General features: G+C 70.8%; 48 protein-coding genes and 2 pseudogenes (1 of these 50 only partly in view). 19 read left to right on the plus strand and 31 right to left on the minus strand.

Features of this window, described 5'->3' with window-relative positions; translation table 11 throughout:
* Positions 1-89: 89 nt before the first annotated feature.
* Positions 90-668, minus strand: coding sequence for a TetR/AcrR family transcriptional regulator (locus AC07GB_RS36010; protein ID WP_478853085.1), 579 nt, complete (start codon positions 666-668; stop codon positions 90-92).
* 142 nt (positions 669-810) lie between these two features.
* Between AC07GB_RS36010 and AC07GB_RS36015 the strand changes: the two genes are divergently transcribed.
* Both AC07GB_RS36015 and AC07GB_RS36020 read left to right on the plus strand, forming a co-directional pair.
* Positions 811-1,257, plus strand: a complete 447-nt coding sequence (locus AC07GB_RS36015; RefSeq protein ID WP_478853087.1) for a DUF6463 family protein — start codon at positions 811-813, stop codon at positions 1,255-1,257.
* A 105-nt stretch (positions 1,258-1,362) separates the two neighbouring features.
* Positions 1,363-1,803, plus strand: a complete 441-nt coding sequence (locus AC07GB_RS36020) for a VOC family protein (RefSeq protein WP_478853089.1) — start codon at positions 1,363-1,365, stop codon at positions 1,801-1,803.
* Positions 1,804-2,049: 246 nt separating this feature from the next.
* Here AC07GB_RS36020 and AC07GB_RS36025 read toward each other — a convergent pair whose 3' ends face one another.
* Entirely contained in the window at positions 2,050-3,114 is a 1,065-nt protein-coding gene (locus AC07GB_RS36025; protein WP_478853091.1) for an LLM class flavin-dependent oxidoreductase, read from the minus strand.
* Positions 3,115-3,791: 677 nt separating this feature from the next.
* On the opposite strand from AC07GB_RS36025, the gene AC07GB_RS36030 reads away from it, so the two are divergent.
* On the plus strand, positions 3,792-6,434 hold the full coding sequence (locus AC07GB_RS36030; RefSeq protein WP_478853093.1) for a DUF6185 family protein: 2,643 nt from the start codon (positions 3,792-3,794) through the stop codon (positions 6,432-6,434).
* 62 nt (positions 6,435-6,496) lie between these two features.
* Here the strand turns inward: AC07GB_RS36030 and AC07GB_RS36035 are convergent, their stop codons facing one another.
* Positions 6,497-7,327, minus strand: a complete 831-nt coding sequence (locus tag AC07GB_RS36035) for a hypothetical protein (RefSeq protein WP_478853095.1) — start codon at positions 7,325-7,327, stop codon at positions 6,497-6,499.
* Positions 7,328-8,238: 911 nt separating this feature from the next.
* Here AC07GB_RS36035 and AC07GB_RS36040 point away from each other — a divergent pair.
* From AC07GB_RS36040 to AC07GB_RS36055, 4 genes are all read left to right on the plus strand, one after another.
* Positions 8,239-10,215 carry a twitch domain-containing radical SAM protein gene (locus AC07GB_RS36040; protein WP_478853097.1) on the plus strand — a complete coding sequence of 659 codons (1,977 nt, stop codon included), beginning with the start codon at positions 8,239-8,241 and terminating at the stop codon, positions 10,213-10,215.
* Between the two features lie 163 nt (positions 10,216-10,378).
* Positions 10,379-10,837 (plus strand): hypothetical protein, encoded by a 459-nt coding sequence (locus AC07GB_RS36045; protein ID WP_478853099.1) that lies wholly within the window; start codon positions 10,379-10,381, stop codon positions 10,835-10,837.
* Between the two features lie 6 nt (positions 10,838-10,843).
* On the plus strand, positions 10,844-11,746 hold the full coding sequence (locus AC07GB_RS36050; RefSeq protein ID WP_478853101.1) for a DUF6734 family protein: 903 nt from the start codon (positions 10,844-10,846) through the stop codon (positions 11,744-11,746).
* Between the two features lie 103 nt (positions 11,747-11,849).
* Positions 11,850-12,794, plus strand: a complete 945-nt coding sequence (locus AC07GB_RS36055) for a DUF6734 family protein (protein WP_478853103.1) — start codon at positions 11,850-11,852, stop codon at positions 12,792-12,794.
* A gap of 131 nt (positions 12,795-12,925) precedes the next feature.
* On the opposite strand, the gene AC07GB_RS36060 is transcribed toward AC07GB_RS36055, so the two are convergent.
* The 4 genes from AC07GB_RS36060 to AC07GB_RS36075 form a co-directional block, all read right to left on the minus strand.
* A complete protein-coding gene (locus AC07GB_RS36060) occupies positions 12,926-13,216 on the minus strand; it encodes a DUF6355 family natural product biosynthesis protein (RefSeq protein ID WP_478853105.1) in 291 nt (96 codons plus the stop codon).
* 437 nt (positions 13,217-13,653) lie between these two features.
* Positions 13,654-14,385: a hypothetical protein gene (locus tag AC07GB_RS36065; RefSeq protein WP_478853107.1), complete on the minus strand. Its 732-nt coding sequence runs from the start codon at positions 14,383-14,385 to the stop codon at positions 13,654-13,656.
* A complete protein-coding gene (locus AC07GB_RS36070; RefSeq protein ID WP_478853109.1) occupies positions 14,382-14,702 on the minus strand; it encodes a PadR family transcriptional regulator in 321 nt (106 codons plus the stop codon). Before AC07GB_RS36070 ends, AC07GB_RS36065 begins: the two co-directional genes overlap by 4 nt.
* 149 nt (positions 14,703-14,851) lie before the next feature.
* Positions 14,852-15,364: an RICIN domain-containing protein gene (locus tag AC07GB_RS36075; RefSeq protein ID WP_478853111.1), complete on the minus strand. Its 513-nt coding sequence runs from the start codon at positions 15,362-15,364 to the stop codon at positions 14,852-14,854.
* A 343-nt stretch (positions 15,365-15,707) separates the two neighbouring features.
* Here AC07GB_RS36075 and AC07GB_RS36080 point away from each other — a divergent pair, with 343 nt between their 5' ends.
* Positions 15,708-16,325 carry a DUF7691 family protein gene (locus tag AC07GB_RS36080; RefSeq protein ID WP_478853113.1) on the plus strand — a complete coding sequence of 206 codons (618 nt, stop codon included), beginning with the start codon at positions 15,708-15,710 and terminating at the stop codon, positions 16,323-16,325.
* Positions 16,326-16,442: 117 nt separating this feature from the next.
* Here AC07GB_RS36080 and AC07GB_RS36085 read toward each other — a convergent pair whose 3' ends face one another.
* From AC07GB_RS36085 to AC07GB_RS36125, 9 genes and pseudogenes are all read right to left on the minus strand, one after another.
* On the minus strand, positions 16,443-16,928 hold the full coding sequence (locus tag AC07GB_RS36085) for a hypothetical protein (protein WP_478853115.1): 486 nt from the start codon (positions 16,926-16,928) through the stop codon (positions 16,443-16,445).
* A gap of 63 nt (positions 16,929-16,991) precedes the next feature.
* Positions 16,992-18,050 (minus strand): DUF6461 domain-containing protein, encoded by a 1,059-nt coding sequence (locus AC07GB_RS36090; protein ID WP_478853117.1) that lies wholly within the window; start codon positions 18,048-18,050, stop codon positions 16,992-16,994.
* A gap of 108 nt (positions 18,051-18,158) precedes the next feature.
* A complete protein-coding gene (locus tag AC07GB_RS36095; protein WP_478853119.1) occupies positions 18,159-18,653 on the minus strand; it encodes a DUF6069 family protein in 495 nt (164 codons plus the stop codon).
* The gene (locus AC07GB_RS36100; RefSeq protein ID WP_478853121.1) at positions 18,650-19,261 is read right to left on the minus strand and encodes a TetR/AcrR family transcriptional regulator; all 612 of its coding nucleotides are present in this window, start codon (positions 19,259-19,261) and stop codon (positions 18,650-18,652) included. The genes AC07GB_RS36095 and AC07GB_RS36100 overlap by 4 nt, the downstream gene beginning before the upstream one ends.
* A gap of 119 nt (positions 19,262-19,380) precedes the next feature.
* Positions 19,381-20,028 carry a maleylpyruvate isomerase N-terminal domain-containing protein gene (locus tag AC07GB_RS36105; RefSeq protein WP_478853123.1) on the minus strand — a complete coding sequence of 216 codons (648 nt, stop codon included), beginning with the start codon at positions 20,026-20,028 and terminating at the stop codon, positions 19,381-19,383.
* Positions 20,029-20,358: 330 nt separating this feature from the next.
* Positions 20,359-21,291 carry a terpene synthase family protein gene (locus tag AC07GB_RS36110; protein ID WP_478853125.1) on the minus strand — a complete coding sequence of 311 codons (933 nt, stop codon included), beginning with the start codon at positions 21,289-21,291 and terminating at the stop codon, positions 20,359-20,361.
* A gap of 77 nt (positions 21,292-21,368) precedes the next feature.
* The gene (locus tag AC07GB_RS36115) at positions 21,369-22,145 is read right to left on the minus strand and encodes a squalene/phytoene synthase family protein (protein ID WP_478853127.1); all 777 of its coding nucleotides are present in this window, start codon (positions 22,143-22,145) and stop codon (positions 21,369-21,371) included.
* Between the two features lie 10 nt (positions 22,146-22,155).
* Positions 22,156-22,718, minus strand: a pseudogene (locus AC07GB_RS36120) (4-hydroxy-3-methylbut-2-enyl diphosphate reductase); the annotation flags it as partial.
* Between the two features lie 95 nt (positions 22,719-22,813).
* The gene (locus AC07GB_RS36125) at positions 22,814-22,957 is read right to left on the minus strand and encodes a hypothetical protein (RefSeq protein ID WP_478853129.1); all 144 of its coding nucleotides are present in this window, start codon (positions 22,955-22,957) and stop codon (positions 22,814-22,816) included.
* 1,072 nt (positions 22,958-24,029) lie between these two features.
* Between AC07GB_RS36125 and AC07GB_RS36130 the strand changes: the two genes are divergently transcribed.
* Positions 24,030-24,521 (plus strand): GNAT family N-acetyltransferase, encoded by a 492-nt coding sequence (locus AC07GB_RS36130; protein ID WP_478853131.1) that lies wholly within the window; start codon positions 24,030-24,032, stop codon positions 24,519-24,521.
* Positions 24,522-24,675: 154 nt separating this feature from the next.
* A complete protein-coding gene (locus AC07GB_RS36135; RefSeq protein WP_478853133.1) occupies positions 24,676-25,143 on the plus strand; it encodes a GNAT family N-acetyltransferase in 468 nt (155 codons plus the stop codon).
* On the opposite strand, the gene AC07GB_RS36140 is transcribed toward AC07GB_RS36135, so the two are convergent.
* The 4 genes from AC07GB_RS36140 to AC07GB_RS36155 form a co-directional block, all read right to left on the minus strand.
* On the minus strand, positions 25,109-25,858 hold the full coding sequence (locus AC07GB_RS36140) for a response regulator transcription factor (RefSeq protein ID WP_478853135.1): 750 nt from the start codon (positions 25,856-25,858) through the stop codon (positions 25,109-25,111). The two genes, AC07GB_RS36135 and AC07GB_RS36140, sit on opposite strands and share 35 nt — an antisense overlap.
* Positions 25,855-27,084: a sensor histidine kinase gene (locus tag AC07GB_RS36145; RefSeq protein ID WP_478853137.1), complete on the minus strand. Its 1,230-nt coding sequence runs from the start codon at positions 27,082-27,084 to the stop codon at positions 25,855-25,857. Before AC07GB_RS36145 ends, AC07GB_RS36140 begins: the two co-directional genes overlap by 4 nt.
* Positions 27,085-27,267: 183 nt before the next feature.
* A complete protein-coding gene (locus AC07GB_RS36150) occupies positions 27,268-29,490 on the minus strand; it encodes an MMPL family transporter (protein WP_478853139.1) in 2,223 nt (740 codons plus the stop codon).
* A gap of 257 nt (positions 29,491-29,747) precedes the next feature.
* Entirely contained in the window at positions 29,748-31,007 is a 1,260-nt protein-coding gene (locus tag AC07GB_RS36155) for an FAD-dependent monooxygenase (RefSeq protein ID WP_478853141.1), read from the minus strand.
* 79 nt (positions 31,008-31,086) lie between these two features.
* Between AC07GB_RS36155 and AC07GB_RS36160 the strand changes: the two genes are divergently transcribed.
* Entirely contained in the window at positions 31,087-31,689 is a 603-nt protein-coding gene (locus AC07GB_RS36160) for a TetR/AcrR family transcriptional regulator C-terminal domain-containing protein (RefSeq protein ID WP_478853180.1), read from the plus strand.
* A 91-nt stretch (positions 31,690-31,780) separates the two neighbouring features.
* Here the strand turns inward: AC07GB_RS36160 and AC07GB_RS36165 are convergent, their stop codons facing one another.
* Positions 31,781-32,686, minus strand: coding sequence for an NADP-dependent oxidoreductase (locus tag AC07GB_RS36165; protein WP_478853143.1), 906 nt, complete (start codon positions 32,684-32,686; stop codon positions 31,781-31,783).
* Positions 32,687-32,977: 291 nt separating this feature from the next.
* Between AC07GB_RS36165 and AC07GB_RS36170 the strand changes: the two genes are divergently transcribed.
* Positions 32,978-33,370 carry a winged helix-turn-helix transcriptional regulator gene (locus AC07GB_RS36170; protein WP_478853145.1) on the plus strand — a complete coding sequence of 131 codons (393 nt, stop codon included), beginning with the start codon at positions 32,978-32,980 and terminating at the stop codon, positions 33,368-33,370.
* 94 nt (positions 33,371-33,464) lie between these two features.
* Here the strand turns inward: AC07GB_RS36170 and AC07GB_RS36175 are convergent, their stop codons facing one another.
* A complete protein-coding gene (locus AC07GB_RS36175) occupies positions 33,465-34,223 on the minus strand; it encodes a phosphotransferase family protein (protein WP_478853147.1) in 759 nt (252 codons plus the stop codon).
* 191 nt (positions 34,224-34,414) lie between these two features.
* Here AC07GB_RS36175 and AC07GB_RS36180 point away from each other — a divergent pair, with 191 nt between their 5' ends.
* Both AC07GB_RS36180 and AC07GB_RS36185 read left to right on the plus strand, forming a co-directional pair.
* Positions 34,415-34,900, plus strand: coding sequence for an HIT family protein (locus AC07GB_RS36180; protein WP_478853149.1), 486 nt, complete (start codon positions 34,415-34,417; stop codon positions 34,898-34,900).
* Positions 34,901-35,545: 645 nt separating this feature from the next.
* Entirely contained in the window at positions 35,546-39,982 is a 4,437-nt protein-coding gene (locus AC07GB_RS36185) for a hypothetical protein (protein ID WP_478853151.1), read from the plus strand.
* 138 nt (positions 39,983-40,120) lie between these two features.
* Here AC07GB_RS36185 and AC07GB_RS36190 read toward each other — a convergent pair whose 3' ends face one another.
* Positions 40,121-40,669, minus strand: a complete 549-nt coding sequence (locus AC07GB_RS36190; protein ID WP_478853153.1) for a GNAT family N-acetyltransferase — start codon at positions 40,667-40,669, stop codon at positions 40,121-40,123.
* Positions 40,670-40,878: 209 nt separating this feature from the next.
* Here AC07GB_RS36190 and AC07GB_RS36195 point away from each other — a divergent pair, with 209 nt between their 5' ends.
* On the plus strand, positions 40,879-41,694 hold the full coding sequence (locus tag AC07GB_RS36195; RefSeq protein ID WP_478853155.1) for an SDR family NAD(P)-dependent oxidoreductase: 816 nt from the start codon (positions 40,879-40,881) through the stop codon (positions 41,692-41,694).
* A 58-nt stretch (positions 41,695-41,752) separates the two neighbouring features.
* Here AC07GB_RS36195 and AC07GB_RS36200 read toward each other — a convergent pair whose 3' ends face one another.
* The 7 genes from AC07GB_RS36200 to AC07GB_RS36230 all read right to left on the minus strand — a co-directional run bounded on the left by AC07GB_RS36200 (position 41,753) and on the right by AC07GB_RS36230 (position 53,096).
* Positions 41,753-43,345 (minus strand): hypothetical protein, encoded by a 1,593-nt coding sequence (locus AC07GB_RS36200; RefSeq protein WP_478853157.1) that lies wholly within the window; start codon positions 43,343-43,345, stop codon positions 41,753-41,755.
* A 138-nt stretch (positions 43,346-43,483) separates the two neighbouring features.
* The gene (locus AC07GB_RS36205) at positions 43,484-44,197 is read right to left on the minus strand and encodes a hypothetical protein (protein ID WP_478853159.1); all 714 of its coding nucleotides are present in this window, start codon (positions 44,195-44,197) and stop codon (positions 43,484-43,486) included.
* Positions 44,198-44,247: 50 nt separating this feature from the next.
* Positions 44,248-44,970: a hypothetical protein gene (locus tag AC07GB_RS36210; protein WP_478853161.1), complete on the minus strand. Its 723-nt coding sequence runs from the start codon at positions 44,968-44,970 to the stop codon at positions 44,248-44,250.
* A gap of 169 nt (positions 44,971-45,139) precedes the next feature.
* On the minus strand, positions 45,140-46,549 hold the full coding sequence (locus AC07GB_RS36215) for an NAD(P)/FAD-dependent oxidoreductase (RefSeq protein WP_478853163.1): 1,410 nt from the start codon (positions 46,547-46,549) through the stop codon (positions 45,140-45,142).
* A gap of 55 nt (positions 46,550-46,604) precedes the next feature.
* Entirely contained in the window at positions 46,605-47,585 is a 981-nt protein-coding gene (locus AC07GB_RS36220; RefSeq protein WP_478853165.1) for a spirocyclase AveC family protein, read from the minus strand.
* 6 nt (positions 47,586-47,591) lie between these two features.
* Positions 47,592-52,886 carry a type I polyketide synthase gene (locus AC07GB_RS36225; protein WP_478853167.1) on the minus strand — a complete coding sequence of 1,765 codons (5,295 nt, stop codon included), beginning with the start codon at positions 52,884-52,886 and terminating at the stop codon, positions 47,592-47,594.
* Between the two features lie 9 nt (positions 52,887-52,895).
* Positions 52,896-53,096 carry a DUF5988 family protein gene (locus tag AC07GB_RS36230; RefSeq protein WP_478853169.1) on the minus strand — a complete coding sequence of 67 codons (201 nt, stop codon included), beginning with the start codon at positions 53,094-53,096 and terminating at the stop codon, positions 52,896-52,898.
* Positions 53,097-53,940: 844 nt separating this feature from the next.
* On the opposite strand from AC07GB_RS36230, the pseudogene AC07GB_RS36235 reads away from it, so the two are divergent.
* Positions 53,941-54,700, plus strand: a pseudogene (locus AC07GB_RS36235) (transposase family protein).
* A 31-nt stretch (positions 54,701-54,731) separates the two neighbouring features.
* Here AC07GB_RS36235 and AC07GB_RS36240 read toward each other — a convergent pair.
* On the minus strand, positions 54,732-55,751 hold the full coding sequence (locus AC07GB_RS36240; RefSeq protein WP_478853171.1) for a S66 peptidase family protein: 1,020 nt from the start codon (positions 55,749-55,751) through the stop codon (positions 54,732-54,734).
* Between the two features lie 521 nt (positions 55,752-56,272).
* Here AC07GB_RS36240 and AC07GB_RS36245 point away from each other — a divergent pair.
* The 3 genes from AC07GB_RS36245 to AC07GB_RS36255 all read left to right on the plus strand — a co-directional run.
* The gene (locus tag AC07GB_RS36245) at positions 56,273-56,554 is read left to right on the plus strand and encodes a nuclear transport factor 2 family protein (protein ID WP_478853184.1); all 282 of its coding nucleotides are present in this window, start codon (positions 56,273-56,275) and stop codon (positions 56,552-56,554) included.
* Positions 56,479-56,703 carry a nuclear transport factor 2 family protein gene (locus tag AC07GB_RS36250; RefSeq protein WP_478853182.1) on the plus strand — a complete coding sequence of 75 codons (225 nt, stop codon included), beginning with the start codon at positions 56,479-56,481 and terminating at the stop codon, positions 56,701-56,703. The genes AC07GB_RS36245 and AC07GB_RS36250 overlap by 76 nt, the downstream gene beginning before the upstream one ends.
* Positions 56,704-56,901: 198 nt before the next feature.
* Positions 56,902-57,375: the 5' end (the start) of a hypothetical protein gene (locus AC07GB_RS36255; RefSeq protein WP_478853173.1), read on the plus strand. The gene runs 804 nt beyond the window's last position; the window shows 474 of its 1,278 coding nt (coding positions 1-474); the start codon lies at positions 56,902-56,904; its stop codon lies beyond the right edge, outside the window.

Genomic DNA, 57,375 nt, shown 5'->3' on the forward strand with positions numbered 1-57,375 from the left:
CCGGACGAACTCCCACTCGGCGTCCGACAGTTCATGGCGACGTATCACGACACCATGATCCACCAGCAGTGAACATTTGACGACACCGCCTAGCGGGCCGCCTGGTCCGGTGACTGGAGCAGCCACGTCGTCGTCAGTTCGTTGACGTCGGCTCGGCTGCGGTCGCCGTGGTCGGCGAACAGGAAGCGGTCGGCGATGTACAGCGAGAAGGTGACCAGGCAGCGCGCCTCGACCTCGGCCTCGTCGGCGCAGAAGGAGCGGAACAGCGAACGCAGGTAGTCCATATGGCGGTTGTCGACGCGCCGCACGCGTTCCGCGACCGCCGGGTCGCGCCGGGCCCAGTCACGGATCGCCAGGTCGGTGGTGACGTCCGTGTCGAGCCCTTCGCCGGTGTCGACGATCGCGAACAGGTGGCGAAGGCGGGCTTTGGCGTCGCCGCCCTCCTCCTCGACGCGGGCCTCCACCTCCTCGGTGACTTCGCGTTCCCAGCGGTCGAGCATCTCGTCGAGCAGGGCGCGCCGGTCTGTGAAGTAGCCGTAGAAACCACCCTTGGAGACGCCGAGGGCCTTCGCGAGCGCCTCGATCTGGACGGCGTCGGGGCCGCCGCTCGCGAGCGCGCGCAGGCCTTCGTCGATCCACTTGTGCCGGGGGGTGCGGGCCACCGCCATGTCTGCTCCGTTCCGCCTGAGGTCCGCCGTGAGTTGACGTCGAAACGGTGTCGAGTCCGCCTCGGTCACCCTTCTATACGCCATCGTATAAAAGGGTGCTAGGGTCCATCTATACGGCAGCGTATAGATGAGGAGAACAGTCATGGCACTCCTGAACGGCATGCGCACGTCCCGCCCGGCCACGTCGCGGCTCGCCCGCGCGGCCGGTTGGATATCCGTGGTCTTCGGCGTCCTCCACATCGTCGTATCGCCGCTGGACAGGAAGGACGTCTGGTCGGACATCCTCGAGCAAGGACCGTGGCGGACGATCTCGCTGGACGTCACCGCCGAGAACCTCGCCTACTCCGAGGCCTTCTGGGTCGCGCCGGGCAGCTTCGGGGTGCCGGTGCTGCTGTTCGGCGCCTTCGTGCTGTGGACGGCGAAGCGGGGCGAGCGGGTGCCCGCCGCGTTCGGCTGGGCCATGGCCGCCTGGGGCGCGCTCCTGGCCGCACTCCTTCCCGCGTCGCCCGCCTGGGCCCTGCTGGCGGTCGGTGTACTGCTCGTCGTGGCCGCGCGCCGGCCGGTCACGAATGGTGCTGAACGCCGCTGAGTTCGCGGTTCCATATGAGGGCCCTGTACGTGAGCCTCGTACGAGCAACTCGTACGGGCAGCCCGTACGAGAAAGCCGTAAGAGGAAGAAGAAGGAGAGGCCAGCATGGCGATTCAGCGGATGGACAACGTCGGCATCGTCGTCGAGGACATGGACGCCGCCATCGCGTTCTTCGTGGAACTCGGTATGGAGCTTGAGGGCAGGGCGGAGGTCGAGGGTCCCGTCGCCGACCAGTGCACCGGGCTCGACGGCGTCCGCTGTGACATCGCGATGGTCCGCACCCCGGACGGCCACGGTCGGCTCGAACTGGCGAAGTACCGCAGCCCCGCGGCGATCAGCGCCGGGCCGCGCAACCGGCCGCACAACATTCTGGGCACGCACCGCGTCATGTTCGCCGTCGACGACATCGAGGACACCGTGGCCCGCCTGCGGCCTCACGGCGCCGAACTCGTCGGCGAGATCGCCCGGTTCGGGGACAGCCATCTGCTCTGCTACGTCCGGGGGCCGGAAGGCATCATCGTCGGTCTGGCCGAGCAGCTTGACTGAGAAGGAGGGGCCCGGGCCACGCGCCCGACTCCGGCAGGCTGCTGCCTACCCGTGCGACGCGGCGCGGCCCGCCATCGCTCCGCAGCGACTGAAGCGACTGGAACTCCGGAGGAGTGGCAGCGAGGGGCTGGGCGGGCTCGCGGATTTCGCCGGGCGGGCTCGCGGATTTCGCCGGGCGGGCTCGCGGATTTCGCCGCGCGGACCATCGGCCGACCCTCGCTGAAGTGCGCTGAAGTGCGCTCAACGTCAGGCCAGCAGCCGCGCGAACTCGGCCATTTCACTCTCCGGGTCCACGACGGGCTGGATCACCAGCTCGTCGACCCCCGCCTTCTCCAGCCCGGTGATCCGCTCGGTGACCTCGCCCCGGGTGCCGACCAGGCCGAACTTGTCCACCAGGGAGGGCACGATGAGCCGGCGGTCCTCGGGGGAAAGGCGGCCCAGGTAGTTGCGGTAGAGCGCCTGGTGAAGCTTGGGGTCGGTGGGGGAGGTGCCGCGCAGCCGGAACAGGCGGTCCACAGCTTCGGCCTCTTCCGGGGGTAGGGCCGCGCGGAAGGCGGGGTCATCCGCGCCGAAGATCAGCGCGCTCAACGCGAGGTGCCCCATCGCATCCTTGACGGAGTCGCCGTAGCGGTCCTCACCGTCGGCGAGGACGTGCAGGGCGGACATGAGGTACGAACGGGGCTTCTCGGCCGCGCGGGCGGTTCTGCCCGCGTCCCGCGCTGCCGCCGCCACCCGCCGGGCCTGGCCGATGGCGGACCAGGCCGCGGGGTCGTGCAACCCGAAGGAGATCAACCCCGCGCCGAGCCGGCCCGCGACCGCGGCGGCCTTCAGGCCGAGCGCGGCCACGACGAACTCCACGGGATCCTCGGTGTTCACGTACGGCCCGGCGTGCAGGAAGCGCACCCTGCTCGACCGGTCGCCCTCGCGGTAGTCCGACTCGCGGCCCGCAGTGAGGTCCTGTAGGGCGGCCGTGAACGACTCCAGCTCCGACATCTTCGTAGGCCGCATGCCGAGGGTGCGGCGCGCCGTGTTGCCGGTGCCCACCCCGCAGATGACGCGGCCGGGGGCGAGGGCGTTGAGGCTGCTGAGGGCCGCCGCCGCGGCGGGCGCGGAACGCAGTGCCGGCGAGGTGACGCCGATGCCGAGCCGGATCCGGTGGGTGGACTTGGCGCAGAGCGCGAGAGCCACGAACGGATCGCCGTGGACCATCGGCGTGTCGTACACCCAGAAGCTGTCGAAGCCGAGTTCCTCGGCCCGTGCGGCCAGGTGTTCCACACCCGGCCCCGCTGTCATGACGATGCCGGTACGCATGGCGACTCTCCCCGTCGTCGAGTGAGGTGCTGAACCACTCCTGTGGCAGGACTGGCGGGTGGCGCGACAACTGCCTGTCTGTGAAGGGACGTTGGGCTATCTGATCATCGCTGGCGGTACGGTCGGCGGGGTGTCGGCCGAGTTCAGGGGTGGACGACGAACGTGGCCTGCCCGCCCTGGCCCGTTCCCACACATCAGGTGTCCCGTTCCCGCGCGCAGGCCGACCGGCGGAGCCGAATCGAGCGCCCGCCCCAGCGACTGGAGCGACCGAAGCGACTGAGAGGTTGAGATGGCTGGCGCAGCGCGGTCCTGCCGTGGCGGACGTCCGTGGTGCGGCCAACTTCGAAGGGCGGGACCCCCCCCGCGGCCCCCGCGTCGGGGGCGGACGCGGGAGCCCGCCGGCCGCCAAGGGGGGCGGACGACCGGCGTCCTCAGATTAGGGCCAACCGTGCCCCCTCGTCCCCTACTGGTCCACACCAATTTTGAGGACATCGCACGCGGGCGCGACGTCGTCCACTACTACTGCCACCCCGACCAGTCCCTGGACCACGTGCAGGACGCCGCCCGCCGTTCGGCGCGTGTTCGAACCCTCCTGACGTATGGCTGCGCGGGCCGTACGCCGCCACGCTGTGCGAAGGTCTGGCGGGACGATCTCGGGGGTTGGCATGTCCTGGTGCTTGAGAGGTCTCTTCACCGTGCTCCTGGCCGGCCTCCTCTGCGGCCCCCTGGTGACACAGGCGTACGCGGGCACGGCGTCGGCCACGTCCGACGACGGCTCCTGCGACACCCGCGGGCTGCGCACGGCGACCGTCGAGGCACACCTGCGCGTCGACCACGAGGACCGCACCTACGCCCAGGTCTCCTCCACCCTGACGCTCACGGTCCCCCTGTCCTGGAATCCGGCCGCCCATCTGTTGCTCAGCACCGGATCCGACAAGTGCCGGCGGGCCATGCGCTGTCTGGCCAGGGGAGACTTCGACGGCGTGGAGACCCGCTGGGAGGAGTGGCGGCCCGAGCACCCCACGGTGACCCCTGTGAAGGCGCCCTCCGGACAGGCGTCGTCCCGCACGAAGTGGCTGGAGGTCCGCCTGTCCGCCCACGCCTGGGTGAACCAGCGCGGCACCGTCCCGGTCGGACCCTGGACCGTGGGGGTGGGCAAGGCCCGCTGGGAGGTCCAGCTGGTCCCGCCCCGCACCTTGCGGCAGGCGCGGTGGCGCGAGGTCACCGTGGACCCCGGCCGCCCCGGCGCCCGCTCGGCCGCGCCCCGTCCCACCACGAAGAAGGACGACGGGGCCCTGGTGTGGCGGCCCGCCCGCCCCCACGAAGCCCCACCCGTCGAGGTCGGGATCGAGCCCGCATGGCCCCGCTCCTTCTCCGCCCTGGACGACTCGCCCCCGTACGCCGTGTACAGCGCCGCGGGCGGCTCGCTCTGGCAGATCGCCGTCCTCGTGTCGATCTGGTACGCGCTGATCGTGCTGCCCCGGCACGGCGTGCCGGACCCCGTCGAGAGCAGGGCCGTCGCCAACCTGCGCGACTGGAGCCTGACCCTGCTCGGCATCACGCTCACCCTCCAGGGCCGCGATGTGTACCTCGCTTCGGTCGCCGCGTACGAGAACACCCCCGACTGGGCCCAGCGGGCGGCCCACGCCCCCTCCGCCTGGCCGGCCTCGGCCGTGGCCGGAGCGCTGCTGCTGTGCTTCGCCCGGCCGTCCCGTGCTGTGGCGTTGCTCGGTGCCGTGCTCGGTGTGGGCGCCGCGGTGCCTGCCCTGCTGCCCGCGGTGGTGGGGTTCGACCCGGAACAGTTCGTCCAGCCGCCCGGCCCCGGGGACGTGACCGTGGGTGTCGTGTGGGGTGCCACCCTCTGCTCGTTCGCCCTGCCGCTGCTCGGTGGCGCGCTCGCGGTGCGCCGGGTGGCCGTCGGCGGCGGCCTGTGGCGGCCACGCCACCCGCGCCCCCGGACCTGGCTCCTTACGGCCGGGATCGGCGCCCTCGCCGCGATCGTGGGCCTGTGCTACGTGGCGGCCGCCGAGCGGGACTGGAACCGCGCCAGCTGGCTCTCCCCGCGCATCGATCCGACGGGCCTGGTCATCGACAACTCCGGCGCCCCTCAATGGCATTGGGGCTACGGGACCTGGCACCGGGCCGAGCTGCGCAGCAACCTGCTGTGGTTCACCGACAACACCCAATGGTGGTGGTTCGGGATGTGGTGGGTGCTCAGCGGCCTGGCCGTCCTGGCCGTACTGCGCAGCCGCGCCGTGCGGACCGCGCGGGCCACCACCCTGGCGCGGCGCGGCCCCAAGGCGGCGGACCGGTTCCTGCTCCTGCTGTTGTTCCCGGTCATGGCCGCGATGGACATCGGCGTGTACACGGCCAGTGACGCCGTCAGGGGCTCGTGGTTCTTCCTCAACTTCCTCGCGCTCGCGGGCGTCCTGCGCCTGACGAGGCGTCACGCGGTCTCCGCCCGGCCGCTGAGCGTGTCAGGGCAGCCGCTCGGCACGGCCCTGGCCGCCACCGACCGCGCCCGCCTCCTTGAGCGGGCCCGCCGCCACCGCGCCCTCCACGCCGGGCTGCGCGCCGCTGCCCCGGAACAGACCGACGAGGGCGCGGCGGCGCGCGGCGGCATGGAGACCCGGCTGCGCCGACTGCACCGCTGGCGCACCTCGGCAGGGCGCCCCGACCGGCTGCCCCGCGACGTCTCCGTGGTGGACGCCGCCCTGGCCCTTGGCCCCTGCGACACCTGGTGGGCGAACGGGGCCCGGGCGGCCCGCTGCACACAGCCGGTGGCCCTGCCGTTCAGCGGCGTCCTGGTCTGGGACAGTCACCTGCGCGGCGAGGCCCTGTCCAACACCCTGTACGACCGGCTCGGGCTGCTGGACGTCATCACCCAGTTCGCGATGTGGCAAATCGGTTTCGTGGCGGCCGGGTTCTTCCTGGGCGCGCTGTGGCAGGACCTCCCCGGCCGGCGCGGCCCGGCCAAGGCCCTCACGCTCGCGGTCGCCTACGCCCTGCCGATCGGCCTGTTCGCCCTCGGCAACTGGAGCCTGGGGGAGGAGCAGACGGCCCTCGCCTTCGCCGCGGTGTCCCAGCTGCTCATCCTGACCCTGACCGGCGTCCGGATGGACCTGGAGACGTTCCGCGGCGAACTGCTGCCCGGACGCGGCAGCCTGAGCCTGCTGCCGGCGGTGTACCGGACGCGCTATCTGTCCATCCAGTCCGCCTGGGTCCTCGCGCAGGCCGCGGCCATCGCGACGATCATGCAGTTCTTCGCGGACAACGGGGGCCCGCCCTGGGTGCTGCCCGGCGTCAGCCCGGGAGAGTGAGAACCTGTCCTACCTTTTCGGGTGGGTCGCACCGCAGTTGCCGGAACAGTTCCGGCCTGGGGCTAGGAGCGCACGAGCTTCGCGAGGAGTTCGTCGATGGTCTTCTGGTCGGCGAGCAGGGGAAGGGTGTCGAAGTACAGCTCCCACTCACCGCCCGGACCGAAGCGTTCCATGATGCCGAACGGGACGGGCTCGCCGTGGGGGCGGGTGACCGTGCCGTGCCATTCGACGTACGTGGTGGTCTTGCCGACGGCGACCTGACCCGCCTTGAGCTGGACGTTCGCCTTGTCGAAGAACCTCTCGAGGTACGCCCGCTTCCCCGCCGCGGTCTTCAGCGGTGCGTCGAGCCCCGGCCCCGACAGGCGCGTGGCGCCCGTGCGGGCCAGCAGGGCCGGGATGTCTTCGCTGTTCCACGCCGCCAGGCGCTGGGACAGATCGGCGGCGCGCAGCCGCGTCGGTGCCGGTGTCCGGGCAGGCGCGGGGCCGCGGTCGGTGATGCCCTCGAACAGGCCGGCAGGCGCGTCGGGCAGGGTGTCGCGCAGGAGTACGTGACGGTCGTAGTAGCGACGGGCCTGGAGGGACTTGCCGTCGTCGCCGAGCACGTTGCGGGCGATCTGCGGGAAGGCGATCTTGTGGCCCTTGACGGTGGCCTCGTTCCACTGGCCGAAGACCACGGTGCTCCCGTCGACCACCACGTCGGTGCCCCGGTAGCGCAGGTCCTTCACCAGATTCAGGGAGTTGACGATCGACGGGCCGATTTCGTCATGGCCGCGCCTGGCCTTGCTGCCCGCCTCCCACAGCGTGGCATCCGTGTCGAAGATGTCGAGGTACGCCTGGACCCGGGGGTGCTTCAAGCCGTTCTGCCCCGGCTCGGGCGGCGTGCCGGTCGGCATCGCGCCGAAGGTGATCTGCCGCTTCAAGAACGCACAGACATTCGGCGTGATACGCCCCTCCAGCCGCTCCACTTCCGCCTGAGCGGCCGGGCACGCCTTCCGCGCGGCGGCCGCGCCGCCATCGGCCGATCCTCCGCCCGGCAGCGCGACGGCCGACGTCGTGAGGCCCAATGCGGCGCTCGCCAATGCCCCTGCCAGAACACCCCGCCGGTTCATCCTCATGCCCGTCCCCGTTCCTGTTCACCCGATGCGGCCCAGCGCCGCTCGGGGTGTTCAGCATGGGCCACCACCGGCGTCAAGATCGATTACCTGTGGAGTAATGGCGTACGTGAACCTCGTTGAGGTCGCTTCCGCCCAAGGGCCCCTGCGGGAGGGGGCGAGCACGGCATCCGCCAGGGCCGCCGCACCGAGGAGGACCGGGCGGGTGCCCAGCGGGCCCGACGCAGCCGGGTGACATCCATCGGTACTGGGAGACTCATTCGAGTTGTGCGATGCGCTGCTATGCGCTGAGGAGCCGGTGCGGGCGGTGGATGATCAGAGCCCAGACACGCGAGTGACGCACGAGACACGAGCCACCCCCGGAATACGAATACCGCGGCATTGTAAAACCCGAATAGCACTCCTGTTCTCAGCGCTTTGGAACGGGAAACGAGCCATTCCGGACGTAAAAAAGGTGCGCTGAAGGTCAGGGGGTGGGGTGCGGGGGCCGTCATCTCCCAGGCGCTGCCCACGAGTTCGCCAGCGGAATCCACTCGCCCTTGTGGCGCGCGGTATGGCTGGTCTTCATCTGTGGGCAGAAATTCCCATGGCGGAATCTCGCTTTCCTCCACGAGAATGCCGTACGACGAGGCTGGTCCGGTTTCCCCGGCCGACCGCTGACGTTCTTCATCTGCTACCCGCCGGGAGCCGTGATGAGTCAGAAGCCCGAGGGCAGGATTCCGCTCTGCGTCGCCCCTTTCGTGTCGCTGGCCGTCTGGGCCGACGGTGAGTCGGTCATCTGCTGTGAGGACAAAGGGCCGCAGGCCGGCCGTCTGGGCTTGGTCGACGACGTGTCCGAACTGGTCAACAGCGAGAAGATGCGCCTCGCCCGCCGGCAGCTCCTGCGCGGTGAGGTACCGGACGGCTGCCGGGCCTGTCTCGACGAGGCGACGCGTCAGCCGACCGTCCACACCTACTACCAGGAGAAGTTCGACTGGCGGGATGTCGCGGACGCCTACGACGAGAGCACCGGCGACGTCAGCCGGACGCAGTATCTGCTGATCGCCCTCAGCAACCTGTGCACGTACAGCTGCCGGATGTGCTTCGACAAGCTCAGCACCCGGCTGAATTCGGACCGCCACAGAATGCTGGGCGTGGAGCCGGTCGGATACCGGCGCAATGACATCGACAAGGTCATCCGTTTCATCCGGGCGAACCCGATCCGCATCGTCACGTTCCACGGCGGCAACCCCATCAACGAGCCCCGATTCCTGGACGTGTTGAGCGAGCTGTCGGACGACGTGTCCGTGGAGATCATCTCGAACGGCTCCACGCTGACCTCAGGAAAGGTCGACATCCGCCCCCACCTGTCGCGATTCCAGCACGTCCATTTCAACATCAGCCTGGACGGCACGCGGCGGACCACCGAATACGTGCGCATGCACAGCGACTTCGACGACGTGTTCCACCACTTCACCGAGATCAAGTCGCTGCCCAACACCACCGTCAACCTGCACAACACCATCACCAACCTCAACCTGTTCGACCTTCCCGCGTACTACACGATGGTCCTGTCGGGGCAGTTCGCCGACGCCGACTCCCTTTCCAGCTACATCGCCACGGTGCCGGCCGTCCACCGGATCTCCACGCTCCCGCCCGAGCTTCGGCAACAGGCACGCGAGCGCATCGAGGACTTCCTGCACGCGCTGGGCGACGCCGGTGGCGCGACGCCGTCGGGCGCGTTCGACTTCAAGGCCAACAACGCGCGGGCGTACGCGCGCAACGTCCTCCACCGGATCGACTCGGTCCCCTATTCCCCGAGCCTCTTCGGCGAGTTCCTGGAACTGACCCGCAAGACCGACGCGTTCTACGGCGTCGATCCGCTGCCGGAGTACAGCGATTACCTCGCGTCCGGTGCGCCCAGTGCGCCCAGTGCGCCCAGTGCGTCCAGTGCGTCCAGTGCGTCCGGCGCGCCGGGCGCGAGCGGCCCGCCGGGGCCCCCGCCGCGCCCGAGGCCCTCACCCCCATCCGCTTCCCAGCCTGTCGCTCCCGACGCGGTGGCGGCGAAGGGAGTCGTCGTGTCCCCCAATGCCCCCGAGGTGTCGCACCATGCCCCCGAGCCCGCCCAAGGCCTCCCGGTCCTCGCGGGCCCCTGCCCCTACGTCGGCGAGCGCGCATTCCGGATGTCGGAGTGCATCTTCGTCTGGACAGCCGCGTACTTCCAGAACTGCACCGCCGTCACGGTACGGATCCAGCTCAACCCCGACGCCGGAATCACACCCGCCCAGATGGCGACACTGCGTACGACGTGGGAGAACGGCATCGAGAACAAGTGGAGCAACCGCTTCGTCTGCGCCGGACCCTACGGCACCTCCGTCATCACGCTCGACGTGCAGTGGGTGACCTCCAACCCCCACCACGTCGTCCGGGTGCGGGCAGGCTCCGGCCAGACCAACATGACGACCTGGCACACGGCCGACAGCGGCGACGTCGCCGCACACGAGGTCGGCCACATGCTCGGCAACCCGGACGAGTACACCGACAGCCGCTGCCCGAACCGCAACCCCGTCAACACGGGAACGGTCATGGACAACAACACCGGCGCGGCGCAGCAGCGCCACGTCGACCGGGTCTGTGTCTCGGCGCCGCTCACCGCCGAGGTCTTCTCGATCGGCCTGGATCTCATCTAGGCCCGATCACTCCACGGCGAGGCCGAGGACAAGGACGAAGGACGAGGACGACGACATGAGGGTAACCATCGAATCCTTTACGCGGCCCGACGTCGAGCGCATGAGGGCCGCGGTAGCACGACTGGCCGACGGGACGGCAGGCGATCAAGAAGGCGCAGACGACGTGCTCATCGACCTGCACATCACCGGCGGCTGCCCGGGACAGCGGGTCGATTTCCGGGCCTCGGTCCCTTCGGGGGGCGAGGCCGAGGTGACCCACGTCGACGAGCTGCGGAACGTCGACGAACGCTTCGCGGAACCGGTCCGCCCCGAGGAACTATCGGCCCTGGCCCGGCACTTGAACGTCACGTCCCTCATGGAACTCCCCTCGAACGCCGACGAGGGATACGTACCGGACTCACTCGTCGGCTCGGTCGCCATCACATCGGCGAACGCCCGGATCACCTTGTGGTTCCCCGTCGAGGACGAGGATCCCCCGCCGGGCGACGAGGCGGTGATGCGCATCGACCGCGGGCAGGTCCCCTTCGTCCTGCGCGCCTCCATGGCTCCCCCCAGCGTCCGACCGGCCTTCGCCCAGCTGGCGGAGGTCGTCAACCGCCTCACCGGCCGCTCGCGGCCCTGACCCCCGATGAAGGCCGTCCACGTCAACTCCACCTTGCCGTCCGTGCCGTACCTGGGACGCCTTAAGGGCCCCGACGGCTACGAGGTGGAGGACTTCGAACTCCTCACGACCATCCTCTCCGCGGCCGCCTGGCGCCGCTTCAACGGCACGATCAAGCTGTACACCGACCAGGTCGGGGAGGCGTACTACCGACGCCTCGGGATGACGGAGCTGTGGGACGGCGGGATCGACACGGCCGTCCTTGAGTCGCTGCCCGCCGCCGTCAACCACGACGTGTTCTGGACGGCGGGACGCGTCGCGGCCCTGCGGGCGGAGACGGCGCCCTTCGTCTCGCTGGACACGGACCTCGTCGTCTGGGAAGCACTCGACACCCTGATCACCTCGGAGTTCATGGCACTGCACCAAGAGCCCCTGCACCACGGCGTGTACCGGCCCCGGTGCGAGCTGAGTACACCCAACGGCTACGTCTGGGAGGAGTGGGACTGGGACGCCGTCCCGTGCAACGCCTCACTGACGTACTACGCCACCGACCGGCTCACCGAGATGTTCCATGCCAAGGCCATGGAGTTCATCCTGGGCAACCCGATCCGCCGGGAGGCCGAGAGCCGCCTGCCCGTCCACGACGTGTTCGTGGCCCAGCGACTGCTGCCGATGTGCGCGCTGAGACTGGGGGTGCGACCGGCGTACTTCCTCGACTGGCCGAGGCCCGAACTCAACAGCGAGACGATGGCCGACGGCGGGAAGAACCGGCTGGTCACCCACGTCTGGGCCTACAAGGACGCGCTCAAGACCGACCCGGACCGCCGGGAGTCGTTCTGCCGGCGGTGCGTGGCCCGGATCCGCCGCGACTACCCCGAACTCATGGCAATGCTGCGCCACATGCCCAGCATCCGCCGCTACCTGCCGTGAGGAAGCCGCCGCCCGCGCCTTACGACCGTACGCGGGGACGCCGTACGCGGGGACGCCGTGCGAGGGGACGCCGTGCGAGGGGACGCCGTGCGAGGGGACGCCCGTGAAGGCCATCCACGTCCTCTCCACCCGACCGACCACGAACTACTACGTCTCGCGCGCCGAGGGCTCCCCCTACCGGCAGGAAGACTTCGAGATCCTCACCACCGCCCTGTCCGCCCTGGAGTGGCGCCGGCACAACGGAGTGATCCGCCTCTACACGGACCCCGCCGGCCAGGAGTTCTACGACCGTCTCGGGCTCCTCGACCTCTGGGACGGCGGCATTGACACCAGCCTTCTGGAGTCGGCGTCCCGGACGATCAACGGCAGCGTCTTCTGGTCCTTCGGAAAGACCGTGGCCCTGCGGCAGGAGGCGGCGCCGTGCTGCGTCATGGACACCGACCTTGTCGTCTGGGACAGCATCCGCCACCTCGTCACCGCGGATGTGATGAGCCTGCACGAGGAGCCACTCGCCTTCCCCGCCTACGTCGCCCGCGACCGCCTCACCGCACCCCCCGGCTTCGACTGGAGCGGCCTCGACTGGTCGGTCACCCCGTGCAGCGCCGCGCTGCTGGTCTTCACCCGAGACGCCTTCAAGAACGCCTACGCCGACCGGGCCCTGTCGTTCATGGCGGGCAACCCGGTCCGAGCGGAGCCCGACGGTTCGGTGCCCGCCCACCCGATTTTCGCGGAGCAGCGGCTGCTTCCCATGTGCGCCAAGGCGAGCGGCGTACGCATCGGCACCTTCCTCCGCGACTACACCGGCACCGAGCTGTCGTCCGGCCGCAAGAACTCCACCTTCACCCACCTGTGGAACGCGAAGTCCCTCCTGCACAACAACCCCCGGCGCAGAAGAGAACTCTGCGCGCGCTACGCCCACAGAGTGCGCCGCGACTACCCACACCTCGCGAAGGTACTCGCGAGGTCCGAGCTGCTACGGGAACACTTCAGAGCGGCTGACGCCGTACAGGCGAGCACGGACGGGCGGGCGGATCGGCAAGCACGGTGACACGGCGGGGTGACCCGTGACGGGGGGTGGGTGCGCCCGCGCGCTCCCACCCCCCGGACCGGCTCATCGACGCCGGTCGCCAGGCCATCGCGAACGGGCCCAGCCGGGACCTGCGGTCGTACGAGAGGAAATCAGCAGGTGCGTCCCGTGTACCAGGCCCCGTCGACACCCGAGGCGGAGCCGATCCAGGTCACGCCGGGGCCCACACACTGCTCGCTGTTGGGGCCCCAGTCGTCGATCTCGATCACGATGTGCGAGCCGTCACTGGTGCAGTGGTTGTAGTAGGCGTCGCTGTGGGTCTCGTAGAACCCGCAGGGGTTCATGGCGGCCGCCGGCGCGGCTGAGGCCGACGACGTCAGGGTCATGCCGAGGCCGAGGGCCATGGCGCCGATGAGGGCCGGAAGGGAACGACGAACTTGCATTGGGCGATTCCTTACGGGACAGGGTGCTCACGCACCGTCTCGCGCACCAGCGGGTGCACACGCAGAGCTTGACAGTCCTAACTGTGTGTAGTCGCGCCGATTCGCTCGCATGAGTGATTCGGATCACCGGATCGGGTGCGTACGTGGTTGAGCTGCGTATGTGCACTGGTGGGGGCAACGTCGCCGTGTGGGGCGGGAGTTACTTTCCGTCGCGCCGCGCTCCTGCCCTGGAAGGGCCCGGAATACGGCTCCGGCAGTGCGGGCACCCCCCGGTATCCGGCGGCGGTCCGCTGTCGCCTACCCGGCGGCCGGGCGATACGCCAGGGAGGGGGGTCGAGGCGTAGCCGCCACTGATTCCCGTCCAGAGTCGCTTCGGTCGCTCGTGGACCGACTCCTCGCAGGCGACGCGTGCCGCGAGCCAGGCGAGCCGGAGGAGGCTACTGCTCGTCGGAGGGCCTCCCATCGGCCAGCTCGATTCCGCGTACCCGCCGCAACCACCGTACGAGAGAGAATGTCGCCAGCCCACACCCACCGACCCAGCCCCAGCCCTCCGTCAAGAGGGTGTGCACTCCGTCGTGCTGCGCGATGTAGACCACCAGTGCCGCGGGAGGCACGCCGATGAACGTCTCCTGGCGGCTGCGGGACGTCAGCATCCAGTCGACGGGACGCCACATGCTCCCGAGACAGTCGCGAAGACGACACCGGACAGCGGCGAGGAGAACCCCGGCCCCGTACCGGCGCTGCTGCCACGGGGTGAGCAAGGCGCCACTCTCGGGGTCACCGTCGAGGTCGGCCAGCCATGCGTCGTGCAGATCGCGTCGGTCACCTGCGATACGGGCCGCCAGAGAGGCCCACCGCTCCGCTCGGGGCTCTCGACGCCGTGCCTCGCGGTCGGTTGACACATCGAGGTCGCCGTTTTCAGCCAGGCCGACCCGGCCATGAGACCTGTCGTCGGTGACGGCCACGGGCGGAGAAGGCACCGCGGTGTCGGCGAGTGGCTTGAGGCCCGGCCGCACCTCCAGCTTGGCCTCGCATATCGGGCAGGCGACGAGGTGCGCAAACATACGCTCGCTGCGGCGGAGTTCCCCATCCACCAGGGCGTCGGGCAGGCGGGCGTGAAGGTGACTTGGGCGGCGCTCGTGGGACGCGTCCTGATCCTGCTCGCTCATACGGCACCGCCTGAGGGGCGGAGACTGAATCGAGCACGGCGTGCCTCGCGCGCTTCGAGCGCTGCGAGAGTCTGAGCGCGACCAGCCCCGGTGAACGCGTAGAACCGGCGGGCCGGACGGCCGGGGTGCGGCTCCCTCTCGTCCCAGCTCCGGACCCAACCTCGTTCCAGAAGGCGGTCGAGGATCGGGTAGACGGTGCCGGGGCCGAGGTCGGCCTCGCGGCAGATGCTCAAGCCCCAAGCAGGCGCGTCGGGCGTCGAGTTGAGAAGCGCCTCCAGGACCGCCATGGTCGGCTTCGTGAGCCGGAGATTGGCCATGCCTGCCAGTGAAGCATGTATCGGGGACGACGTACGGGCGTATATCGAGTACGTCCAACGGTGGGCAATGGCAGGCGTGGTCGGGTGCGCCCGCCGCTGGGCGTGGCTGCGGCCCCCGGCGAACGGCGGCCGCAACCACGCGGAGTGGATCAGTAGCGGTTCCACACCTGGGTCGCGGTGCCCGTGCAGACTGTCTGGCGCACCTCACGGCGGCTGCCGGAGGGCGCGGCGCCGTCGTCGAGGCACAGGCCGCTCGCGACGTTCTTGATGGTGACATTGTTGTTGCCCAGCTCGATGAACTCCCAGCGCTGCTGGGAGACGTTGTCGCAGGGGCGCTGGACGACGTTGGTGCCGGGCGTGGCGCTGAACACCTGCATGCACTTGTTGGAGTGGGCGGCTCTGATCAGGGACGTGGGGTTGTCCACCTCGAAGCTCAGCGAGAACCGCTGGTGGCCCTTGCCGTTGCAGCTGAACTGCTGGAGGACGGTGTTGTCCGCCGACGAACCGGCCTGCACGTCGAGGCACTTGCCGGTACCCGCGTTCTTGAACGAGTACTGGCCGGACACGCCTGCGTGGGCCGGGCCCACGAGCACGGCGGTGGCCGCGAGGGCGGCACTCGCGGTGATCCCGGCACGGACTGCGAACGAGCTGCGAAGGTTCATGTGTGGTCATCTCCCTGACATCAGGTGCGGATGCTGGCCGGAGAGTCGTCCGGTGCCGCGCGGCGGACCGGACGCTTCCCCGTTCACGGCCGAGTCTCGCGGTGGTCGCACCCGCCCCACAAAGCCCTTCGAGGCACATCGAATCCAGGCATTTGGCACCCTGGCAACCTTCGCCTTCGGTGGCAGACGCTCAAGGTCCTTTGGCACAGGGCAGGGGGGCAGCGCCTGCTGGGTGGTGCCCACGCCGTGGCGCAGCCGGTGTGTGACCAGCAGCGCGGGCCTCGCGGCCACACCGCCAATCAACCCCTGAGCATTGTCAGTGGCCCCGGATACGGTCGGGCCCATGAGCCTTTCGTTGAGCGTGTTCCTCGTAGACGTGCCGGCGACCCGCAATCTGGTGGGGTCCCGGGACGAGCAGCTTCTCCAGGTGATCCTGGACGAGTTCGGCGACGATCTGGCCCGTGACGACGACTGGTTCTCCGACGCCATCTCCCAGGGCGCGCCGACCGCGTACGAGGCCCTGCGGGCGGTGGTGCACGGCGGGCCCTTTCCGGAAGGCGGCTCTCCGGACGCGTTCCAGTACGCCTATGCCTACGAGCGGTTGGTCTCGCTGACCGGGGGACGGCTGCGCAACAGCTCCTTCAGCCCGTTCCGCGGAGCCTGGCTTCAGAGGGTGGACGACGCCCTGGGTGCGCTCGGGGTGAGCGCGGTGTCGGTCGCCGACTTCGGCATGAGCGACGGGCTGCCGGGGGGCATACCGTGGCCCGGAGAGGCTCCGGGCTGCGGGGAATGGACGCACGAGCAGTGCCGCACGGCCCTGGAGCAGTTGCAGGAGGCCCAGCGCGTCGGGCGCACCCCGCCTGCTGAGCCCGAACTGGTCCGCGCGGTGGGGGACATCGCGGACTGGATCACCGCCGCCGCCCGGCGCCCTGGCTACGGTGTGATCGGGTTCCAGATGTGAGGGGGCAGCCGTGTGGTGTCCGGACGGCCACCGGTTGGCGCCGTTGGACCAGCCACCTGGAGCCACTGCGCGACGCAGTCGACGTAGCATCGCGAAGGGATGTACCCCTTCCGCGAACTACGGCCGCGAGCGCCGGCCCAAGGCGCTGTGCTGGACGACCCCGGGCGGCAGGTCGGTCTTCCCGGAGGCCTGGGTGATGAGTTCGTCCAGCCGGTGCCGGAGTTCGGCGGCGGTCTCGCCGAGGACGATCGCGCTGAATACCAGCTCCAGCATAAGGCAGTCGTAGGCGTCCCCCTTACTTCGGTAGCGCTTGCGATCGGTCTCCACCTCGGCCTGAGTGATCGTGTGCCCACCACCCTCGACCGGCGCGAAGGACGCTTCGTAGATCCCGTGGCCGGTCCAGCTCCGGTGCAGGAAGACGGTGCGGTCCTCGGCGAAGACGTTCCACTTCTCGTCCATGTCGCGGGCCCCGCGGCCGAGTTTGATCCGCTCCCACTCCTCGTCCGTCCAGATACGGGACGGCAGGAGAGGCATCGGCCGCGGACGGGATATCGGCAGCAGTCGGCGGAACGAACTCCGGGTGACACGCTCAGCATCAGACATGACGTGATCGTACGGATGCTCCGCACCCGCGCGAGCCGCGGCCCCCACGGAGGCGGGCGGCCGTCAGGCTGTTCGCCGGGCGGCGTCATGCAGATGCTGCACCATCCAGAACTCGTGGACCCGCTCACCGTCCCCGGTCATCGCTGAACTCAGATCACTGAGGACGTCCGGCAGGCGGTCTGCCGGTGTGGGCAGGTGGGCGGCGACGCACTGGGCCAGGGCATCGAAGACGATCGCCTGGCGGAAGACGAGGTGGGAGGGGCGCTCCCACTCGATCTCGACCTCCTCCGGCTCCTTCTCCAGCATCGCGAACGCCCGCGGGAGCGCCTGGTCGTGCGCGGCGGTCAGGTCCTCACGCAGTTGTACGCGCGCTGCGGCCGGAAGCGTGTCCGCCGTGACAGCGGCGGCGGCCAGGGGGTGTTCGCGCAGGTCGGCGTGGGCGAGCGCCAGGTCCAGGGCATGCCGTCGCAACCGTCCCAGCATGTTGGGCCCCAGGCCTGCCAGGTAGGTGATGAAGGGCTCCCGATTGAGCAGCGGGGAGTGGACGAGGCTCTGCCCGAGCAAGTAGTCCGGTACGGGCGTGATCTCCACGGCGTGGTGCGTGCCCTGGACCCACGCCTGGTCGAACCGCGCTCCCGTCGCCCGCTCAACCGCCGCCAGGGCCGCACCCCAGCCCACGCTGTCTTCGAGGTTGAGGCCCGCGAGCAGGGGTTGCCAGGCGTCGGGGCGCACCCCGTACGGGTGCTCGGGGTCGAGCTTGTCGAGGACGGACTGGAGCAGGCCCTTGTCGACAAGGCTGAGTCGGTTGACCGCGTTGACGTTCCAGTAGGCGCTGGCGGTGCGGCCCAGGCGCGAGAGCGGGCGCAGTACCTCCTCGCGTGCGCCTTGGTAGTCGTTGTGCTCCACGACGACGATCGCCGGTCCTGAGCGGGAGACCAGGATCAGGTCCCCGTCGTCGTGGTCGCGCAGGTCCTGGAGTTTCATGGGGCGGGCCTGCTCGGGGTCGCCGCCGAAGAGACGGATTACGGCGTCCGCGTCGGCGCCGAGCACGGCCGTGAACGTGGCCGCCTCCTCCAGGCCCAACTCGGTGAGCAGTTCGTCGAGGTGCTCGGGTGAGGTCATGGGGGGATTGTTGCGGCAGCCACTGACAGCCGGGCCCCCGGTCTCGGCTCCGGGCCGGGGGCCGGGCTGCCGGCCTTGCTGCGGATGACCGTGCCGGGCTGGTGCAGCTCAGCGAACGGTTCGTGGTGCTGTCGGCGCTGGGGCCCCGCCTCGGAGGGGTGCTTTAGGGTCGGCGGGTACGGCTTCCTCCGGCGTCGCGTTCGCGGGAGCGGAGGGTGACGAGGGTGACCTGCCGCCAAGCCCCGGCACCAGCACCGCCGCCACCGCCAGATGCATCAGAGCGAGGGAGACCCGGGTGCCGCCGTCCATGCCGTCGCCGATGAACGGCACGAAGGACAGGGCCAGTACGGCGACGGCCACCCCGGTCCAGACGGCGCGGGCGCGACGTACCCCGAACCGCTCAAGGGCAGCCAGCAGCCCCCAGCCGGAGAGCGACACGAGCAGGGCGACGGCCGCCACGGGCGCGGCGCCGATGTCGAGTGTCTGCTCGCCGTCGGCGATCCGCAGCTGGTGCCCCAGCAGTGGGTCCGCGACCAGCCACACCAGGGCAGGGGCCAGGACGGCCAGGGCCGTGACCCCTAAGCGCCTTCTCCGCGCACTCACTTGGCCCCTCCTGAGAGCGCCCCGTGCAGGAAGACCTCCACCAGCTCCCGCGGGGTCAGGTCGGGCTCGCCCTCCGTGCGCGGCTGGGTGAAGAGCAGGCCGATGAAGAGGGCCGCGATCTGCTCCGGGGGCCGGCGCAGGGCGGCGGTCTCGGGCTCCAGCAGCTCCGCGAGGGCCGCGCGGATACGGGACGTCGACTCGTCGCGGCCCGCGCCGCGCACCGTGCCGGGGTGCTTGCCGCCGCCGTGCCCCAGCGAGCCGATGATCGCCCCGAGGCGGTCCATGTGCGCCTGCAAGGCCTCGGCCGCCTCCGCGAGCCGGTCGGGCAGCGGCTGGGACATGTCGATCGAGGCGAGTTCGCGGATCGCGTGCTCGGGGGAGAGGGCCTCCGCGATGCAGGCTTGCAGCAGCTCGTCCTTGTCGGCGAAGACGCGGAAGATGGTGCCCTCGCCGATGCCGGCCGCGCGGGCGATCTTCGCGGTCGTCACAGCGGAGCCGTACTCGGTGATCAGCGGAATCGCGGTCTGAATGATCATTTTGCGGCGCTGCTCCGGCGACATTCCGGGTGCGCGGCGACGGGTCGTCTGGTTCTCCTCGGGTGCTGTCATGACCACAAGAGTACGGAGTGAGTCCTCACTCCGTCAATGAGTGAGGACTCACTCCGCTCGACTTTCCCGCACTCGGCCGAAACGGCGACGGTCCCTCCGCCCTCCCGCGCAAGGGCCCTCTACAGGACGCGCAAGGCATGGTCGACGTCACGTTCACGCCTTGCCAGGGCGTGCAACACGGCCCGGTCGCCGTGTCGTTCACGGGCAGCCGCGACGAGCACGTCGACCGCGACGGCGAGCGCGGCTTCGGGGGCCGGGTCGGGAGCCCCCACGCTCGGCGCCAAGTCATCGAGATGGACGGCCAGTTCGACACAACGAGTCTGAAGGTATCCGTCGAGCAGCATCTCTTCTCCGGGCCGGTGAAGGACGGCCACGCGCTGATCGGCCGGCTCCCTTTCCAGCCGCTCCGGCAACCGTCGCCACGCGGCCTGCGCCTGTTCGGCCACGACGGCGGGACCGGCCGCGGCCGTTTCCTCGCTGCGCGCACGCACGCCGACGTTGAGCGCGGAGTCGGGCAGGGACGTGCCCGCGAGCCTCGCGTAGTAGTGCACAGGTGACACCGGTTCCGCGCCGACCACCCGCCCGTCGAGGAACCATTCCACCTGAAAGACACTACGCGCGAGATGCCCGGCCAGGCCGCCGACGGTCATCCCCGGCAGCGCGGACTCCTGCTCCCAGCGGTGCGCCACCTCTTCCGCCGCGAGGAGCCGCACGGCCTGCTCGGCTGCCAGCAGGTACGCGTTCCGTATCTCAGTAGTCGTCGTCATGCCAGGCATGGTGCCCGCCTGATGATCGCGATGCTCAGGGCTTCCATATGTTGGTCACTCTGTCCAGCATATGGAAGGAAGCCTTGCCCGGCGTGGCCACCGCCGCCGGGGTCACCGTCCCCTGCGGGTCAGCCGGCGACCACCGTCGCCGAGCCGGTGAGCAGGGCCGTGAGTCCGATCAGCTGGTGGCTGAGGTCCAGCGGTGCAGGGCTTGCGTGCGCCGGAGCGCCGTGGCGGGCGTGACGGCGGAGCGAGCCTGCCGCCGACTGCGCCGAACTGCTCGACAAGACGCGGGGGCAGGGCGGCTCAGGCCCCTTCCGTCGCGCCGGGCTACAGGCCGATGTCGTAACGCCCCGTCTCGTGCAACCAGGCCAGGTGTCCGGCGATCTGGTCCTCCAGGCCGCGGGCGTAGCGCGCGATGACGTCGCGTCCGCGTTCTCGTACGCGCGCGGCCAGTTCGGTGAAACGGGCCGTGTCGCGGCTGACTTCCTCCGCCGTCATGTCGATGCCTTCCTGGACGGAGCAGCCGTGGTGGTGGGCGAGGACCATGGGCAGGTTGGCGACGTGATCACGCTGGACATCCCGCGGGCAGCCGTACACGTCGTTGGTGAGTCCGATGATCCGGATGGCCAGGTCGGTCAGTTCCCGTATCTCCGGCTCGAGCAGTTGCTCGGCGGGCATCTCGAAGCCCTGTGCGACCTCGGTGAGGACGAAGTGGTGGTGCAGGTGGGCGATCAGGTGCCGGATGCGCCGGTACACCGGCACCGGTGGTACGGCCTTGTGCTCGGTGTAGGCGGCGTCAGCTGCCGCCCCCACGCTGTAGTGGAGCATGCCCTTGCGGATGCGCAGGACCTGCTGGGGGGTGGCCACCTCCTCGATCCGCAGGAACAGGTCCCGGTACGCCTGGTCGATCGGGGCACCGTCGGGGACGGGGAGGGCCGGGTTCTCGGCGATGCTCTCGCAGGCCAGCAAGTGTGCGGCCAGGTCGGTGGCGCGGCCGGCCAGGCCGAGTCCCTCGGTGTAGCGGTCGTCCTGCACCGTGGCCCAGATACAGAACTGCGTCGCGATCAGCACACGCTCGGTGTCACCCTCGGGAATCATCCACGCGTAGGTCCGGCCGAGCGTGGAATGGCGCAGATACGCCTCGTCCGCGTCGTTGCGGATGACGCCGAATTCACGCAGCCACGCCAGGGTGCGCTCCTCCAGCTGGTCAGCGTCCGGATGCAGTCGGGGCGGCACCGGGAACGAGATGCGAGGGATCACCAGGCGCTCCGCCGCACTCCCCTGGGCAGGGAGCGGCTGCTCCGTCGACGGGGTCCGGCCCGTACTCGTGGGATGGCTCATGTCGCGGCCCTCTTGCGCGGCGTGGGCGCCCAGGGCTCGCGGAGCATGGCCCGGTGTGCCCGCGCCAGCGGTTCCTCACAGAACACCCGAGCCGGTCCGGGTGGCAGAGTCGCCAGGTAGGCGTCGGCGCCGACCAGCTCCTGGCGTGCGTAGCGGGCCATGTCCGCGGCGTGCCAGCCGTCCGGCCAGAAGTCCACACCACGGGCCGCGTCCTCGTCCCTGTCGATGAGGATGTTGACCGTCTGCAGCGCCCGCCCGTACGCGAGGCCCAGCGTCCGGTCGGCGCGCGTGCCGTCGTGCCAGGCCCACAGGTCGGACAGCATCAACACCAGTGTGCCTGCGACGGCGTAGGTGTACCGGTCGAGATCCGTGCCGCTGTGGACGGCGAAGCCGCAGTCCACCCACTGGGCCATGCGCTCGGCCATCGTGGCGAACGTCTCGTACACCCGCGGCCCGATCCCGGACGGCGGCAAGGTGGTCCACTCGCCGATGCGCAACGTCACGTCCGGTAACTCGCGCCCCCGTTCCCGGAAGAGGGCGGGGAAGTCATCACTGGTGAAGTGCGACTGGAGCACCCGGCTGACGCCACGCAGCAGCACTGCCTTGTCGGGGGCGGCCAGGGACGGATCATCCTCGATCTCGTCGATCGCTCGCATGAGCAGGTAGGCGCACGACACTGCTTCGTTCAGCCCCGCCGGCATGCTGGTCACCGGCTCGTACCAGGTGGTGCTGTACTCGTGTACTACGGCATGTGCCTCGTCGAGCACGGACATCTCGAACCTCCTACGACGGGAATCCAGGCCTGGCGCCAAGGCCGGGCCGAGCTGCGCGGCAGCACCGGTGCACGCACAGCGCACGCGCGCGACAGCCCTGCGGCAACGCGAACTGCTGGGTTTCTTCGGCCGTCCTGACGGCCTCGACATCCTCGAAGCCGTGTTGGGCGAACCGGCCCAGGACGCCGTGGACGAGGATGCCCGGACGGAGGCGCCGGAGTGCACGCCGACCGTGGTGACGCCCTCCAGCCAGCTCTCGTCGATCTGTTCGGCGTAGTCGACGAGGTACGACGCTCCGGCACCGGCGCTGATCTGCTCGGCGGCGGTCCGGCGGTTCTGGGTGGCGTAGCGGATGGCGTCGCTGGGCGGGGAGGGCAGGTCGGGGAAGCGGAGCTTGGGGGCGTCAACCGTCTCCAGTGTCTCGTCCACCGACAGCGTCGTCTGTGAGAGCCATACGAGCTTGTCCGGGTCGCTGACCCCTACCTTCCGCACATCCTCGGGGCCGTCGACCAGCGTGAAGCGGCCAGGAGCCTCCCCTGAGGCGCCGAACATCTCTTCGTGACCTTTGTGGCCTTCGTGGCCGTGGAGGAACTCCCGCCCGGCCGCGGCGCGCACGGCCGGCCCGAGGTCACCCTGGCTGGCGGCCGCCAGCCAGCCGCTCACGCACATCAGGGGACGCAGCCGTTCGCCACCCGCGGCCAGGAAGTCACAGCTTGGCAGTGGGGAAGGTCCTCGGGCAGGCCCTGGCCCGCGGCGGTGCGGGACTTGCTGCCGAGGAAGGCCCGCAGCACCGGCACAATGCGGCTCTGCATCAGATGCAGGTCGGCAGCGGGGCCGTGGGGGAGGGCTGGGTCATGAGGTGTTCCCCTCGCTGCGGGGGCCAATGGGGCGGACGACAGTCATCGTCAGCCGAGACCCCGCTCAACAGGGCCCCGCCCGAAGGACCGAAGGCATGTAGCCGAGCAAGGCCGACGGCCCTTGGCACTCCTTCCATACCCTCTGGAAATGGCAGGGGTACCCGGGCAACGGTTGAACACTGGGGCGCACGGAGACGCGCACGGACGCGTGAGAGGGGGCTCATCGACCGCCCTGCCCGCCTTCTCTCACCGCCCCCAACTGCCGCAGCGGATAACGCATTCACTGCGACGGCATCCCGGACTCCCCCAGTCCACCGAGACGCCCCCGGTCGGGGATGCGTGCGGAAGGACCGACAGGCTGTGCTCGTGCCAGGCGGTCCGCAAGGCCTTTCACCACGCTGGCCTCACCTGACGGTGACGACCCCAACCTCCCGCAGGGAAACTCCAAGTTCGGGCTGACAGCGAGCTTTACTCGCTGTACTGCCACCTCTTCGGACGAGGAAAGAAAAAGAAGACGTACGTCTTGTGCACGCGCTTGTTGGCACGCCGCGCCGGCGCCCCTCAGTCCATCCTGACCGGCGCCGGGGCCGCGGCCAGCAGCTTGGGGATCTACTTTGCTGGTGTCGCGGCGTACACAGAGCGCCGGGCCGGTCACCGGACACGGAAGGAGGCTGGCCCCCTGAGAGGGCCCGGGAGGGCCTGCACCTGCGGGGCCCAGCGGATGGTCGGCGGCCATGCTCCGGACAGGCGGTCGCGGGCCGTGGCGGCGCAGGGTGACTGAGTCGGTGCCTAAGGCGACCACGCGGCTCGCGGCCGGACCAGCGGGTTGTTCCGTCATATCGCGCGGGTGGTGCGGAGGCGTCGCCTCAGCTGGTCAGGGATGCCGCCGCGGGGCCAGCAGGCGCCTGAACGCAGTGTCTGCCCTCGCCGCTGCCCACCAGTGGCCGGCCTGCGCCAAGGGCGCCGACATGAACGTGCCTGATTCCCTACTCGACAGTGGCAGGCACGCCCCCCAATCATCGCCACCATGCACCCCTGGACCATCACACCTGAGCCGGTCACCGCCGAAGGCATCGACGAAGCGATCCGGGCCTACTACACCGAGATCGGCGAAAGGGTCGTCAAACGCCCTGTGACCCCGGACGAGGTCGAGCAAGCCCTCGACCGCGACCCCCACCACGACCTCGCCCCGCCCCGCGGCCGGTTCCTCACCGCCCGCAGCACCAGTGGACAGCTCCTCGGCTGTGTGGGCATCCGGCTCCTCGCCGACCGCCCGGCGACCGCAGAACTCAAACGCATGTATGTCCTGCCCGCCGGGCGCGGCCAGGGCCTGGGCCGCCACCTCCTCCAGGCCGCCGAGACCTCGGCACGCCACCTGGGCGCCACCCGGATCGTCTGCGAGACCAACACCGAACTCACCGAAGCCCGCACCATGTACACCGGCCGCGGCTACCGGGAAACCGCCCCGTACAACGACCACGCCGCCGCCGAACACTGGTACGTGAAAGACCTCGCATAGCCGACCGCGGATGCGACGGCCTTACGGGCAGCGATCACTTCCCGGGCCGATGACGGCCTGGTCGATCAGGACCTCGCCGCATCGGCCGTGACGGCAGCCGGGCAACTAGCGGCTTCTCGGAGGTCGTTGGGCTGTGCACACTAGGCTGCTGGCCATGGTTGACAGGCACATAGTGATGAGGCGGGCCCGGCGTGAGGATCTGTCGGCGGTGCTTCGGCTGCTCGCTGAGGACGCCATCCTGGAGGTGCCGGTGGATCCCGGGCCGCCCGTGCCCGGCTACTACTACGAAGCCTTCGAACGCATTGACGCCGACCCGGGTGAGCTGCTGGCGGTGGCGGAACTCGACACCGCCGTGGTCGGTACCTTCCAGATGTCGGTCATCCCCTACCTCATGTGGGGCGGTGGCAGCGTCGCACAGATCGAGTTCGTCCGCGTGTCCTCGGCCCTGCGGGGGCGGCGCATCGGGGAGGACATGATGCGCTGGGCGATCGAGCAGGCCCGTGCGCGTGGTTGCGTGCGCGTTCAGCTGGACAGCAACAACGCCCGTGCGGGCGCCCACCGGTTCTACGAACGCCTCGGCTTCGAGCCTACGCATACGGGTATGAAGTTGTTCCTTGGTTGACCCGGGCCCAGGGGTCGCGGCCGCTGGAGGGGCGAGCGGGGGGCGGTTGGGGTGCGCGGGCGAAGCCGGTCCGGTAGGCGAGGGCGACGAGTTGGGCGCGGTGGTGGGCGCCGAGCTTGTGCATGATGCGCTGGACGAAGGTGCGGACGGTCAGCAGGCTGACGTGCAGGCGCTCGGCGATCTCCTCGTTGGTGAGCCCTTCTGCCGCGCGGAGCAGTACTTCCTGTTCGCGGGGGGTGAGGTTGTCCATCTCGCGGGGCGTGGCGTGGGGGCGGTCGGGGCTCGATGCGGCGAGGTAGCGGGTGACCACGGTCTGGGTGGCCAGCGGGGAGAGCACCATGTCGCCGGCCGCGACGGTGCGGATGGCGGCGAGGAACTCGGCGGGGCCGACGCCTTTGCCGAGGAAGCCGCTGACGCCCGCGCGCAGGGCCCGGGTGATGTAGTCGTCCGTTTCGAAGGTGGTCAGGATCAGGACGCGGGTGCCCGACAGCTGGGGGTCGGCGGTGATCTGCGAGGCGGCGGAAAGGCCGTCCTGGTGGGGCATGCGGATGTCCATGACCACGACGTCCGGTGCGGTGGTGCGGGTCAGCTCCACGGCCTGGTGGCCGTCGGCCGCGGTGGCGATGACCTCCAGGTCGTCGGTGGCGTCGATGAGGACCTGGAAGGTCGCGGCGAGGAGTGCCTGGTCGTCGGCGAGCAGCACGCGGATGGTCACGGGGTGTCCTTGTCGTGGGCGTACGGGCGGCCTGCCGGAGGGGCCGTGAGCGTGGGAAGCTCGGCCCTCACCTCGAATCCGGCGTCGTCGCGGGGGTGGGCGTACAGGTGTCCGCCGACGGCGTGGGCCCGCTCGCGCATGCCGATGAGGCCGTAGCCGGCGGCGCCGCGGACCTGTACGGGTGGGCCGTCGTCGGTGACCGTCAGGGTCAGCAGGCCGTCGGTGTAGTGCAGGCGGACGGCGGCCGTGGTGGTCAGGGCGTGCTTGGAGACGTTGGTGAGTGCTTCTTGCGTGATGCGGTAGGCGGCGAGGCCGACGCCGGGTGACAGCGGCTGCGCGGCGCCGGCCTGGGTGAGGGTGACGCGGAGGCCCACCTGGTCGAACGACGCGATCAGGTCCGGCAGCCGGGCGAGGCCGGGGGCGGGCTCCCTCGTAGGGCCGGGGGGTTCGTCGTGTTCGCGTAACAGGCCTACGGTCGATCTCAGTTCGCCCAGCGCCGAGTTGAGGGTGGCGGTGAGGTTGTGCATGACGTGCTGCGCCGTCTCGGGCCGGCCGGCCAGGAGGTAGTCGGCGGTGGCGGCCTGGGCGTGGGCGAGCGTGATGTGGTGGGCCACGACGTCGTGCAGTTCGCGGGCGATGCGCATCCGTTCGGCGCCCACGCGCCGGCGGGCCTCTTCCTCGCGGGTGCGCATCGCCATCTCAGCGCGCGCTTCTACCGCGGTGACGTAGTCGCGGCGGCTGCGCAGGGAGTCGGCCACGGCGGGGGCGACGAGGACGAAGGCGGCAAGGCCCACCTGTTCGGGCCGCAACCGCGGGCCGCCGGGCGGCCACAGGGCTGAGGCGGTGAGCAGGGTCAGGGCGCAGGCGGTGGTGTAGCGGGCGGTGGTACGGCTGTCGGTGTGCCAGGCCAGTGAGGCGAGCGCTGCCATGACGGGGCCGGTGAGGGGGGAGCCGAACTCGTACCCGAAGGCAGGACCCATGGCGCCGAGGACGGCGGTGCACGCGGTGGTGGTGATCACGGTCAGACGCGGGCGGCTTCGGTGTGCAAGGAGCGCGACGCAGGCCAGCGCGGCGACGGTGGCGGCGGTCGGCGGCGGCCAGCGCACGATGCGGGGCGGCTGCGCCATGGAGGTGGAGAGCAGCGCGAGCGCGCACAGGGCGGCAGCCGTCACGGCGTCGAAGCCGCGGGGGTGGCGGTGGGCCCACGACCGGACGTCGGCGAGCACGTGCCCTCCTTCGCAGGTGTGCTTGGCGGTGTTGTGTCTGCGGCTGGGGTCGGTGGTCCCTTGCGCATGCGGTGAGCCCCGGGGATCGGCGGACCCTTGCGCATGCGGTGAGCCCCGGGCGTCCCTGGGCGGCGGGAGCCCCGGGGGTCCGCGGGTGGGCGGGAGCCCCGGGGCCGGGCTGGTTCAGGCGTTCACCGATTCCTCCTGTGACGAGGAGGCTGCCGGGGCTGGGTGCCCGCTGGTGAGGGTGCGGTTGAGTTTCTCGCCTTCGATGTCCAGTTCGGGCAGCAGCCGGTCCAGCCACCCGGGCAGTCGCCACGCCGCGTGCCCCAGGAGCGCGAGAGCGGCCGGGACGATGGTCATGCGGACGATGAACGCGTCGAAGAGGACGGCGGCGGCCAGCCCGAGACCAAGCATCTTGATCATCGAGTCGGTCATGCCGATGAACCCGGCGAAGACGGCGATCATGATGACGGCGGCGGCCACGACGACGCGGGCGCTGTGACGGAATCCGGTGACGACGGCCTGCGTGGGCGACGCGCCGTGGACGTGGGCTTCGCGGACGCGGGTGACGAGGAAGACCTCGTAGTCCATGGCCAGGCCGAAGACGACGCCGATCAGGAAGATGGGCATCATGCTCATCACCGGTCCGGTCTGGGCGACGCCGAGCAGGTCGGCGCACCAGCCCCACTGGAAGACAGCGACGATCGCGCCGAAGGCGGCCGCGACCGAGAGCAGGAAGCCGAGGGCCGCCTTGAGCGGGACGAGGACCGAACGGAACACGATCATCAGGAGCAGGACGGCGAGTCCCACCACCACCGCGAGGTAGGGGATGAGGGCGGCGGTGACCTTGTTGGAGACGTCGATGTTCATCGCGGTCTGACCGGTCACCAGCATGGAGGCGCCGGAGGCGGTTCTCAGGTCGGTGGCCTCGGAGCGGAGCGTCTTGACGAGGTCCTTGGTCGCGCCGGCGCTGGGGCCGGTGCTGGGCACGGCGGTGATGGTCGCGGTGTCGCCGGCCTTGTTGAAGGTGGCCGGTGAGAGGTCCACGACGCCGTCGGTGTCGGTCAGGGCCGCGCGGGCCCGCGCGGCGGCGGCCTTCGCGTCGTCGGCGCCCTTGGCGTCGATGACGATGGTCAGGGGCCCGTTGAAGCCGGGGCCGAAGCCGTCGGCGAGCGCGTCGTAGGCGCGGCGCTGGGTGGTCGAGGTGGGCTGCGCCTCGTCGCCGGGCAGGCTGAGCTGGAGATCCAGTGCCGGGAGGGCGACGACGCCGAGGCCCGCCACGCTCAGGAGCAGCGTCGCCAGGGGCCGGCGGATGACGAAGCGGGCCCACCGGCTTCCCGCGGGCTCTTTCCCGGGCGCGGGCGCCGCCGAGGGCGCGGGCACGGTGGCCGAGCGGCGCTGGGTGCGCGCCAGGACGGCCTGGGGGAAGAACCCGAGCAGGGCGGGCAGCAGCGTCAGGGCGACGAGCACGGCGATGACGACGGTTCCGGCGGCGGCAAGGCCCATGTCGGTCAGCATCGGTACCCCTGCCACGGACAGCCCGGCCAGCGCGATGACGACGGTGGCGCCGGCGAAGACGACGGCGGATCCGGCGGTGCCCACCGCCCGGCCGGCGGCCTCCTCCGGTGTGTGTCCATCGGCCCGTTCCGCGCGGTAGCGGGACACGATGAACAGGGCGTAGTCGATGCCCACGGCCAGGCCCAGCATCAGGGCCAGGGTGATCGTCGTGGTGGACATGCCCGCGGCGATGATGGCGCAGACTCCGGCGCCGAGGCCGATCAGGGCGGTGACCAGGGGGAGTCCGGCGGCGACCAGTGCGCGGAAGGTGATGAACAGCACGAGCGCGGCGACGGCGATGCCGATCAGTTCGGTGACGCCGCCGAGTTCGGGGCCGCCGTCGACGGCGGAGCCTCCGACTTCCACCGTCAGGCCCGCCGCCCGGCCGTCCTGGACGGCGTTCATGAGCGCGGCGGACGTGGCCTCGCTCAGGTCGTCGCTGGAGACGGCGTAAGTGACGGTCGCGAACGCGGTGGTGGCGTCCTTGCTGACGGCTTCCGGCGCGAAGGGGTTCGAGGCCTCCTTCACCTGCGAGCCGCGCGCGATGGTGTCCACGACCTTCTCGACGGCCGCCCGGTTCTGACGGGCGGTCACCTTCTGCCCGTCCGGCGCGGCGAAGACGACGCGTGCGTCCGCGCCCTCCGCGTTGTCCCCGGGGAAGCGCTCGTCGAGCAGGTCGAACGCCTTCTGCGACTCGGTGCCCGGAATCGAGAAACCGTCCTCCTCCGCGGCCGGGGCGCTGAGAGCGGCGAAGGAGCAGGCCGCCAGGACCGCCACCCACAGAAGGGCGAAGTAGCGGCGTTGCCGGAAGGCGATCCGGCCGAGCCGATAGAGCAAGGAAGCCATGACGAGGCGCTCCAGTCGAAGAGTTGAGAGTCGAAGAGGAGAAGAGGAGGACAAGAGGAGTGCCGCGGCCGTGCCGTGCCGTGCGTGTCGCCGGGGCGCAGCCGGCCCGCGGCCTCAGGCCCATCCTTGGCAACACCGCCCGCCCCGTCGTCCCGCTCCTGCGGACAGTCGCCCGTACTACAGATGCAGTACGGGCGTGGCACAGTCCCCTCCGCGAGGTGCAGGAGGCCGCTGCTGCGCGCCGCGCGGGGGTGGGCTCAGGCGGCGCGGGCGTCGGCGTAGGCCGGCAGCTGCCAGCCGCCGCCGCGGTCCTCCTTGGAGAACCGCGCGACCAGGTCGGGGATGCGGAAGAAGCAGGCCAGCGCGGTGGCGTTCTGGAAGGCGCTGACGGCGTGCTTGTTCAGGGGCATGCCCATACGCAGGACGCGGGGGTTGACCTCGCCCTGGATCTCGTCGACGAAGGGCCGCAGGACACGGTCGTAGTTCGCCAGGGCGGTCGGCAGCGCGGTCGGCAGGTCGTTCACGTGCCGGTTGATCTCCCCGGCCAGGACGTACGCGCCGACGAGCCCGCCGGAGACTCCCATGCCGCTGTAGGGGGAGGCGCAGTGCGCGGCGTCACCCGCCAGGACCACCCGGCCCTCGGACCAGCTGTCGATCCGTACCTGGGCGATCTCCTGGGAGTAGAAGAACGCGCTGTCCTTCATGCCGTCGATGAAACGGCCGGTCTGCCATCCCGCGTCCCGGAACCGCTCGGCCCAGAACGTCCGCTGCCGCTCGACGGGCGCGCGGTGGATCGCGGACGCTTCCGCGGACTCCTCGCGCAGCACGAAGTACACCTGGGTCTCGGTCGCGTTGTGGCTGCGCCGCATGATCTGCCGACCGCCCGGGGCCATGTACGTGTCACGGATGTTGGTGTCGGAGGCGATGCGCGGTACGAACCAGTAGGCCATGTGGATGCCCACGCGCCAGTACGGGTCGAGGCCTTGCGGCAGCAGCGCCCCGCGGGTGCGTGAGCCCTGTCCGTCGGCGCCGATCAGCAGGTCGTACTCGCCGGAGGTCCCGCCCGAGAAGTGGGCCGTGACCCGGTCGGCGTCCTGGTCGAAGCCGTCGACGCTCGTGCCGAAGACGTGCTCGGTGTCGTCCTTGGCCGCCTCGTGCAGGATGCGCACGAGGTCGCCGCGCATGATCTCGTACTCCGATGTCAGGGTCTGGCGGCCCTTTCCGGAGGTGTTCGCCATGATCGTCGCCTTCGGTCTGCCGCGGGAGTCGACGAAGGCCACGCCGGCCTCGTCCACCACCCGGCTGCGCACCGTCTCCAGCAGGCCCATGCGCTCGACGGCCTCGATCCCCTGCCCGCGCAGGTCGACCTGCGCGCCCCGAGCGCGCAGTGCCGGGAAGCGCTCGACGACCGTCACCCGGTGGCCGCCGCGGGTGAGCCAGAAGGCCAGTGCCTGCCCCGTGACCCCGCCGCCGGCGACGAGGATCCGCAGCGAACGCTTCGCGGCCGTGTTCGGCATGTCCAACCACTCCAAAATCTATCGGTGATTGATTCCCTTCAGATTCTTCTATCGGCGATAGATTGTCAACGTGACCAAGATGAACCGTGCGACCGTCGTCGCGGAGGCGCTGGATCTGCTGGACGAGGTGGGCCTGGAAACGGTCAGCACCCGGCGGCTGGCCAAGCGCCTCGGCGTCGAACAGCCGTCGCTCTACTACCACTTCAAGACCAAGAAGGACCTCCTCGCGGCCATGGCGGAGGTGGCCATGGCCCCGCACGCCGACGCGCCGCTGCCGTCGCCCGGGGACGACTGGCGCGAGTGGTTCCTGGAGAACTCCCGCAGTTTCCGCCGCACGCTGCTGATGCGACGTGACGGCGCCCGACTGCACGCCGGCAGCACTCCGACCGGTGACCTCGACCGGATCCGCCGCAAGATGGCCTTCCTGATCACCTCCGGCGTGCCCGAGCGGCACGCGCAGATGGCGATGCTGGCCGCCGGCCGCTTCACCGTCGGCTGCGTGCTGGAGGAGCAGGCGGATCAGGCGGATTCGCACTCGGCGGACGGCGAGGACCTGCCGGACGATGTCCCCGTGATCGAGCACGAAGAGGCGTTCGAGGCGGGCCTCGCGCTCATCCTCGGCGGCCTCGAACAGCACACCGCGGGGTCCGGTCCGGTCTCCGTCGCGCCGTCGGCTGTGTGAACGGGCGCGGGCCGGGTCCCCACCGCGCAGCTGGGGCGGGTCGGCGCACCCGCCCCATGCCCCTTCGGGCGCAGACCTCGGACGCAGATCCTCAGACGCAGATCACGATCTTCCCGCGGGTACGTCCGCGCCCGGCATGCGCGTGGGCTTCGGCGATCCGCTCCAGGGGGTAAGTCCGTTCGATACGAGGCGTGTAACGGCCTTGCCGGCCCAGTTCCGCGGCGGCGGAAAGGAGGGTGGAGTCGTTCTTCGCGTTGACCACGTGGGTGCCCAGGCGCTGCCCGCCCGCGTGGTCGGCGACCGTCGCGACGTGCTTCGGGTCGCCCGTGATGGCGACGAGGTCGGCCAGGGAGCCGGAGGCGGCGGTGTCGAGCGCGACGTCGACGCCGTGCGGAGCGAGGAGGGCGAGGCGCTGCGCGAGGCCGGGGCCATAGGTGGTGGGGACGGCGCCGAGAGAGGTGAGGAACTCGTGGTTGCGTTCACTGGCTGTCCCGATCACGGTGGCACCCTGCGCCACAGCGATCTCGACTGCCGCGCTGCCCACGCCTCCGGCGGCACCCTCGACGAGGAGGGTGCGCCCCGCCAGGGAGCCGAGCGCGTCCAGGCCGCGCATGGCGGTCACGGACGCGAGGCCGGCGCCCGCGGCCTGCTCATCGTTCCACGTGTCGGGAGCGTGAGCCCAGGCCGAGAGGATGACCAGCTCCGCGGTCGCGCCGGTGACACCGCACAGGCCGAAGACGCGGTCGCCGACGCTCACCCCCTGCACCCCGTCCCCGACTTCGTCGACCACCCCGGCGGCGTCACGCCCGGGGATGGCGGGCAGCTCCAGGGGAATCAGCTGGCGCAGGGCCCCGGCGCGCAGCTTCCAGTCGATGGGGTTGACGCCGGCCGCCGCGACGCGGACGCGGATCTCACCGCGTCCGGGCCGGGGGTCGGGGGCCTGCTCGATGACCAGGCTCTCCGGTCCGCCGTACTCGTGGAAGCGGGCTGCACGCATGATGTCCTGCCTTACCTTGATGGGCCGCGATGACGGTGTTCGTACGGTGTCCGTTGCTCTGCATCGGATGTTGACGTGAGATGTGCAAGCGGCGAACCGGTTGATTTCCTGCCGACGCAGGGGGGTGGGGCGCAGGGAGGGCGGGGGCCGGGCGGTCACCGGCCCCGGCACCCGGCTCGGCCCCACGGCCCTGCCCATCGCCGGAATACCTTCCGTGGAGTGGATGCTGTGGAAGGTATCCGGAAGGTCGGTCACCAACTGGATACCAAGACCGGCGACGGGAGACCCTCGATGACACGACGGCAGCCGCTGCCGCCCGACTTCTTCGACGAGCTGTGCCCGTCCGCGCTGCTGCCTTTCCGATTCGGCGACAAATGGGCGCCCATGGTCCTGCGGTGCCTGGAGGGCGGCCCGCGCCGGTTCTCCGAACTCCGTGTGCCGCTGGGCCGCGTCACCCCGAAGGCGCTCACCCATTCGCTCCGCGGATTGCAGCGGAACGGTTTCGTGTCCCGCACGGTCCACGCCGATCCGAAACTGCGAGTGGAGTACGCGCTGACACCGCTGGGCCGCAGCACGCTGGAACCCCTGGCCGCCACGTGCCGCTGGGCCACCGAGCACTGGGACGAGCTGCTCGACGCCCGCGAGGCGGCGTCTCCTGACTCGGCTGACTCGAAACCGCGTTGACGCGTGCCGCACGGGACGAGCCTGGTGGGTTCGTACCGGAGGCCTTGACCAACCCCGGGCCGTCAGGCTGGTCGTCGAGGCGCGGCGCGGCTCCTCACATCCGGGATCGCAGTACGTCGACCTCGCAGCCCGGCGCGAACGCGTCGAAGCCGTGCTCGAGCAGCCAGCGGACTCCCAGCAGGCTGCGCAACGACCACCACGCACGGATCACGTCGACGTCGACATCGACATCGACGTCGGCGCCGTATCCGATGAGGACGTCGCCGAGGCGTTCCTCCTGGCCGAGTGTGAAGGTGGCGAGGTCGTACAGGGCGTCGCCCTGGCCCGCCTCGGACCAGTCGATGATGCCCGTGATCTCGTCACCGTCGGCGAACACGTGGGCGATCTGTAGGTCGCCGTGCGTGAACGCCGGGGTCCACGGCCGGAGCGCCGCCTCGGCGACCTGGCGGTTGCGGGTGACCAGGTCGGCGGGCAGCAGGCCGTTCGCCACGAGCAGCTCGCACTCGCTGTCGAGTTCCGCCCTCAACTCGTCGAGCCCGCGGCCGGCCCGGCCGGGCCAGGGTGGCAACGGGGCGTCGTGCAGCTTGCGGATAGTGGCACCCGCCGCGGCCCAAGCCGTCGGCGACGCGGTCGACGGCTCGCCGAGACGGCCCAGTGTCGCGCCTCGTAGCGCGGCGATCGCGAGCACGGGCGGCTTGCGCCACAGCACCTCCGGGGTCGGGACCGGAGCCAGGGCCATCGCCTCGACCTCGACGTCGGTACGCGACTGATCGGCGTCCACCTTCAGGAACACGTCCCCGACGCGCAACGTCGCGCACTCGTGGTGAGCGACGACGACCTTGACCTCATCCATGGGCAGTCAGTATCCCGGGGGTGATCGTCGATGTCGCCGGATTATCGCGCGCGGTCGCGTGGCCGACCGCGACAGGGGGGGGAGCGAACACGCCGACAGGCACGAGAAGTTGCCGAGGTGGCCGAGGCATCGCCTTCGACAGGCGAGACTGAGTGAGTCTGTTGGTCCCGGCGCTGGGTGGAGGGATGGCGATGGCGGAGCCCGATGGCGGGTGCATGGCGTGCGGGTTCATCAGTGACGACCGCTCGCTGCCCGGCGGCACTCTCCTCAGAACGGCTTGCTGGGTCGTGCAGCATTCGGCAGGCCCGCTCGGTCTGGGGACGCTGGCGGTCATGCCGGTACGACACGTCGTTCACGTCGCCGAGCTGACCGGCCCTGAGTCCGCGGAACTCGGCCCCCTGCTGCGGCGAACCAGCGCGGCGGTGACCGCTGTGATGCGGCCCGAACAGGTCTACGTCTGCCTGTGGTCCCACGCCGGTGCGGTGCCCGGCCACCTCCACTTCCTGGTCCAGCCGGCCTGCGAAGCCGACATGACCCACTACGACGCCTACGGCCCGGTGCTGCAACTGGCCATGTCCGAAGCCAACCGCCCTCCGGGCCGGGCAGCGGTCGAGGAGGTCTGCGCCCGCTTGAGGGCCCTGTTTCCGAAGCTCCGTTTAAGCGCCGACGTCGACTGACTGTAGTGCTCCTTGCGCACACGCTCAGGGTGCCCCTGGGGCTCGGCTGTATCCCATGTCCACGCCCACGGTGCCTTCGCCGACAGGCCCAGCGGGCCATCGTGGAAGAAGGTGTCACCCAGGCGGTCGGACGCGCTCGCTCTGGTCGGTGGTGGCGCCGTACCGGCCCTTGTGCGACCTGCCGTCGGCGGTGATCCCGCAACGGCCCGACCGCGCCCCCGGCCCGCATCGACGAGCCGGGGTGCGGCCGCGTCGCTCGTCTCCGGACGAAGCACGCGAAGTCCCGCCCCCGTATCGCCTCGGACAGTGTCACGTGGCAGGGGTCACCCACAGGCTCAGCCGGTCTCCCCGCACAGCGTCAAACCACCGGTCAGGCCCACATGTTCCGCTCAGCGGACCGGAACATGTGCCGTCGGCGCCGCGTAGGCATGCTGGGCAAGTCGTGACGGCAGGGGCGGTGGCGCCGGATGTGTCCGGACGGGGGAGAGGACGGGCTGCGCGCGCCCCTGGCGCGGGGGCTCGCCCGGTAGGGGGCGCGGCGGCCAGTGCACAGCGCGGCCCGATCCGGTTCCCTGCCGCGCGCCTGCTCCGCGTACGAGCGCCACCCCGCCGTCACGGCCGACCCACCGACCGGAGGAGCACATGATGAGTTCACCCACGCCTAAGACCTCTGCGGACCTGGCCGCGCCTACGTATGACGCGGACGCAGCCGCACCCGACTGGGTCTACCTGCGCGACACCATCAAGGTCAACAACGCGCTCTTGGCGGAGATCCACGGAGACAGACCGGCCCCGGGCACCCGGCTGGTGCTGATCGCCCGTGAGATCACGCACGACCCCGGGTACGTCCTGCCCCTGACGGGGCACCCCGTGCTGCTGGTCGCCGAGAACTACCGCGGTAACGGGGGAGGCATCGACACCACCGGCCCCGTCGGCGCCAGAGGTGAGACCGGCAGTGCCGGGGGCACCGGCGGCGGCCCCGGAGGCCGTGACGGCAAGGCCGGAGGCCCCGGAGGCAACGGCGCGCCGGGGGGCGCGGCCGCTCCGATCACCCTGCTCGCGTCGCGGGCGAGCGACGTGAGGCTGATCGCGCGGGGCGGCAGGGGCGGCGGGGGCGGCTCCGGTGGCCAAGGAGGGCAGGGCAAGGACGGCACCAAGCCGCCCAGGCCGGGTGAGGACGGCCGGGACCCCGGGTATGGCGGACGGGGCGGGAACGGCGGGAACGGGGCAGTCGGCGGCCCGGGTGCCCAGATACGCGTGGAGACGTTCGAGCGGTCGGGCGTGTTGAGCGACGGCAGCGGCGGCGCGGCGGGACCCGCCGGGCCGGGAGGCGACGGAGGGGAGGGAGGCGGGGGATACAACGGCCCCGGAGAGCCCGGGAAGCCCGGGGCGGAGGGCCGGCCGGGCCCGGCCGCGGGCCCAGGCGTGGCTCCCGCGTTCGTCACGCACACCGCCGACGCGTGGTGGACCAGGGCGCGCGAGGAACTGGGAGCGGCGTACACCGAGGCCTGGGCGGAGTACCGGACACGGGTCGGCGAGTTCCTGTTCCGCTGCTACGCGCCGGGCCTCGCGGACAGGAAGGATCACCGGATCAAAGCCGGGCACGAGTTCACGCAGGCTCTCGTGCTGCGGCCGGGGCATGCCCGCGCGGTGGAGCTGTCCCAGTACCTCGCCACCAACCTGACGCCTTTGGGGGTGCCGTACGACGTCGATGTCGTACCGGACTTCCCGGCGCAGGAGCAGTTCGTGACGGCGTACGGCGAGCTGGTGGTGGGTGTGTACACCGCGGCGACGGACCTGCTGCTCTTCGCCAAGGGAGAAGCACAGAAGATCCAGCTGGTCGAGACCGACCTGGGCCACCTCAACGACATGAGGACGGTCCTGGACACGGAGCGGAGGGCGGCCAAGGCGGGAGTCGACGCCGCCAAGGGCCGCGCGGACATCCTCGACAAGCAGCTGCGCGAGGTGCAGGCCCAACTCGACGCGGTGCACACGAAGATGCTCAGCGAGCGCTTGGAGTTCCCGCCGGGCAACGACCTGGGGCCCGTGATCGGTGCCGCCGTCGTGGTCGCCGCCGCGGTGTCCGCCCTCTACACCGGCGGTGCCACCATCGCGGCCATGCTCGTCGCGAGCGACATGCTCGCCAAGAGCGCCGCGTCCCTGGAGGGCTTCGACACCGCCACCGGGAAGTACCGGGACGGGAGTTATCTGGTCAACTGGTTCGACTGGACCAGCGAAGGGCCCAAGCCGCGCCCCGGGGTCGACGTCAAGGCCTCCAAGCTCACCGACCTCGGGGACAAGGCCGCCAAGTTCATCAACGCGTCCGCGACCCTGGTCCAGCTCTTCCAGGCCAAGGTCGACGGAAAGCTGGAGAACGAGGAGAAGAACCTGCTGGCCCGGCAGTTGGAGCTGGTCAGGGAACGGGCGCTCCAGATTCTGGAGATCACCCACCAGCAGCTGAACCTGGCCGTGGCCGACGCCAAGATCACCGTCAATGGGAACGACATCGCGCGGCTGACGAACCTGGAGGCGGGCTGGCAGCGTGACATCAACCAGCTCATCGACATCTGCCGCCGGATGGTCGCCCGCAACCAGCACTACATGGACCTGCTGACCGAGTACTGCTACTACGCCAACCGGGCAGTGGACCTGTGGACCTTCAGCAGCCACACGCCCGTGTTCACCTTCGACTACGGCTTCCTGCACCCGGACGACATCGAGAACGCCTACCACCCGCTGGCCCGCGGCGACGACAGCCGGGTGAACGGCCTGCTGGAGAAGTACCAGAACTCCAAGCGACAGCTGTTCGCGCTCATGGACCGGCGCAAGGAGTACGACTCGTACGGCCTGAACCAGGACGTCCACTACCTGCGCCTGACCGCTCCCGAGGTCCTTAACGCACTCAGGACCAACGGCACCGCCAGCTTCACCGTCCCCCTCGACGCGTTCGCCGACCGCTTCGAGATGAAGACCGCCTACCTGCACGTCGGCCTGCTCGGCGCCACGTGTGCCCATCCCCGCATGACCGTACTGGTCGAGCATCCGGGCGCGGCCACCAACCGGTACCGCGACGGCTCCCCGCGCACGCTGACGGCCGGCCCCCGGTCGAGCACGGTCCAGGCGACCTTCGACAAGAGCGACCCCGGCAGGCCGATGACCGGTCAGGCCTTCTACGGCCGCAGCCCCGCCACCACTTGGCGCATCACCATCGAGCAGTCCACGGCCCAGGAGGCCCAGCTCGACCTCAGCGGTCTGAGCGCCGTCTACGTCACCCTCTGGTACTGGCACTTTCGCCGGAAGGCTCTCGGTCCGGCGGCCGCGCCCATGACCGTACGGGCGGACTTCGACGGTGACGGCGTCGTGGACGAGTCGGTCTGGGAACCGGAGCGAGGCCTCTGGCACATACGGCGGTCCTCGGACGGCGCGGCCCTCACCGAGGCCTGGGGCCAGGCCGGTGACTTCCCCGTACCCGCCGACTACGACGGTGACGGCAAGGCGGAACTGGCCGTGTTCGAGCCCGCGAGCGGCAAGCTGTTCACCCGACCCCTGCGGGGCAGCCGGCTGACGGCCTACCACTGGGCCACCGCCGACCACGCTCTGACGGCCGAGGAGCAGGCGGGAGCGGAACGGCTTGCCACCGCGCTGGAGGCGTGCGCCGGCCAGCTGTCGGGGGCCCGCGCCGCGGAGGCCGTCGAGCCGCAGCAAGCCGCCTGCCGCCTCCTGCGCCGCCTGTCCGCGCTGGACTCCCATCACCTGCCCCACACAGCCCAAGCACTGGTGCGCCTGACGCACTGCCTCGCGGCAGCGGGCCGCTGGGAGGAGTCGGTGTCCACCGGCCAGGAGGCCATCGCGCTCTCCAGGCAACTCGCCGCGGATCACCCTCAGGACGACACCCTCGCCTACCGTGCCGCCGAGGCCGTGATCGGGATCGCCGGGCACTGGTGGCAGCGGCCCGACCTCAAGGCCAAGGCCGCCGACCTCGCGCTCCAGGGCACCCTCACCGCCGGCATGCTGGCCGCCAGGAACCCCACTTACCGGGCCCAGCTCGCCGCCTGGGCCACCTCCCCGACCACGGCCTTCCTCGCGGACGTCGGCCGCATGGACGAAGCGCACCTGCTCGGAACGCAAGCCATCACTCTCTACCGCACGCTCGTCGCGGAGAACCCGGCCGACGACGAGCTGGTCCACCGCATCTCGTGGTCGTCCATCGACATCGCCCTCCACCTGTGGGCCAAGCCGGAACTGCGGGCGAAGGCTACGGAGTTGACCGTGGCGGCCATCGACAACTTGCGGGTGCTGAGCAGGAAGAGTCCGTCGTACCGTCGCCAGCTCGCTCAGTGGGCGGCTTCTCCGGCTGCGGGGTTTCTGGCGCGGTCTGGTCGGTGGGAGGAGGCTGTGGCGGTGGGCGATGAGTCGATCGGTCTCTACCGGGCGCTGATCGCGGAGAATCCGGGGGATGACGAGCTGGCCTATCGCCTTTCCTGGGCATCGATCGACATCGCTCTGCATCTGTGGGCCAAGCCTGAACTCCAGGGCAAGGCTACGGAGCTGACGGTGATGGCCATCGACAATCTGCGGGTGCTGAGCAGGAAGAGTCCGTCGTACCGTCGCCAGCTTGCTCAGTGGGCGGCTTCTCCGGCTGCGGGGTTTCTGGCGCGGTCTGGTCGGTGGGAGGAGGCTGTGGCGGTGGGCGATGAGTCGATCGGTCTCTACCGGGCGCTGATCGCGGAGAATCCGGGGGATGAGGAGCTTGCCTATCGCTTCTCGTGGGCGTCGATCGACATCGCTGTGCATTGGTGGGGCAAGCCGGAACTCCAAACGAGGGCTACGGAGGTGACCATGGCGGCCATCGACAACACGCGGGCCCTCAGCGCGAAGAACCCCTCCCACCGCCCGCAACTGGCCGACTGGATCATGTGGCCCGCCTCCGCCTTCCTGGTCAGCACGGGCCAGAAACAGCGCGCCATCACCCTGGTGAGGGAAGCCGTCGACCTCTACACCCAGCTCAACGCCCAGGACCCCGAGACCTACGGGCCCAAACTCGCCAACGCCAAGAAGACGCTGGAGCAACTCCAGACCTGATCGCGCGGGGCGCTGCGGCTGGCGTCGCACCCCACCCAGCCGCAGCGTGGGAGGAAGCCCGTGTGATCGGTCAGCGGGCCGCAATCGGCGCGGCTGCCCGCCCGGTCCCAGCTCGGCGGATGCCACCTCCGGCAGCGGTCACGGCTGCCACTCCCGTCTGAGCAGCCCGAACACCCACGTGTCGGAGACCTCGCCGTCCACGACGCACTCTTCCCGCAGCGTCCCTTCCCGCACGAATCCGATCTTCTCCAGCACGCGGGCAGAGGCCACGTTGCGCGTATCGGCCTCCGCCTGCACCCGATTCAGGTCCAGCGTGTCGAAGGCCCACCGCAGCACGGCGTGCGCGGCCTCCGTCGCGTAGCCGTGGCCCCACATCGCCTCGTCGAGGCAGTAGCCCAGTGTCGCGCTACGGCGGTCCTCGTCCCATCCCGTCAGGGCGCACCAGCCGACGAAGGCGCCGTCGGACGCACGGTCGACGGCCACGCGCGCCCCGGTGCCTTCGTCCGCCAGCTTCCGGCACATCTTGAGGAACCGCTCGGCGCGGTCCCGATCAGTCCACGGCGGGGAGTCCCAGTAGCGCATCACGTCGGTGCTGCTGTGCAGGGCGAACAGAGAGCCCGCGTCGGCGTCGGTGAAGGGCCGCAGTCGCAGACGATCGGTGTGCAGCACGGGAGTGGCCAAAGTCATGCGCCCATCTTGGGATCTCGTGGCGCGCGCAAGCCACTGAATATCGTCAAGGGCCTGGTCGGCACGCTGATCCAAGGCCTGGCCTTCTTCGCCGTGGTCGCTTTCGCCGTGCTGCCGACGGGAGTCGCCCCCGGTCGGCCCGGTGCCGCCGGCGCTTTGTATGCTCGCAGCTCGGGGAGCCGGAAGCCGATCTTCGGAGGCGAACGACCATGCCGGAACAGCGTGTTGTCCTGGTGACAGGCGGGGGAACGGGAATCGGGGCCGCCACCGCCCGGCTGCTGCGCGCGGAAGGGCACCAGGTCGTGATCTCCGGGCGGCGACCCGAGCCCCTGCGCCAGGTGGCCAAGGAGACCGGCGCGCTGGCCCACCCCTCCGACGCCGCCGACCCCGAGGCCGTGCGCGAACTCGTCGAGACGGCGGTGACGGCCTACGGGAGACTCGACGGCGTGGTGCTCAACGCCGGAATCGGGCGGGGCGGCGCGGTCGGCGAGACCACGGTCGAGGACTGGGAAGAGCTGATGCGCACCAACCTCACCGGTCCGTTCCTGCTGCTGCGCGCCGCGCTGCCGCATCTGCTGGACGCCCGGGGCGCGGTGGTCGCGGTCGCCTCGGTCGCAGCCCTCCGCAACAGCGTCGGCAACGGCGCCTACGCGACGTCCAAGGCGGGTCTGCTCCACCTCTGCCGCTCCTTCGCCGTCGACTACGGCCCGCAGGGGCTGCGGGCCAACACGGTGTGCCCCGGCTGGGTCCGTACGGAGATGGCCGACCAGCGGATGGCCCGGTTCGCGGCGGATGCGGGCCTCGCGGGCGGTGTCGAAGCGGCGTACGAGGAGGCGAACCGGCTGAATCCCGCCGGACGGCCGGGCGATCCGGAGGAGGTCGCCGAGGCCATCACCTGGCTGCTGTCACCCGCCGCGTCCTACGTCAACGGGTCCGTCCTCACCGTCGACGGCGGGATGACCAGGGTCGGCGTCGGCGGTGCCGCCTTCGACCACCGGATCGAGGCGCGCACCCCGCGCCCGTAGCGAAGGCGGCCCCCCGGACGGATTCCGGGAGGCCGCCTCGTACGCGGTCATGCGCCTGCTAGCGGACGTCGACGTAGTCCTCGGTCCCGTAGTCCACGTAGTGGGTCGAGTCCGTGTCGGTGTACCGCATCTGCCAGGTGCCGTCCTGCTTCGCGGTGAACTTCTTGCTGAACGTGCCGTTGCTCAGCGTCTTGGTGCTGCCCAGCTCCTTCCACGCGGAGCCGGCCGCCTTGGCCTTGAACCAGACGCGGATCTTTTGCCCGGAGTACGGCCGCCAGGTGGACCCGGACTTGTGCATCAGGCCGCCCTTGGCGGTGAGCGTCGCGCCCTTGCGCACGCCCTCCGGCGTGACGTCGTCGTTCCACACCCGCGTGTACTTGCGGCCCAGCTTGACGTCGGCACTGTCCACGCCGGCGCTGACGATGTGCAGTCGCCACCGGGCGCCCGAGTCCGCCTGCTTGGGCGAGGACGCCTTGAAGGAGGTGCCGTAGGCGGCGTCGAAGGTGCCGGTGCTCGTCCAGGAGCCGCCCGCGGGGCGGTAGTCGATGGAGATCTTGGCCTTGGTGCCCTCGGGGTACGTGCCCTCCGTGACGCCGAGCTTGCCGGTGAAGGTGACCTTGCGGTACTTGTCCACCTTGCCTTCGACGTTCGTCAGGGTGCTCGTCCGGGAGGGCCGGGCCACCGTGAAGGTGTGCGGGGCCGGCGCGGTGAACCAGTTCGACTCGGTCGGCAGGACACGCACCTGCTCGCTCCGCTGGACGGTGTAGCCCGTGGACAGGACGCCGTCCTGCCCGCTCGCCGCGATGGTGTCGGTGCTGGTACCGGGGCCGATCCGCACCTCCTTGGCGACGGGCTTCTCGGTGCCGTCGTCCGCGATGCGGACGAGCTTGCCCCGGACGGGGACCTCACTGCCGTAGGGGGCGGTGACCGTGCCCGTGGGGGTGTCCACCTTGAGCTTCAGTTCCTGCTTGTGGAAGGGCAGGCTCAGCGACTCGTACTGCTCGTCGAACATGTACTCGAACTTGGTGGTGGCGTCGGAGCTGTACGCGTCGTAGTACTTGGTGGTCGTGAAACGCCCCGCTTCGTTCGTCCACACCCACCCCTCGCCGTGGATCTCGCGGGCGCGGTAGTACATGCCCACCCCGGCGAACGGCTTGACCTCGTGGGTGTTGGGGTCCTCGGCCACCAGGGTTCCGGTCACCTTGGCGGCGGGGTTGTCGTAGGAGACCCACGGGTGGCTGCTGCTGAGGGTCAGCTTGGGGTTGAGGCCGTAGTTGAGGAAGCCGGTCGAGCGCTGGACGACCTCGTTCGGCTGGCCTTCCCTGGCCACGACGTCGATCACGTAGGCGCCCATGGCGGGCAGGGTGACCGGCTCGGACCGGAAGACCTCCTCGCGGCACTGGCTGTCGGCGGGGCACTTGTCGGTGCCTTCCAGGCGGACGCTGGCGAGGACCTCGGACTTGTTCTTCTCGTGGATCTTGAGCGTGACGTCCTCCGGGCGGAAGCCGGAGGCCCAGTGCTCGTAGGAGGCGTAGATCTTGCCGCCCTCCTGGACCGTCTCCGTACGGCCGCGGGCGGTGCCGTCACCCGCGTGCGCCGTGGGTACGGCGATCAGCGTGGCAGAGGAGGCCACGAGACTCGTGGCCAGCACTGCCGTGAACTTCTTCAAAGCTCCCCCATCGGGTGTTGCCATTGTGTCGCGCGTTCGACCTGTGGCGCGGGCGAATGGTTGTACGGACAACTAACCGCAAATGCCACCGCGAAGCGGTGGGCCTTCGTCCGGTGCCCCTCACGAGCGTGGCCTCTCGTGTGTGGTGGGGAGGCTCCCCAGGGGGGCGGGGAGGCGGAACAGGACCACGCCGAGGACGGCGGTCCAGAGGTAGAAGAGGGAGAAGAAGAACATGCTGGGGAGTTCGCCGGGGGCGAGCCAGCCGCGGTTGGCCAGGAGGAGGAAGGCGTTGGGCAGGCCCAGCGCCGCCGTGGCGAAACTGTAGGTCGCCGTCCAGCGCGGCAGGGCCTGGCTTCGGCGGATCGCCATGGCGGCGCTGAAGACCAGGAGCGAGACGGTGGGCTGGAGCGAGAGCCACACGAACAGGGAGACCTCGAAGGCGAAGCGGACCAGGGTGTGGTCCATGGGGTGGTAACTGGCGCCCGCGGAAGCCGTCAGCCACAGGGCCGCCGCCAGGTTGTAGAACGACTGGACCCACACCATGGCGGGGGTGATGAGGGAGGTGAACACGGTCGTGGGGCCGCCGCCGCGGAGGACGGTGGTGAGCCCGGCGCTGAAGAGCAGGTTCAGGGGATAGAGGAAGAAGCCCAGGTAGCACTGAGCGACGAAGAAGGCGGAGTAGCGGTCGAAGAACTCGACGACCTGGTCGGTGGAGTCGTCCCAGTGCGGGAAGACGTGGGGGAAGTCCGGCGAGACGAGACCGACCAGGGCCAGGGCGGGCAGGGCGACGATGCCGGCGGCACCGGCCCAGCGGAGTTCCTGGCGCGGGGTCATGATTCCTCCCGGGTGTGTGGGTGGTGGTGCGACGACGCGGTGGGGCGGGTTCACCGAGGCGCGGTGGGAGCGGTGAGGGGAATGCGCCGCAGTGCCACGCCGACGGTGAGCATCCAGGTGGCGAACAACGTCCAGGGCACGAAGGAGGCCAGCGCGCCGGGCGCCGGCCATCCTTGTCCTGCCAGGGTCTGTAGGGAGCCGAGGGCGCACACGGCGCCGATCGCGAAGGTGGCGGTGGAGGCCCAGGCGGGGAACAGCCGCGTCTGGCGGAAGGCGATCCCGGCGGCCGTCAGCAGGAAGGCCTCGTAGAGCTGGAAGAACTGGTAGCTCACGAACCCGGCTTCGAAGGTGTAGTGGACCAGCATGTCGTTGGTGGGGTGGCCCGCGGTGCCGCCGAGGCCCATCAGCAGCCACAGCGGGCTGGTGATCTGCACGGACAGGGAGGCGGCGACGGCCGCCGGTGTCATGACGCGGGTGGCGACGGTCCGGTGCCCGTGTCCTTCGAGGCAGGCGGCGAGTCCGGCGACGAGCCAGATCAACAGGATCAGGCCGATGCCGGCGGTGAAGGTCTGGAGGACGACAGCGGTGCGGTGCTCGGCGAACCAGGCACGCATGTGTGCGCCCGACTGTCCCCAGTTCGGGAAGAGTTCGGGAAAGCGCTGCGGGGCCGAGAAGAGCGACAGGAGCATCACCAGTACGCCGATGATGCCCGCCCGGCCGGATCGTCGGATGTCCCGGATCTGTGTGAGCGACAGCGTCTGCGTGGAGGCCATGGTGGAGTCCTCGGGATGGTGGGTCGGGCGGAGTGGTGGGTCGGGCCGCACGGCGGGCCCCGACCAGGAGGGAGCCGCTGGGGCACGGAGCTGCGGCTCTATGAGCGGTGCCCTGCGCAGGGTCGGTGGCGCCGGGGCCTGGGCGGCGCCCTGTCCTGCCCGCCGTCCGTCAGGGGGGACGGGGCCCGGGCCCGTGGCGCCAGTGGTCCGCGGCCGACGTGGCGGCGACGCGGGCCAGATGGCGGGGGCGGACGAGGGCGGCGGGGCCGGCGAGCATATTGGCGACGCGGGCGAAGTCCTCGAACATGCGTGGGTCATGCGGGATGTGGTCCTGCCACTGGCCCAGATACCACTGTCCGGCGCGCACGGCGGGCGGGAGGGGCCGGTCGGCGGCCCAGCCGCGGTCGGTGAGCGTGGCCATCGCCCAGGGGCAGGCGGTGATGCGGGCGATCCGGTGCTGGAACCGGTGGGTGGGTCCACCCGGCCCGCGCCCTGGGTGCCGGTGGAGCCAGACGCGCAGCGCACGGGCCTGGAGGGCGGCGACGGTCATTCCCTGGGCGTATACGGGGTTGAAGACGCAGGCGGCGTCGCCGAGAACGAGGAGACCCTCGGGCCAGGCGGGGAGCCGGTGGTAGTCGCGGCGCCGGTTGGCGGTGAGCGCGTACCGGTAGGCAGGGGAGGCCGGTTCGAGGGCGGTGAGGGTGGCGGCCAGGTCGCTGTGGAGGGACTTCGCGAACGCGGTGAAGCCGTGGTCGTCGGTGGGCGGGTGGTCGTCGGCCGCGCCTTGCAGGGTGAGCAGGAGTCGGCGGTCTTCGACGTGCAGGGCGAAGCAGCCGCGCGGGCGGTCGGGGAAGTGCGGGGGTTCGAACAGGGCGAGCCAGTCGGTCGGGGAGCGGGGCCCGGCGCGGTAGGCGCGCGTGGCGTAGCCGACGCGGGCGTCCACGGTGGTCTCCGTGACCCGCGGGAAGCCGTGGGCGGCCAGCCAGTCGGGCAGATGGCTGCCGCGGCCGGAGGCGTCGACGACCAGGTCCGCCCGCTCGCGCAGGGTGGTGCGCGCCAGGCCGCCGGCTGCCCGGTGGGTGACGAGGACGCCGGTGACCCGCCGCCGGGCGGGGTCGGTGAGCAGGCCGGTCACCGTGCAGCCGTCACGCAGTCGTACCGCGGGCAAGGCGGTGACGCGGGTGCGCAGCAGCGTCTCCAGCAGAGGGCGGCTGGCGGGCTGGATGAGTACGCCGGAAGCCACCGGAGGGGGACGGCCGCCGGGAAGCTGGAGGCGGGCGGCCTGGCAGAAGTCCACCAGGGGCGCGCCCGCGGCCTGGAGCTGCTGTCGGAAGCCGGGGAGGAGTTCCTCGAAGACTTGCAGGCCGCGGGCCTGGAGGGCATGGGCGTGGCGGCCTTGCGGCACCCCTTTGCGCGGGTGGGGGCCGGGGCGCAGGCGGTCCCGTTCCAGGACGGTGACCCGGGTGAAGGTGTCGGCGAGGGCGCGGGCGGCCAGGAGCCCGGCGATGCCCGCGCCGATGACGACGGCGTGCCCGGAGCGGGGGCGCGGGGAGCCGGGGTGTCCGGTGTGGTGGTCCATGGCGGTTCTCCTCAGCTGGGGGTAGTGGCCAGGGTGGGGGCGGATCGGGGACGGCTCAGGTGGCCGGAGGGCTGAACCAGGCAGGGAAGCCGACCGGGTGGCCGATGGTGAGCGCGGCGGCGGTGATGAACAGCAGGGCTGCCGCGACGGCGACGGTCATGTATCCGACGCCCGCGAGCAGCCGGACCCATGTCTGGGCGGGGCGGGGGAGCCGGAGCGAGCCCTCGAAGATCCACACTTCCCGGCCGGGCGGGGCGTAGAGGGTCATCAGCACCACCGGCATGACGACCAGGAAGATCATGGACACCGGGGAGGAGAGCGGCAGTTGGTAGTAGTGGCCCTCGAAGAGCGTGAGGCGGGGCAGGGCGTAGACGTAGCCGTATCCGCCGACGCGCTGATACGTCTGTTCCATGGGGAGGTCCAGGACCAGGCAGGCCGCGGCCGTGACCGCGGCCACGCGGGCGTTGCCCCACCGCGGCCGCCACCGGCGCAGCCGGGTGGCGATGGCCACGCCCATGGAGATCCACAGGATGAGCGCGACGTACGCGCCGAGGGTGAGCACGCTCTCCACCTCGGCCTTCACCCCGCTCTGCGGGCCGGTCCAACCGGGCAGGTAGGGGCCCCAGCTGAGTACGTTGAGGCCGTAGCGGTTGTGCCCGATGGTGTGGGTGGAGGCGTTGAGGTAGCCGTCCTGCCAGAAGGACAGGGAGCAGCCCGCCAGCAGGGCGGCGGGCAGGGTGACCCGCCCGGCGGCGCGGGAGCGCCGCCGGCACCACCAGATCCCCGCCGCCCAGGCCGCCGGCAGCACGGCTTCCGTGACCCTGGTGGCGATCTTCATCGGGGTCGGGATGGTGTAGCCGCCGGAGGGGTAGGCGTGCAGGTTCCCGTCGGCGGCCCAGCGGACGAACACCCATAGCTGGAAGCCGACGCCCGCCGCGCCGATCACCGCACAGAGGACGGCGGGGCACCACCAGCGGCGGCGGCCGGTGGCGGCCGGGGTGTGGGGGCCGGGTGTGGGGGTGGTTTCGGGCAGCACGGGGCGTCACCTCGCAAGGTCGCGGTCCGGTTCTGGGGCGGCGGACGGGGAGGGGGCGTCGGCGCGGCCGGTGAACTGCTGCTCCAGGAGCCAGTCCGCCAGGGCCGCGGCGCTGGGTTTGACCCAGATGACGCCGGGTTTGATGTCGACCTTCAGGGCGTGCTGGAGGCGTTGCTGGAGTTGGACGGCGCCCAGGGAGTCCAGGCCGAGGAGGACCAGGCTGGTGTGGGCGCCGATGTGGCGGGCGGTGCCGCCGAGCAGTTCGCGGACCTGCTCGATGACGAAGGCCTCCAGGAGGTGGTGGCGTTCGTCGTCGTTGTCGGCGGTGAGGAGTTCCTCGCGTACCGGGGCGGCGTCGTCGCCGGGCGCGGCCGGTGCGCCGGTGAGCAGGTCGGCCAGGAGCGTGGAGCGGCGCAGGGCCGGGTACGGGGCCGTCCACAGGGCCATGTCGATCGGGGAGTAGGCGACTTGGTGGTGGCCTTCGGCCAGGATGCGCTCGAAGGCGTCCATGCCGTCCTCCGGCGAGATCAGCACAAAGCCCTTCCGGGCGAGGTGCCGGCCGCGTCCGACGCGGCTCCAGGCGCCCCAGTGGATGCCGGTGGCCGGAAGGCCCTCGGCGAGCCGGTGGGTGACGAGAGCGTCGAGGTAGGCGTTGGCGGCGGCGTAGGCGCCCTGCCCGGGGGATCCGGTCAGGGAGGCGAGTGAGGAGTAGAGGGCGAAGAAGTCGAGTTCCGCGTCGAGGGTGGCCTCGTGCAGGGCCCAGGCGCCCGCGGCCTTGCCGCGCCAGACCCGCTCCAGCAGGTCGCTGTCCAGGTTGGCGAGGGTGGCGTCCTCGACGACGCCGGCGGCGTGCACGACGCCGCGCAGGGCGAGGCCGTCCTCGGCGGCCGCGGTGAGGGCGCGGTGCACCGTGGCGGGCTCGGCGATGTCGCCGCGTACCACGGTGAGGGTGGCGCCCGTGGTGGTGCGCAGCTCCTCCAGTTCCCGCGCGGCGGCGGGTGCGGGTGCGCCGCGGCCGCACACGGTGATGTGGCGGGCCCCGCGCTCGGCGAGGCGGCGTACGGTGAGCAGGCCGAGGCCGCCGAGGCCGCCGGTGACCAGGTAGCTGCCCCCCGGCCTGACCAGGCGCGGCAGGCCCGGGGAGCCCGGCGCGGCGGGCGCGCCCGGCCGGAGGCGGGCGAGGTGGCGCACGCCGTGCCGCCAGGCGATCTCGGTGAGGGGCTGGTCGGGGTCGAGGAGGTCGTCGAGGACCGCCTCCAGCGGGGTGTGCCCGGTCACCTCCAGGCTGCTGGGCTCCAGTTCGGGGTGTTCGAAGGCGGCGCAGCGCAGCAGCCCGCGCACGCCGGCGGCGGCCATCGCGTCGTCGCCGCGCCACATCACCCACAGCCGCGGCGGGGTGCTCCGCCGGGCCAGGAGGGAGACGAGGTCCACGGTGTGCCGCACGGCGGCGCGGGCCGCGCGGGCAGGGGTGCCGGGGTCACCGAGGACGAACAGCACGTGGGTGCGGGCGGGTCGGGTCCCGTCATCGAGGGTGTGACTGAGCCGCGTGTGGTCCAGGGGCCGGCCCGCGGGGTGGGTGAGGCAGCGGCTTCCGGCGGCCTTCTTGCCCAGGAGACGGGCGAGCCGCCCTCCCCACGGGGCGTCCTCGGGCGTGATGACCAGCCACTGCTGTGTGCTCGCCTGCGGGGCGCGGGCCCGGGGTTCGGGGTTCCAGGTCAGGTGGGCCAGGCGGGCCGCGTAACGCTGTTCGGGCGGGGTGATGTTGGCCAGGCGCAGGCCGCGGACCTCGGCCACGACGGTCCCGTCGGCGGTGGCCAGGCGGGCGGAGGCGGTGCAGGACAGGTCGTCGGCCTGGTGCAGTGCGGCCGAGCACAGACGGGTGTGGCCGGTGGGGCCGTACAGGCGGATCTCGTCGAAGCCGGCGACCACCACCGGGCCGGGGCTGGTAGGGCAGTAGGCGAGCCAGGCGGCCACCACGGTCTGCACCAGCTCGTCGGCCAGTGCGGGGTGCAGGCGCATCATCCAGGCGGAGACGCGGGCGCTGTCGGCCGTCGCGAGGTGGGAGAGGGCGCGGTCGCGTGCGGGGTGGAGCTGGATGCGGTCGACGGCGGTGAAGGCCGGGCCGTGCTGGACGTCGTGCCGCGTGCGGAAGTGCCGGTACAGGTCGGCCGGGGCCGTGTCCGTCCAGTCCGGCGCGGCCAGCGCGCCGGGTTCGAGACGGGGTGCCGGCTCGCCGTCGGGCAGCGGGTGCACGGTGGCGCGGGCGTGCACCAGGGCGCCGTCACGGGTCGAGGTGAGCACTTCGGCGCGGGCCGAATCCCCCTCACGCACCAGGCGGGTGGTGACCTCCGGTTCGGGATCGAGCACCAGCGGACGGTCGACGCGCAGGTCCCGCACGAGCACCCGTGTCGTGCCGAAGGCCTCGGCGCCCGCGGCCAGGAGCATCTCGGCGAAGCCGGTGCCGGGCAGCACCGGCGTGCCGGCGACCTGGTGGTCACCCAGCCAGGGCAGCCGCTTCGGGCTGAGCGGGGTCTGCCACAGATGCCGCCCGGGAGTGTCCGGGTCGGTCACGTGGCCGCCGAGCAGTGGATGCTGGCCGGCGCCGACCAGACGGGGGGCGAGCAGGGTGTACGGTTCCTGGTCGCCGCCGTGCCGGGTGCGGTGCCAGGCGGTGCCCGGCACCTCGGCCGGCGCGCCGTCGCCGTAGCGGGTGGTGAAGTCGATCCCGTCGTAGCCGGCGCAGTGGAGCTGTCCCACATGGGCCAGGAAAGCCTCCGTGTCGTCGAGGCCCTGGCGCAGGGAGCCGACCGCGACGGCATCGCGGACACCGTCCGCCTCCGCGGTGTCCAGGATGGGGCGGACCGCCAGGGGGTGCGCGGCGCACTCGATGAACAGGCGGTGCCCGGCGGCCAGCGCCGCCTGCACGGCGGTGCGGAAGCGGACGGTGTCGCGCTGGTTGCGCACCCAGTAGGAGGCGTCCAGCGGTCCCGGGGCGCCCGGGTCGTCACTGACGGTGGAGAAGAACCCCTTGCCCGGCTCGGCCGCGGGCAGATCGGCAAGCACCTGGCGCAACTCCTTGAGGACGGGGTCGACCTGAGGGGAGTGCGAGGCCACGTCCACGTCGATCGTCCGTGCCACGGCCCCCGCGGCCGTCCAGGTCTTGACCAGGGCTCCCACCTGGGCGGCGTCACCGCTGATCACAGTGGTGTCCGGAGCGGTGAGCACCGCAAGGGACACCCTGTCGGCGCGGGCCTCCTCGATCGCGGCGCGGGTCCGGTCGGCGCTGAGCATGACCGAGGCCATCGCGCCGCCGGAGATGGTGGCAAGCAGCGCCGAGCGGCGGCAGATCACCTTGGCCCCGTCCTGGGGTGTGAGGGCGCCGGCGACCACGGCGGCGGCGACCTCGCCGAGGGACTGTCCGATCACCGCGGCCGGGGTGACGCCCCAGGAGCGCCACAGCGCGGCCAGAGCGACCTGCACGCCGAACAGGACGGGCTGGACGCGGTCGATGCCCCGCAGCCGTTCCGGCTCCGCGATCATCTCCCGCAGGGAGAACCCGGCCTCCGCGTGGATCAGCGGCTCCAGGCCGTCGATGGCCCGGGCGAAGACCGGCTCGTTCGCGAGCAGGCCCCGGCACATGCCGGGCCGCTGGGATCCCTGTCCGGTGAAGACGAGTACCGGTCCGGCGTGGCCGGGAGGCAGTACGGGCACGCCGCTGAGCACCCCGTTCGCCGCGTTGTCGGCGGCGAACGCGCGGGCACGCGCGATGAGTTCGCCGCGGTCGCGGGCGACGATGCCCAGGCGGTGCTCGGCATGGGAGCGGCGCAGCGCGAGCGTGTGGGCCACGTCGGGCAGGCCCGTGCTCGCGCCGTCGCCCTCCAGCCAGTCGGCGAGGCGAACGGCCGCACGGGTCAGCGACTGCGGGGAGGTGCCGGAGACCAGGAACAGCGCAGCCGGGCTCGTGCCGCGTGGCGCACGCCGCGGACGGCGCCTTCCAGGGGCAGGGGCAGGGGCCGCCTCCAGCACCACGTGGGCGTTCGTGCCGGTCACCCCGTAGGAGCACACCGCCGCCAGGCGCGCGGCCTTGGGAACAGGCCAGGACAGCGGCGCGGTGGGCACGAAGAGGCGGGACGGCTCGTCCCGGTCGATCGCCGGATTCCAGTCCTGGAAGTGGAGGTTGGGCGGGATCCTGCCGCGCCGCAGACACTCCACGGCCTTGATGACCCCGGCGATGCCGGAGACCGGCTCGCAGTGCCCGATGTTCGTCTTGATCGACCCCAGGGCGCACCGGCCCCGTCCCTTGCCGTACACCGCGTGGAGGGAGGTGTACTCGACCGGATCGCCCACCGCGGTGCCCGGTCCGTGCGCCTCCACCAGGCCGACCTCGCCCGGGTCGATCCCGGCCCGCCGGACCGCCGCCGTGAACACCTGCTGCTGCATCTCGGTCGACGGCGCGGTCAGCCGGCTGGCCTGCCCGTCGTTGTTCACCGCCGACCCGCGGATGACCGCGAGCACCCGGTCCCCGTCGCGGCGTGCGTCGGCGAGGCGCTTGAGCACCAGGACTCCGGCCCCCTCCCCGCGTACGTAGCCGTCGGCGCGGGCGTCGAACGCGTGGCAGGCGCCGCGCTTCGACAGCAGCAGAGGGGCCTCGTAGTAGTGGGTCTCGGGCGAGAGCATCAGCAGTACCGCCCCGGCCAACGCGGTGTCGCACTCGCCGAGCGTCAACGCCCCGCACGCGGTGTCCAGGGCGACGAGGCCCGAGGAGCAGTGCGTGCTGATGACCATCACCGGGCCGCGCAGGTCCATGGCGAACGCCACGCGCCCCGCCGCGCTCGCGGTGAAGTTCCCGAACAGGTAGGGGCTGTTGGGTGCGTCCTGGACCGGACGGGCCTCGCGGAAGAGGTTGTCCGGGGCGTAGGTGCCCATGTACACGCCGGTGGGAGTTCCGCGCAGGCGGCCGACCGGAAGCCCCGCGTGTTCCACGGCCTCCCAGGCCACCTCCGCCAGCACGCGGAACTGCGGGTCCACCCACGCCTGCTCGTTCGGAGCCACCGACAGCGCCGCGGGGTCCCACGCCCACACGTCCCCCTGAAGGAAGCAGCCGTGGCCGGCGCGGGCCGCCAACTCCCGGTCGTGCACCGCTGCCAGCCCCGCGGCGTCCCAGCGGCCCGCGGGGACCGGGCCCGCGGTGGACCTTCCCTCGGCTGCCAGGCGCCAGAGCCCGCCCGGGGTCTCCACCCCGCCCGGGAAGCGGCACCCCGCACCGATCACCGCGATCGGTTCCGCATTCGACGCAGCCATGCCCATCACCTACTCGGCGATCTTCGTGCGATAGATGAACCGGAAAACCGGCAATGACCGGCCCTCGACGCGCGCGACATCATCGACGCGCTCGAAATGCTGATAACAGCCGTAGTACGGAACGGCGACACGCTCCGGCAACGCCGACGCGTCCAGTTCGAACACCGGCTCCATACCTTCGGGAGCCCCGCGGAGAAGAATCGCGATCACCGCACATCACCACTTCCCGTACAGGTCTCTGCTGCGGAGTACCGGAAATTCAAGAACTGGCGGAAAGCAGCGAGAAGGGTGTGCGCACGGCATATGCGTGCACGCGTCGGACGCCCGCACGTTTCGCCTTCACACCTCCCTCCCTGCTTCACACCCCGGGGCTGATTACGTACCGAGTGCGCACGTCGTCACGGGGGCGGCGCCGACGGTCAGTTGCTTGTCGGTATTACGCTCACTATCGGCTGAGCGTGCGCGTTCCAGGCCCTTTTGAGATCTGTTTCTTTTCTCGTTTCACTGAGGTGCGGGGAATCTTCGGGGCCTTGGCTTCTGCTGAATTCCCGTCAGGTCTTCGCCGCCCGCCGCGACTCGGTCGGCTCCAGGGGGCACCGGGCGACTGTGGCGCCGTCACGGCCGACTCCGTGTCGACTCCGTGGGCCCCAGGTCTCTTCCCCGCCCGCGCGTCGCGACGGCGGCCAGGAGGGCGAGCATCGTGGCGACTCCGGCGGTGCGCGGGGCGACTGCCCATGGCGCGGATCCATCGCGGGGCAGGGGCCCTTGGCCGGAGTCGAGCACCGCGCCTGCACGTCGCCGTACGAGGGTACGAGGCGTACGAGGCGTACGAGGCGTACGAGCTGGCCGCGCCGGGCACGACGTCGGCATGGCGGGGCGATCCCCCCTTCCCGGCCCGGCCCGCCTCGGACTCCGCCCGAATTGCCGCACACACTGAGCCTTTTCCAACCTGTCGCGGTGGGTCGGTAGTTGGGCTGGGGTCGCTGTCGGGACGTGAAGAAGCTCCTGGTAGACGGGTTTACGACCAAGATCACCTGTCGCCAGGAGCTTCCGCGTGCTTGTCTACCCGTGCGGCGTTGATGTGTCCACCGAGAGTTTGCGCTACCTGTCCGCCTGCGGACCAGGCGCCGGGGACGCGGTACCCGATGGCGCCGGCTGCCCGCCGGACGGCAGGCACTGCTCGTCCTCGCGCATCTGCGATCCGGTCACACTATGCCCAACTCGCTGCCGGGTTCGGCATCGGCACCACCACCGCCTACCGATACGTCGCCGAAGCGGTAGAGATCCTGGCCTCCGAGGCACCGACCCTGGTCCAGGCGATCAGGATCGCCTCCATGAAGGCGTTCGTAATCCTGGACGGCACGCTGCTGCCGATCGACCGCATCGCCACCGACCGGCCCTTCTGCTCGGGCAAACACAAAAAACATGGCATGAACGTGCAGGTCATCACAGACCCCGCGGGGCGACTGCTGTGGGCCTCACCCGCGCTGCCGGGCGCGGTCCACGACATCAAGGCCGCACGGACACACGGCATTATCGATGCCCTGGCCAAAGCACGCGTACAGTGCTGGGCAGACAAGGGCGACCGGGGATCCGGCGGCACCATTCGCCTTCCCTACTGGGGACGGTGGGAGACGCTGTCCACAGGTCAGCAGGCCGTCAACCGCTCACACGCCGAAATCCGCGCACTCGTCGAGCAGGCCATGGCCACTCTCAAGACGTGGCGGCTCCTGCGCAAACTCCGATGCAGCACCACCCGCATCACCGACCTGGTCAAAGCCGTCCTCACCTTGGAACTGGCCGTCTCAACCTGAGGACGCGAAGAGCCTCACTGATCCATGTTGCTCAGCTGACCGGTTCATCGTCATGAGTGACCCGCACCGCCGGTTCGAGCAGCGACAACGTCCGCTGCTGCGCATCAAGGGCGACGCGGATGCCCACCGGCATCGGCAGATTCGGACCGGCATGTCCGAAGTCGACGTTGCCAAGGACCGCGATGTCACGATCGTCGAGGACGTCGAGGACGATCTCGCGGAGGGTCGGCGAAGCGTCCGTCCCGAACCCGTCGATCGCATACGGCACGCCCACAACCATGCCGGAGATCCGATCGAGGATCCCTCGGTGCCGCAGCACCTGCAGATAGCTCCACACATGCGCTGCCTGGCAGCCCATCTCCTCCCAGAACAGCACCGCGCCGTCGAACCGTTCGAGCGGGAGCGCGTAACGGGTCGCCTGCGACAGCACGATGCGATTGAGCAACCCGCCGATCAGCCGGCCTTCGGCGCGACCGGCACGCCAGCACTCCCACGACGGGCTGACGGGCAGCGCACCGATCGCCTCTGGGCCGGACAACAGCGCCCGGTAGAGCTTCTCAAGCTCCGCTTGGCGCACCGCGGGCACGGCCTGCCAGTGCCCGCCGAGTCCAGGGGTGGCCAGATCGGCATGGAAGCCGACCAGGTCCGTGCGCGCATGGAGCACCAGATGCAGCAGCGAGATGTCGCTGTAGCCGAGGATTGGCTTGGGGTCAGCAGTGATCGCCTCGTCGTCGATCAGGTCGAGGTAACCGAGCACCGTCGTCCCACCGTCGTGCGCGATAATCGCGCGCACCTCAGGATCACGCAGAAGCGCGTTGAACTCCTCGGCGATCTCCGCCGGCCGAGCCGCGCTCCACCAATGGTGCCGCCCGGTTTCGAGTAGCGGCGCGAGACGCACGCGGAATCCCATCCGCTCAAGCACGGTCACCGCCCGCTTAAGGTCGGGCACGTACCTGACGTCGAGCGGACCGGACAGCGACGCGATGACGAGGAGGTCTCCGGGCGCCAACGCACGAGGCCGAAGCGGTTGAGGCAGTGCAGAACGGGTCACCGAGGCAGTATCCCCACGCCTGCAACAACACGCTACGCATTTACCGATCAGCCATCCAGCAGGTCCAGGCCGCATAAGCAGGCTGGCGCCGGCACGTGAGTCACCTTCAGGGGAACACGAGAGGGCCCACCCCAACGCCTCCAAAGAGGAGTTCAGCCTGCTGCCCACCAGGTCCGTCAACCCAGCCTCAGCGGCCGCAGTAGCAACAGCCGATCAGCCACAGCTGTCAAGCACCGATCGGCTCCCTTACAGGTTGGAAAAGGCTCACAGTCACGACCTGCCTCAGGCTGCCAACCGCGCGGACGTCCTCCCGGTCGCGGGGCTGTTCGGGTCATTGCGGCTGACAGAGCTGGCCTGCTCCGCCTTCTGCGGGAACTCCCCACAACTGAGGCTCGCGCGTCGGTGCAGGGACGGGGATGTGCGGGCGGCTAGCCCCCCGTATTCGCTGAGGGCTGAGGGCTGAGGGCCGAGGGCTGGGGGCGGTCAGGGAAGTCCCGCGTATGCGAAGGGCGTGTGTCCCTGTGACCTGTTCCGACGGCTCCGCCGCCGCGACCGAGCGCACCCGCGCTGTCGTCCAGGAATTCCTGGCGAGGGTGGCCCACGGCGACCCGGACAACATCGCCGCCCTGTTCGCCGAACGGATCGACTGGCACATAGCGCTGAATCCGGCCGTCCCCTGGATCGGCCTCCGGAGGACACGCGCGGAGGCCGCGACCACTTCCGAGAACTGGCGGCGGGAGTACGCCCCGATCCGGAACGGGCCGGGCCCGACACGGTCATCGCGGACGGCGTCCACGGCGTGATCACAGGCCACCTCGCCGGGAGAGTGCGCGCCACCGGCAAGCCGTACCACTGCCCCTTCGCGGTCCACTTCGTCGTCGAGCAGGGGCTGATCGCAGGCTTCCGGGTGTACGAGGACAGCCTCGCCGTCGCCGAAGCCCGCACCTCCTGAGCGGAGCCACCGCGAGGTGCCTCCAGGCCCGTCAGGCAAGGAGAGCCGCGCCACGGCGAGGAGAACCGCCCACGCTCCCACCAGGCGCGGAATAAGCCCCTCCAGGTGGTGGCCAGTTCCGATCTCACGCCCCCACCCCTGTGGCCGCTACATTCACCCCCGACCAGACATGTACACGACCAGGGGGAATGGGCAACGATGCGTTCCACAGGACCCGTCAGCCGCGTCGGCAGATCGCTCACGGCGGTGACCGCCACGGTGGCCGCCACGGCGGTCGCCGCCATGGGCCTCGCCGCCACACCGGCTGCCGCAGCACCCGCGGCCACGGCCACACCCCGGCTCGGCGACAGCTGTACGTCGGCCGACCTCGGCACACGGCACCCGTACATCAAGTCCACCGAAGTGTCCCCGACGATCACCCACTTCAAGGGCTGGTTCGTCACCGAGGGCACCACTGGCAACCAGACCGTCACCACCAGCACGCAGACGACCATCACGGTCTCCGTGGGCCTCAACAACAGCATCGAGGGCGGATTCGCCTCCGAGACCCTCGGTAAAGCCGGCGCGAGCGTGGGCCTGAATGTCAAGGTCGAGTCCTCCTCGACCAGCACCGAGTCGAATTCGGTCGCGTGGAACTTCAACCAGGCCGGCTACTACGGCGTGTACAAGGGC

It is taken from the genome of Streptomyces sp. NPDC045778 (assembly GCF_056431945.1).

Bases quoted from the DNA above. Each gene is read 5' to 3' on its own strand.
- AC07GB_RS36195 (WP_478853155.1), top strand. From the start codon at position 40,879: ATGCCGGAACAGCGTGTTGTCCTGGTGACAGGCGGGGGAACGGGAATC.
- AC07GB_RS36035 (WP_478853095.1), bottom strand. From the start codon at position 7,327: ATGCCGACCGGCACGCCGCCCGAGCCGGGGCAGAACGGCTTGAAGCAC.
- AC07GB_RS36075 (WP_478853111.1), bottom strand. From the start codon at position 15,364: ATGAACCTTCGCAGCTCGTTCGCAGTCCGTGCCGGGATCACCGCGAGT.
- AC07GB_RS36170 (WP_478853145.1), top strand. From the start codon at position 32,978: ATGACACGACGGCAGCCGCTGCCGCCCGACTTCTTCGACGAGCTGTGC.
- AC07GB_RS36115 (WP_478853127.1), bottom strand. From the start codon at position 22,145: ATGTCCGTGCTCGACGAGGCACATGCCGTAGTACACGAGTACAGCACC.
- AC07GB_RS36010 (WP_478853085.1), bottom strand. From the start codon at position 668: ATGGCGGTGGCCCGCACCCCCCGGCACAAGTGGATCGACGAAGGCCTG.
- AC07GB_RS36040 (WP_478853097.1), top strand. From the start codon at position 8,239: ATGAGTCAGAAGCCCGAGGGCAGGATTCCGCTCTGCGTCGCCCCTTTC.
- AC07GB_RS36205 (WP_478853159.1), bottom strand. From the start codon at position 44,197: ATGACCCCGCGCCAGGAACTCCGCTGGGCCGGTGCCGCCGGCATCGTC.
- AC07GB_RS36150 (WP_478853139.1), bottom strand. From the start codon at position 29,490: ATGGCTTCCTTGCTCTATCGGCTCGGCCGGATCGCCTTCCGGCAACGC.
- AC07GB_RS36125 (WP_478853129.1), bottom strand. From the start codon at position 22,957: ATGCAGAGCCGCATTGTGCCGGTGCTGCGGGCCTTCCTCGGCAGCAAG.
- AC07GB_RS36050 (WP_478853101.1), top strand. From the start codon at position 10,844: ATGAAGGCCGTCCACGTCAACTCCACCTTGCCGTCCGTGCCGTACCTG.
- AC07GB_RS36225 (WP_478853167.1), bottom strand. From the start codon at position 52,886: ATGGCTGCGTCGAATGCGGAACCGATCGCGGTGATCGGTGCGGGGTGC.
- AC07GB_RS36015 (WP_478853087.1), top strand. From the start codon at position 811: ATGGCACTCCTGAACGGCATGCGCACGTCCCGCCCGGCCACGTCGCGG.
- AC07GB_RS36060 (WP_478853105.1), bottom strand. From the start codon at position 13,216: ATGCAAGTTCGTCGTTCCCTTCCGGCCCTCATCGGCGCCATGGCCCTC.
- AC07GB_RS36190 (WP_478853153.1), bottom strand. From the start codon at position 40,669: ATGACTTTGGCCACTCCCGTGCTGCACACCGATCGTCTGCGACTGCGG.
- AC07GB_RS36100 (WP_478853121.1), bottom strand. From the start codon at position 19,261: ATGACAGCACCCGAGGAGAACCAGACGACCCGTCGCCGCGCACCCGGA.
- AC07GB_RS36165 (WP_478853143.1), bottom strand. From the start codon at position 32,686: ATGCGTGCAGCCCGCTTCCACGAGTACGGCGGACCGGAGAGCCTGGTC.
- AC07GB_RS36210 (WP_478853161.1), bottom strand. From the start codon at position 44,970: ATGGCCTCCACGCAGACGCTGTCGCTCACACAGATCCGGGACATCCGA.
- AC07GB_RS36135 (WP_478853133.1), top strand. From the start codon at position 24,676: ATGGTTGACAGGCACATAGTGATGAGGCGGGCCCGGCGTGAGGATCTG.
- AC07GB_RS36070 (WP_478853109.1), bottom strand. From the start codon at position 14,702: ATGGCCAATCTCCGGCTCACGAAGCCGACCATGGCGGTCCTGGAGGCG.
- AC07GB_RS36185 (WP_478853151.1), top strand. From the start codon at position 35,546: ATGAGTTCACCCACGCCTAAGACCTCTGCGGACCTGGCCGCGCCTACG.
- AC07GB_RS36090 (WP_478853117.1), bottom strand. From the start codon at position 18,050: ATGACCTCACCCGAGCACCTCGACGAACTGCTCACCGAGTTGGGCCTG.
- AC07GB_RS36175 (WP_478853147.1), bottom strand. From the start codon at position 34,223: ATGGATGAGGTCAAGGTCGTCGTCGCTCACCACGAGTGCGCGACGTTG.
- AC07GB_RS36080 (WP_478853113.1), top strand. From the start codon at position 15,708: ATGAGCCTTTCGTTGAGCGTGTTCCTCGTAGACGTGCCGGCGACCCGC.
- AC07GB_RS36065 (WP_478853107.1), bottom strand. From the start codon at position 14,385: ATGAGCGAGCAGGATCAGGACGCGTCCCACGAGCGCCGCCCAAGTCAC.
- AC07GB_RS36020 (WP_478853089.1), top strand. From the start codon at position 1,363: ATGGCGATTCAGCGGATGGACAACGTCGGCATCGTCGTCGAGGACATG.
- AC07GB_RS36085 (WP_478853115.1), bottom strand. From the start codon at position 16,928: ATGTCTGATGCTGAGCGTGTCACCCGGAGTTCGTTCCGCCGACTGCTG.
- AC07GB_RS36215 (WP_478853163.1), bottom strand. From the start codon at position 46,549: ATGGACCACCACACCGGACACCCCGGCTCCCCGCGCCCCCGCTCCGGG.
- AC07GB_RS36025 (WP_478853091.1), bottom strand. From the start codon at position 3,114: ATGCGTACCGGCATCGTCATGACAGCGGGGCCGGGTGTGGAACACCTG.
- AC07GB_RS36105 (WP_478853123.1), bottom strand. From the start codon at position 20,028: ATGACGACGACTACTGAGATACGGAACGCGTACCTGCTGGCAGCCGAG.
- AC07GB_RS36155 (WP_478853141.1), bottom strand. From the start codon at position 31,007: ATGCCGAACACGGCCGCGAAGCGTTCGCTGCGGATCCTCGTCGCCGGC.
- AC07GB_RS36130 (WP_478853131.1), top strand. From the start codon at position 24,030: ATGCACCCCTGGACCATCACACCTGAGCCGGTCACCGCCGAAGGCATC.
- AC07GB_RS36160 (WP_478853180.1), top strand. From the start codon at position 31,087: ATGAACCGTGCGACCGTCGTCGCGGAGGCGCTGGATCTGCTGGACGAG.
- AC07GB_RS36180 (WP_478853149.1), top strand. From the start codon at position 34,415: ATGGCGGAGCCCGATGGCGGGTGCATGGCGTGCGGGTTCATCAGTGAC.